The sequence below is a fragment of the Paramylibacter ulvae genome, from assembly GCF_014652655.1.
Lineage (GTDB): Bacteria > Pseudomonadota > Alphaproteobacteria > Rhodobacterales > Rhodobacteraceae > Amylibacter > Amylibacter ulvae.
Genome location: NZ_BMZF01000002.1, coordinates 345,602 through 403,272, shown reverse-complemented (window position 1 = coordinate 403,272; position 57,671 = coordinate 345,602). Strand labels below are relative to the sequence as shown.

48 protein-coding genes, 1 tRNA gene and 1 pseudogene (2 of these 50 running past the window's edge) are annotated in these 57,671 nt (G+C 48.7%); 17 read left to right on the top strand and 33 right to left on the bottom strand.

The features are described 5' to 3' along the window. Positions 1-178, bottom strand: partial view of an acyl carrier protein gene (locus tag IE094_RS06675; protein WP_189639799.1) — the 5' portion only. Its footprint begins 62 nt before the window's first position; the window shows 178 of its 240 coding nt (coding positions 1-178); its start codon is at positions 176-178; the stop codon falls past the left edge of the window. Between the two features lie 163 nt (positions 179-341). Between IE094_RS06675 and IE094_RS06670 the strand changes: the two genes are divergently transcribed. Continuing rightward, positions 342-2,111: a GSCFA domain-containing protein gene (locus tag IE094_RS06670; protein ID WP_189639798.1), complete on the top strand. Its 1,770-nt coding sequence runs from the start codon at positions 342-344 to the stop codon at positions 2,109-2,111. Between the two features lie 24 nt (positions 2,112-2,135). Here the strand turns inward: IE094_RS06670 and IE094_RS06665 are convergent, their stop codons facing one another. The 8 genes and pseudogenes from IE094_RS06665 to serB all read right to left on the bottom strand — a co-directional run bounded on the left by IE094_RS06665 (position 2,136) and on the right by serB (position 20,837). Continuing rightward, complete coding sequence (locus IE094_RS06665; RefSeq protein WP_189639797.1) at positions 2,136-5,705, bottom strand: TonB-dependent receptor; 3,570 nt, start codon at positions 5,703-5,705, stop codon at positions 2,136-2,138. A 12-nt stretch (positions 5,706-5,717) separates the two neighbouring features. Next, on the bottom strand, positions 5,718-16,127 hold the full coding sequence (locus tag IE094_RS06660) for a beta strand repeat-containing protein (RefSeq protein WP_229802122.1): 10,410 nt from the start codon (positions 16,125-16,127) through the stop codon (positions 5,718-5,720). 449 nt (positions 16,128-16,576) lie between these two features. Next, a pseudogene (locus tag IE094_RS06655) lies at positions 16,577-16,910 on the bottom strand (helix-turn-helix domain-containing protein); the annotation flags it as partial. 62 nt (positions 16,911-16,972) lie between these two features. Beyond that, positions 16,973-17,164 (bottom strand): tyrosine-type recombinase/integrase, encoded by a 192-nt coding sequence (locus IE094_RS15540; RefSeq protein ID WP_229802120.1) that lies wholly within the window; start codon positions 17,162-17,164, stop codon positions 16,973-16,975. 170 nt (positions 17,165-17,334) lie between these two features. Then, positions 17,335-17,598: a phage integrase central domain-containing protein gene (locus IE094_RS15535; protein ID WP_229802117.1), complete on the bottom strand. Its 264-nt coding sequence runs from the start codon at positions 17,596-17,598 to the stop codon at positions 17,335-17,337. Between the two features lie 227 nt (positions 17,599-17,825). Then, positions 17,826-17,918: transfer RNA gene (locus IE094_RS06645), tRNA-Ser, on the bottom strand. Positions 17,919-18,067: 149 nt separating this feature from the next. Next, on the bottom strand, positions 18,068-19,837 hold the full coding sequence (gene xsc, locus IE094_RS06640; protein ID WP_189639795.1) for a sulfoacetaldehyde acetyltransferase: 1,770 nt from the start codon (positions 19,835-19,837) through the stop codon (positions 18,068-18,070). A 121-nt stretch (positions 19,838-19,958) separates the two neighbouring features. After that, positions 19,959-20,837, bottom strand: coding sequence for a phosphoserine phosphatase SerB (gene serB / locus IE094_RS06635; RefSeq protein ID WP_189639794.1), 879 nt, complete (start codon positions 20,835-20,837; stop codon positions 19,959-19,961). A gap of 164 nt (positions 20,838-21,001) precedes the next feature. On the opposite strand from serB, the gene IE094_RS06630 reads away from it, so the two are divergent. Then, on the top strand, positions 21,002-22,162 hold the full coding sequence (locus IE094_RS06630; RefSeq protein WP_189639793.1) for a phosphoserine transaminase: 1,161 nt from the start codon (positions 21,002-21,004) through the stop codon (positions 22,160-22,162). Between the two features lie 56 nt (positions 22,163-22,218). Then, positions 22,219-23,808 carry a phosphoglycerate dehydrogenase gene (gene serA, locus IE094_RS06625; RefSeq protein WP_189639792.1) on the top strand — a complete coding sequence of 530 codons (1,590 nt, stop codon included), beginning with the start codon at positions 22,219-22,221 and terminating at the stop codon, positions 23,806-23,808. 60 nt (positions 23,809-23,868) lie between these two features. Here serA and IE094_RS06620 read toward each other — a convergent pair whose 3' ends face one another. From IE094_RS06620 to dapD, 6 genes are all read right to left on the bottom strand, one after another. Beyond that, positions 23,869-24,525: an HAD hydrolase-like protein gene (locus IE094_RS06620; RefSeq protein WP_189639791.1), complete on the bottom strand. Its 657-nt coding sequence runs from the start codon at positions 24,523-24,525 to the stop codon at positions 23,869-23,871. 24 nt (positions 24,526-24,549) lie between these two features. Next, positions 24,550-24,915, bottom strand: coding sequence for a DUF8846 family protein (locus tag IE094_RS06615; protein ID WP_189639790.1), 366 nt, complete (start codon positions 24,913-24,915; stop codon positions 24,550-24,552). 39 nt (positions 24,916-24,954) lie between these two features. Next, positions 24,955-25,368, bottom strand: coding sequence for a thioredoxin family protein (locus tag IE094_RS06610; RefSeq protein ID WP_189639789.1), 414 nt, complete (start codon positions 25,366-25,368; stop codon positions 24,955-24,957). 18 nt (positions 25,369-25,386) lie between these two features. Beyond that, positions 25,387-26,100 carry a cytochrome c biogenesis CcdA family protein gene (locus tag IE094_RS06605; RefSeq protein WP_189639788.1) on the bottom strand — a complete coding sequence of 238 codons (714 nt, stop codon included), beginning with the start codon at positions 26,098-26,100 and terminating at the stop codon, positions 25,387-25,389. An 86-nt stretch (positions 26,101-26,186) separates the two neighbouring features. Then, positions 26,187-26,759, bottom strand: coding sequence for a hypothetical protein (locus tag IE094_RS06600; RefSeq protein WP_189639787.1), 573 nt, complete (start codon positions 26,757-26,759; stop codon positions 26,187-26,189). A gap of 5 nt (positions 26,760-26,764) precedes the next feature. After that, positions 26,765-27,592 carry a 2,3,4,5-tetrahydropyridine-2,6-dicarboxylate N-succinyltransferase gene (gene dapD / locus IE094_RS06595; RefSeq protein WP_189639786.1) on the bottom strand — a complete coding sequence of 276 codons (828 nt, stop codon included), beginning with the start codon at positions 27,590-27,592 and terminating at the stop codon, positions 26,765-26,767. 122 nt (positions 27,593-27,714) lie between these two features. On the opposite strand from dapD, the gene IE094_RS06590 reads away from it, so the two are divergent. After that, on the top strand, positions 27,715-28,527 hold the full coding sequence (locus tag IE094_RS06590; RefSeq protein ID WP_189639785.1) for an LOG family protein: 813 nt from the start codon (positions 27,715-27,717) through the stop codon (positions 28,525-28,527). Here the strand turns inward: IE094_RS06590 and IE094_RS06585 are convergent. The 4 genes from IE094_RS06585 to IE094_RS06570 all read right to left on the bottom strand — a co-directional run bounded on the left by IE094_RS06585 (position 28,524) and on the right by IE094_RS06570 (position 32,193). Next, positions 28,524-29,396: an esterase-like activity of phytase family protein gene (locus tag IE094_RS06585; RefSeq protein WP_189639784.1), complete on the bottom strand. Its 873-nt coding sequence runs from the start codon at positions 29,394-29,396 to the stop codon at positions 28,524-28,526. The two genes, IE094_RS06590 and IE094_RS06585, sit on opposite strands and share 4 nt — an antisense overlap. Then, a complete protein-coding gene (gene mepA, locus IE094_RS06580) occupies positions 29,393-30,280 on the bottom strand; it encodes a penicillin-insensitive murein endopeptidase (RefSeq protein ID WP_373295858.1) in 888 nt (295 codons plus the stop codon). Before mepA ends, IE094_RS06585 begins: the two co-directional genes overlap by 4 nt. A 10-nt stretch (positions 30,281-30,290) precedes the next feature. Beyond that, positions 30,291-31,613: an MFS transporter gene (locus IE094_RS06575; protein WP_189639782.1), complete on the bottom strand. Its 1,323-nt coding sequence runs from the start codon at positions 31,611-31,613 to the stop codon at positions 30,291-30,293. Positions 31,614-31,692: 79 nt separating this feature from the next. After that, positions 31,693-32,193, bottom strand: a complete 501-nt coding sequence (locus tag IE094_RS06570; RefSeq protein WP_308429203.1) for an acyl-CoA thioesterase — start codon at positions 32,191-32,193, stop codon at positions 31,693-31,695. A 161-nt stretch (positions 32,194-32,354) separates the two neighbouring features. Here IE094_RS06570 and IE094_RS06565 point away from each other — a divergent pair, with 161 nt between their 5' ends. Next, positions 32,355-32,633, top strand: a complete 279-nt coding sequence (locus IE094_RS06565) for a YggT family protein (RefSeq protein WP_189639780.1) — start codon at positions 32,355-32,357, stop codon at positions 32,631-32,633. A gap of 57 nt (positions 32,634-32,690) precedes the next feature. On the opposite strand, the gene msrA is transcribed toward IE094_RS06565, so the two are convergent. After that, on the bottom strand, positions 32,691-33,320 hold the full coding sequence (msrA, locus tag IE094_RS06560) for a peptide-methionine (S)-S-oxide reductase MsrA (RefSeq protein ID WP_229802115.1): 630 nt from the start codon (positions 33,318-33,320) through the stop codon (positions 32,691-32,693). A gap of 123 nt (positions 33,321-33,443) precedes the next feature. On the opposite strand from msrA, the gene IE094_RS06555 reads away from it, so the two are divergent. Further along, positions 33,444-34,160 (top strand): sulfotransferase-like domain-containing protein, encoded by a 717-nt coding sequence (locus IE094_RS06555; protein WP_189639778.1) that lies wholly within the window; start codon positions 33,444-33,446, stop codon positions 34,158-34,160. On the opposite strand, the gene IE094_RS06550 is transcribed toward IE094_RS06555, so the two are convergent. Both IE094_RS06550 and IE094_RS06545 read right to left on the bottom strand, forming a co-directional pair. Continuing rightward, positions 34,157-35,380, bottom strand: a complete 1,224-nt coding sequence (locus tag IE094_RS06550) for an argininosuccinate synthase (RefSeq protein ID WP_189639777.1) — start codon at positions 35,378-35,380, stop codon at positions 34,157-34,159. The genes IE094_RS06555 and IE094_RS06550 overlap by 4 nt on opposite strands. A gap of 76 nt (positions 35,381-35,456) precedes the next feature. Continuing rightward, on the bottom strand, positions 35,457-36,533 hold the full coding sequence (locus tag IE094_RS06545) for a transporter substrate-binding domain-containing protein (protein WP_189639776.1): 1,077 nt from the start codon (positions 36,531-36,533) through the stop codon (positions 35,457-35,459). A gap of 107 nt (positions 36,534-36,640) precedes the next feature. Between IE094_RS06545 and ilvA the strand changes: the two genes are divergently transcribed. Then, complete coding sequence (ilvA, locus tag IE094_RS06540) at positions 36,641-37,891, top strand: threonine ammonia-lyase IlvA (protein ID WP_189639775.1); 1,251 nt, start codon at positions 36,641-36,643, stop codon at positions 37,889-37,891. Positions 37,892-37,897: 6 nt separating this feature from the next. Continuing rightward, positions 37,898-38,671, top strand: coding sequence for an alpha/beta fold hydrolase (locus IE094_RS06535; RefSeq protein ID WP_189639774.1), 774 nt, complete (start codon positions 37,898-37,900; stop codon positions 38,669-38,671). Here IE094_RS06535 and IE094_RS06530 read toward each other — a convergent pair. Genes IE094_RS06530 through IE094_RS06520 form a run of 3 tightly spaced genes read right to left on the bottom strand, consistent with a single transcriptional unit; the run spans position 38,647 to position 42,180 of the window. Next, on the bottom strand, positions 38,647-38,994 hold the full coding sequence (locus IE094_RS06530) for an Hpt domain-containing protein (RefSeq protein ID WP_189639773.1): 348 nt from the start codon (positions 38,992-38,994) through the stop codon (positions 38,647-38,649). The two genes, IE094_RS06535 and IE094_RS06530, sit on opposite strands and share 25 nt — an antisense overlap. Then, the gene (locus IE094_RS06525) at positions 38,991-40,325 is read right to left on the bottom strand and encodes a DUF3131 domain-containing protein (protein ID WP_189639772.1); all 1,335 of its coding nucleotides are present in this window, start codon (positions 40,323-40,325) and stop codon (positions 38,991-38,993) included. Before IE094_RS06525 ends, IE094_RS06530 begins: the two co-directional genes overlap by 4 nt. A gap of 4 nt (positions 40,326-40,329) precedes the next feature. Beyond that, complete coding sequence (locus IE094_RS06520; RefSeq protein WP_189639771.1) at positions 40,330-42,180, bottom strand: glycosyltransferase family 2 protein; 1,851 nt, start codon at positions 42,178-42,180, stop codon at positions 40,330-40,332. 151 nt (positions 42,181-42,331) lie between these two features. Here IE094_RS06520 and IE094_RS06515 point away from each other — a divergent pair, with 151 nt between their 5' ends. Together IE094_RS06515 and IE094_RS06510 are read left to right on the top strand one after the other, a co-directional pair. After that, complete coding sequence (locus IE094_RS06515) at positions 42,332-43,600, top strand: PP2C family protein-serine/threonine phosphatase (RefSeq protein WP_229802112.1); 1,269 nt, start codon at positions 42,332-42,334, stop codon at positions 43,598-43,600. Continuing rightward, positions 43,597-45,186 (top strand): peptidoglycan-binding protein, encoded by a 1,590-nt coding sequence (locus IE094_RS06510; RefSeq protein ID WP_189639770.1) that lies wholly within the window; start codon positions 43,597-43,599, stop codon positions 45,184-45,186. The genes IE094_RS06515 and IE094_RS06510 overlap by 4 nt, the downstream gene beginning before the upstream one ends. Before the next feature lie 3 nt (positions 45,187-45,189). On the opposite strand, the gene IE094_RS06505 is transcribed toward IE094_RS06510, so the two are convergent. Continuing rightward, positions 45,190-45,630, bottom strand: coding sequence for an NUDIX hydrolase (locus IE094_RS06505; protein WP_189639769.1), 441 nt, complete (start codon positions 45,628-45,630; stop codon positions 45,190-45,192). 96 nt (positions 45,631-45,726) lie between these two features. Here IE094_RS06505 and hslO point away from each other — a divergent pair, with 96 nt between their 5' ends. The 6 genes from hslO to IE094_RS06475 all read left to right on the top strand — a co-directional run bounded on the left by hslO (position 45,727) and on the right by IE094_RS06475 (position 50,931). Continuing rightward, positions 45,727-46,725, top strand: coding sequence for an Hsp33 family molecular chaperone HslO (gene hslO / locus IE094_RS06500; protein WP_189639768.1), 999 nt, complete (start codon positions 45,727-45,729; stop codon positions 46,723-46,725). Positions 46,726-46,797: 72 nt separating this feature from the next. Beyond that, positions 46,798-47,394: a CoA pyrophosphatase gene (locus IE094_RS06495; RefSeq protein WP_189639823.1), complete on the top strand. Its 597-nt coding sequence runs from the start codon at positions 46,798-46,800 to the stop codon at positions 47,392-47,394. A gap of 37 nt (positions 47,395-47,431) precedes the next feature. Continuing rightward, positions 47,432-48,532 (top strand): CCA tRNA nucleotidyltransferase, encoded by a 1,101-nt coding sequence (locus IE094_RS06490; RefSeq protein ID WP_229802109.1) that lies wholly within the window; start codon positions 47,432-47,434, stop codon positions 48,530-48,532. Next, complete coding sequence (locus IE094_RS06485) at positions 48,522-49,130, top strand: LysE family translocator (RefSeq protein WP_189639766.1); 609 nt, start codon at positions 48,522-48,524, stop codon at positions 49,128-49,130. Before IE094_RS06490 ends, IE094_RS06485 begins: the two co-directional genes overlap by 11 nt. Beyond that, positions 49,127-49,699, top strand: coding sequence for a LysE family translocator (locus IE094_RS06480; RefSeq protein ID WP_189639765.1), 573 nt, complete (start codon positions 49,127-49,129; stop codon positions 49,697-49,699). Before IE094_RS06485 ends, IE094_RS06480 begins: the two co-directional genes overlap by 4 nt. A gap of 2 nt (positions 49,700-49,701) precedes the next feature. Then, positions 49,702-50,931, top strand: a complete 1,230-nt coding sequence (locus IE094_RS06475) for a class I SAM-dependent RNA methyltransferase (protein WP_189639764.1) — start codon at positions 49,702-49,704, stop codon at positions 50,929-50,931. Here the strand turns inward: IE094_RS06475 and dxs are convergent. The 6 genes from dxs to IE094_RS06445 are packed head-to-tail and all read right to left on the bottom strand — an operon-like array spanning position 50,928 to position 56,148. Further along, the gene (gene dxs / locus IE094_RS06470) at positions 50,928-52,856 is read right to left on the bottom strand and encodes a 1-deoxy-D-xylulose-5-phosphate synthase (RefSeq protein WP_189639763.1); all 1,929 of its coding nucleotides are present in this window, start codon (positions 52,854-52,856) and stop codon (positions 50,928-50,930) included. The genes IE094_RS06475 and dxs overlap by 4 nt on opposite strands. A 28-nt stretch (positions 52,857-52,884) precedes the next feature. Further along, positions 52,885-53,760, bottom strand: coding sequence for a polyprenyl synthetase family protein (locus IE094_RS06465; protein ID WP_373295856.1), 876 nt, complete (start codon positions 53,758-53,760; stop codon positions 52,885-52,887). 5 nt (positions 53,761-53,765) lie between these two features. Further along, on the bottom strand, positions 53,766-54,005 hold the full coding sequence (locus IE094_RS06460) for an exodeoxyribonuclease VII small subunit (protein ID WP_189639762.1): 240 nt from the start codon (positions 54,003-54,005) through the stop codon (positions 53,766-53,768). Next, positions 54,002-54,937, bottom strand: a complete 936-nt coding sequence (locus IE094_RS06455) for a histone deacetylase family protein (protein ID WP_189639761.1) — start codon at positions 54,935-54,937, stop codon at positions 54,002-54,004. Before IE094_RS06455 ends, IE094_RS06460 begins: the two co-directional genes overlap by 4 nt. A gap of 3 nt (positions 54,938-54,940) precedes the next feature. Then, the gene (locus IE094_RS06450) at positions 54,941-55,642 is read right to left on the bottom strand and encodes a response regulator (protein WP_189639760.1); all 702 of its coding nucleotides are present in this window, start codon (positions 55,640-55,642) and stop codon (positions 54,941-54,943) included. A 2-nt stretch (positions 55,643-55,644) separates the two neighbouring features. Further along, positions 55,645-56,148, bottom strand: coding sequence for a MarR family winged helix-turn-helix transcriptional regulator (locus IE094_RS06445; RefSeq protein ID WP_189639759.1), 504 nt, complete (start codon positions 56,146-56,148; stop codon positions 55,645-55,647). 154 nt (positions 56,149-56,302) lie between these two features. Between IE094_RS06445 and IE094_RS06440 the strand changes: the two genes are divergently transcribed. After that, positions 56,303-57,172, top strand: a complete 870-nt coding sequence (locus IE094_RS06440; protein WP_189639758.1) for a branched-chain amino acid aminotransferase — start codon at positions 56,303-56,305, stop codon at positions 57,170-57,172. A 142-nt stretch (positions 57,173-57,314) separates the two neighbouring features. On the opposite strand, the gene IE094_RS06435 is transcribed toward IE094_RS06440, so the two are convergent. Then, positions 57,315-57,671: the 3' portion of a lysozyme inhibitor LprI family protein gene (locus IE094_RS06435; RefSeq protein WP_189639757.1), read on the bottom strand. Its footprint extends 69 nt past the window's final position; 357 of the gene's 426 nt are visible here — the last part of the coding sequence; its start codon lies off the right edge, out of view; it ends in the stop codon at positions 57,315-57,317.

Below are 57,671 nucleotides of genomic sequence, written 5' to 3'. Positions count from 1 at the left end.
CAGGCACGAATTTGCGCCCCAAACGTGTATCGATGTCCGCCACAAATTCGGCAATGTCCAAAGAATCCAGCAACTCCAATTCGACCAAATTCATATCCATGGTTAATTCGCCAGGGTCTGCACCCAAAATTTGCTCCAGTGCGTCTTTGATAATTTGCACCGCTTCTTTTTCATTCATTTTCATTCACCTCTGGAATTAACATCACGTCAAATATATTGATTACCCATAACATAGGGCGTTTATTTGAAACGTACAGTCCCAGCGTATATATCAGCCCGCGTAACGTTAATTTTTTCGTTATAAACAATGGAAGTTTTACTCGAGTGAAAGTTTTGCAAATATGACACGCCAATCGGCATCGAACCGCAACAACCAGGCATCCTTGATTATTGATGGTGCGGATGCGTGGAGCAACTCTGTTAAAAACCCACTACGCAATTATCCAGGCCGCGTGGCAGAGGGTTCTGATGCCACCGATCGGTTATTTCCGTTGGCAAGCCCGACATATCCAACATTTGATGACATCCCTGATAATCCCAAAGTTTACGTCACCGGCACCTGCATCGCACGCACGATTGAAAATACATTATTGAAAACCAATGCAGTGCTGTTATCGCGCGACGATGGTTTGAAACGAAAAGAGGGTTCGGGGAATTTGTATGGTGTGCTGACAAAATACAATCTGCCCGCCATGGTGAACGAATTTATCTGGGCATTGAGCCCCGACCAAATGGCGCATACCCCCGATCAGTTTATCGAACATCGTCCAGGTGAATTTGTTGATTTACAGCTTGGCGGAACCGAGGTGCGCGGAAGCGTTGAAATGCTAACCGCACATCGGACATTATTTAATAATCTATATGCCAAATCACGTGACGCGGATGTGATCATCATTCCGCTGGCCGCGATCGAAGTTTGGTATGATACGCAATTTGATGTGTATCTCAATTACCGCCCATCGCGCAAAATGTGCATTGCAAATTCTGGGCGGTTCGAACTGCGCGTGTTGAATTATCAAGGTGTGATGGAACACTTGCAAACCCTGCACACATTGCTGCGTAAAACTTGCAAGCCAACAGCCAAGATTTTATATGCGATCACCCCTGCGGCCACCCCAATGACCTATCTTGATGCAGATGCAATGCATCAGTCTGTTTATACAAAATCGTTGCAACATGCCGCGATCCAAGATTTCCTTGCAACGATCAATGATCCGCAAGCGGGATATGTGCCGTTTTATGAAGCCAATATTTTGCAAGATCAGCGCGTGAATTTTATCCCGTTAGATTACCGCCACATGACCAAAGCCATTGGCATGCGCTACGTCGGTCAAATGATGAAAACATTGAAACCAAACGACATCACATTTTTAGAGGTGTATTCGATTGGAACAGCAAATGCATTGTTGCAAATTGACGAAAAGGACAAAGCGTTCGATGTGCTGAATAATCCCAAGCTGGATGGTTCGCAAAACATTGACTTGCTTGAGTTAAAGTCAAGCCTTGCCAGCAAACTATCCCAAACTGATATTGCGTTGGAATGTTATCGTAAAATTCTACAGTTTTCGCCAGATGATCCCGCAGAGTTGCTTTCTAAACTTGCCCATTCAGGATTGAAAATTGGAGCGTTGGAATTTGTGCGTGAAATGATTGATAGTTTTGCTCGCCAGTTCCCTGATGAAACAGACCATCTCGAATTGTTAAATTCGCTTTACTCCAAGCGTGCCAAAGATGTTGATCCCGCTGGGCGCAAGATGATTACACAACGCATGCACGCGTTATGGACAGAACAAAAATATGACGAAGTAATTCAACTGCTTGATCAACATAAAACCCTAACATCGCAAAACGCAAACCTGTGTTTTCAAAAAGGTCTGGCATATTCAAAGCTTCATCAAAGTGAGGCAGCCTTGGAAAATTTTGATCATGCCATCACACATTTCCCTGATCATCATCTCAGCCTTGAACGTGCAACCCTATTAGCCATTCAATTGGGCATGTTTGATCGTGCGAATGATTACATCAACTTACACGAAGCACGTTTTTTGTCGCGCATCGAACCGCGCGAACGAATGGCGGCGCAATACGAGAAAAAACGCAACAGCGCGTAAACGTTGCTGTTGCGTTTTGAAGTTTTAAAACTTGGCGATGATATTAATGAATGCGCCTTGGTCGTTATATGTAACATCGCGCAGATCGTCGGAGAATTTGCCAAAGTTATATCCAGCACCGATTTTCATGTTATTGCCAACATGGCGATAAATTGCGGTGGTAACACCTGTGTCGGTGCCGATGTCTTGGGCGTGTAACTGGCGGTATTCAACCAATGCATCCCATTTATGCACGATATGATAGCGCAGATTCACAACACCCAATGTGGCATTATTGGACACAAACCCATCACCATTATCCTGTTCAGAAAAACGTGCACCGATTTTGCCGCCCAATGTCCATTGGCGATTGATGTCATAGCTGGCATCAAGGCTAAAGATATGCGCCTTTTGGCGTGGGGAATTGTCAAAATTCGCACCATTGGTTGTGGTGGCGCTGGCGCGTTCCGTCATGTCATAAAGAAAGCTGTATTTCGCAAGCACATTCAAACGATCATGTTCAATCGGGCGATAAGCATAGCCTGTGGTGATTTCCACAAATTTCGCATCGGGTATGGATGCGGATGCGTTTTCGCTTTGGATTGCCTCGGCGCTAAACAACAAACGTGCGTTTTCGCTGATCTTATAGCGTGCGGTCAGATTGGCCGCGATCGTATCGGCATCTTTGTCTTGGCCCGTTTCCAAACCTTCATCCTTGCGATATTCAAGCCGTGTGCGCAGCGATAAATCTTCGTCGCGATAAATCGATCCAAGCGATAACGCCTTGCGATCAAATTCGGTATTGGTATTGGAATCGCGCACGCGGCCAAATTCAAACCCACCCGTAAATGTCAAAAAATCGCTAGCGATATAATCTGCACCATAGGTTGACGTTAGCGAGCGATGCACTCCAAATAAATCATAGGTGTTTTCACCATAAACCGTCAGGCTATCGTTCAGTCGCCGCCGTGCTCCCGCCACAAACGATCCTTTGTCACGGCCAACCAAATCATTGCCGCCAAATTCACGATCAGGGTCAAGCGTGTAACCAAAATAATAACTGTTATTATCATCGCGATCATATTGCGCCAAAGCACGCGCGCCCACACCCGTGCTCCCGTCAGATATTTCACCGCTCAGGCGCCAGTGATCATTCATTTGAACTTCGCCGCCAAATCCAACGCGGTTGTTTTTATCAAGCCCACCTTCATGGCGCAGGCTGGCCTGTGCAAAACCATAAACCTTGTAACGGTCATTGGGCTCATAGGTCAGGCGCACACCGATATCTGTGCGCTCGCCTGTTTCATCAGGATCGGCTGGGGTGTTTTTGTCCACATGTTCCACGCCAAATTCCCACAGCACTGCTGCGGTTTTTTGAAACGCCAATGTCGCCCCGCCTTCGCGCAGGGTTTTACCCGTGCTATCATGATAATCATCATATTCAAGACGCACACGCGCACGTTCCGATACAGCAAAATCAGCATGCACACCCCACAGGCGTTCATCGTTATCAGTGCGATAATTTAACGTGGAAAACCCAGCACTGCGATCTTCGAAATAACCGCCAATCAAACCGTCATAATCCGCATTGATATCTGCCAAATCCAACTGGCCCTTGAACCGAATGGCGCGCCCTTCGCCATCAACGCCGACAATATCACCAAAGGTTAGACCACCATCAACCGAACGGTTTTCACCCGAACCAACACCGCTGGTTTTGGCATATTCCAATTCCGCATATGTTTGTTCCGAATGGCGATACAACATATCCACGCCATATGCCGTTTGCTTGGACGTGCCCAAATCTTCGTCCTGTGCCGTGACGCCAACGCGCAGTTTGTCATTTACCCAAAATTGCCCGCGCCCACCATATGAATAGCTGTCCACATCGACAGATGTCGGCGTGTGTTCATAATTCACAATCAGATGCACATTATTATCACCATTGGGGTTGTTCACGATCAGATCGCTGTTTCCCGCACTGCCCGATAGGGGCGATTTCAAAATCACCAAACCTTGGACATAGTTAATGTCATAATCAATGCCATAAACCAGCGTGCGCCGCTCGATCACCTGACCGGTTGTGCTGTTTTGCACTTCGATCAAAATGGTTTCCGATCCTTGGCTGATATCCTGGAATTTTAGGAAATAGGTCGATCCGCCCGTTCCCAAAAATGAATCGCGTTGGGGCAAGGTTTCGGGCTGGGCTGCGTGCAATTGCACACTGACCCGAGCATCACCATTATTGGTTTGCGCATTGCTGTTATACTCGCCCTGTGCACCATATAATGTACGCTCATTGCGCAGATATTCCGTACCCTCAATCGCAGATTTAAAATTGCCCCACATGGCGTGGCTCGCATCTTTTTCCAACTTGATATAAAACTTGCCAGACGTGGGCGCATCAATTTGGGATGTGGAATCGTCGCCATACACGGGGTAATATTCGTTTGGGTCAATGCGATCGAGCAAACTTGTCGGGTCTTTTTCATCAAAATTGCGCAACAGATTTTTCAATTCATCCTCACCCGTATCGGCCGCCGCCGTTAACAGGTAATCTCCCTTGATTTTACCCTTCAGGTAAAACGCAATCCGCCCCTTGTTGTAAAACTTGTCGTAATCATCGCCTGTTGCATCTTCCAAATCATTGGACAGCGTTTTGCCAAGCGTGACATCAATCAAACCGATGTAAAATAAATCTGATGCTGGTACATCAATATCACGACTCAGGTTCGGGCCACCAGCCACATCCACATCAACCATATGATCGCCCGTTGGCAAAATCCGCTGGATCACAAACGTACCATTGGGATCCGCACGCAGCGTTTCACCAAGGGTTGAGACATTCGCACCACCACGCAAATCACGCCCCGATACCGTCACCGCACCACCAAAAACGGGGATGTTGCGCAATGCGGCGCTATCCGTGCCCTGTTCCACATCCGATGCATCACCACGGCGTGCAGGTGCATCCAATGACGCAGGCGCGGTTTCATCAAACCGCCCACGTGCATCATAAACGCGGTAAACATAATGCAAACCATCCCCCGCAGGGCGTGCCACACTGGTTTGTGCATTTGGATTGAGCGGAATAATCGCCACGGTTTTTGCACCACCGCGCCCGCTTGTATCAATAATGCGCACTTCACCACGGCGCACAAAGGCGGGGTAATTCATCTGATTTTGAAACCGCAACACATTGCCCGTTTGCTCCAATTGCGCATCAAGACGTGGGCGCACATCCAACCCATCGAATTTCACCGCAACAGATGCCTGCGCCAGCGCAATATCTTGGCGGCGTTTTTTTGCGCTAATCTGATTGCGCTGTTTTTGCACAACACCGTCCAGCGACACGGGATCGCCATCCACACTGATTTCAAAACCATCCACACCCAAATCTGGAATGTCCTCTAATTCCACATTGGGTTGGGTTGGCATCGCAACCGTGTGCCCAGCATTTGCATGGGTGCATTGTTCAAGAATTTCACCATTCACCAAGGCACAGTCCTGTGCGCGGATCGGCATCAAACCACCCGCCGTGACGATCGCAGTCGTAAGCCCTAACAGCGTCAGACGGTGCAAGTAAGGTTGTGGTGTGTTCATAACGTTTTTCATACTCTTTATCCCCTACTTCAACCGCTTGATCGTGCGCTCAATATTCAATTTGTAACGCCCCTGTTTACGCCATTCCGCACGGATCATTTTTTCCACGGCCGCCAAACGTTTGCGCGCCAATGCCTTGCCCGCGCCATCGTTATACACATAGGTTAAACGCAGTACCGATGGTTTGGATTGCATTTGTTTCACCAAATTACGCACCGCCAGCTTGAATTTAGGCTTGGGTGTCATGCCGCCCTCAAACGCCGTGCCGTTCAGATCAATCCGAATGACATTTGAAATCGATGCACCAAAATTCATCTTGGCAAATTTACCAGGCGTCAAGCGCATCACACGCGGGTTTTCCGTGGTCATCCGATACCCAGATGGCAAACTGCGCTCGTCCAACTTCAAAATGAAATTTGAACCATGCTTGTCTGGTAGCGCTGCACAGGGAACATGATAACGACCAAATTCATCCGTCGTAATCAATACACCACCAACCGTAACAATCCGAACGCCAGCCAAGCCAGGTTCGCCTTGGTTCGTTGCGGGCAGATTGCCGTATTTCCCCGATGGATCGTAATCTTGGTTGGTTACGCCGCCACTTGGGCCATCTTGATAACCATTGCCGTTTCTATCATCGAACACTTTGCCGATAACATCGGAACAATCAAACACATGTTCAGGTGTGCGTTTCACCGTGGCGCGCGCAACATTTGACAGAACATTGCCGTCAGCATCCGCAAACCATGCACGGTTTGTCATTTCACCCAGTGGCGCATTTGGCGACACCACACCTTGATAAACAATCATGATCGTTTGATTTGGTGCAAGGTATAGCCCCGACCAGGTCAACGATTGTCCCGCTTGATCGGGCTCTGTGGCTGTGCCGTTCAACGTTGCCGTATCAGGGCGATAAATAATCCCCGTTGGCAACACATCGCGCGCCTGACCATCGCTGACCGAACCACCGTTCGCTCCACCTGCAAACGTTAATGTATAGGTCACCGTATCGCCAATTTTAACATCACCCGGTGTTGCCGATTTGGTTGCAACAACCGCATCAGGGTCTTGGACAGGGATCGCAGCCAATGTTGGATCATCATCACCAGGTTGGTTTGGATCATCCGAACTATCGCTTACGTTTTCCCCTGCTGCGTCTGTGCCAGATGCATCCGCTTTGTTGGAAACTGATGCGCTGTCGATATCGGCCTGTGTTAAGTCATAAACAGCGCTAAATGTTGCAGATTGTTCAGGTTCCAGGTCGGTTAAATCTGCCTCCCCATCTAGATCGTCACCACCCGAAACATAAACCGCTACTGGCAATGTGCCCGTGCCGCTGAAATTCGCTGGGTTTTCCAAAATGGACACATCAAAAACTGTCGCGTTCCCTGTGTTCACAACCACATAAGTATAGGTAATCGTGTCACCCACTTGATAAAATCCATCACCACCGTCATCTAATGCGGCAGCTTTCGATAGTTCCAACGCAGGTGCCCTTTCCAGCGGAACAACCGTGGCGTCATCCGTGGTATTGCCATCGGTGTCGTCATCATCGTCGGACACATCAGATACGCTCACACCATTTGGTGCTTCGCCCTGTGCGGTGGCACTATTGGCGATGCCGCCTGCATCTATATCGGCCAATTGCAATGTGTATTGCGCCGTATATGTGGCCGTTTCGCCAACATTTAATGTACCATTTGCAGATCCTTGTGTCGCAGAAACAAATGTAGGTGCGGCGTCAAGCGCAAGCAGTGTGCCATCAGCGCGTGTTAAATTATCGATCAAAACAATATTTGACAGCGTTACGTTGCCTGTGTTCACCAATGTAAATTCGAATTCCACCAGTTCGCCCGCAGCCCCGCCAACACTTGTCGCAACTTTATCAAGTTCCATCGACGGAACGGCATCGATCACCAATAGTGTTGGATCATCATTAGGATTGCCATCACCATCATCGCCATTATCCGACACATCAGAAACGGTCGTACCATTTGGATCGGTACCCGATGCCGTGGCCGTATTCGAAATGCCACCCGCATCAATATCGTCTTGGGTCAATTCATACGTTGCGGAATAAACCCATGTTTCGGTCACATCCAACACCCCAGCATTACCCACATCGCCGCTGTCCAAAACAGGGCCAGTGGTAAGCGTTAGCGCATCACCATCACTGTTGGTTAGCGTATCAACCAATGTGATCGTATCCAGATCAACATTGCCCACGTTATTCACGGTAAAGCCAAAGGTCACAATGTCACCAGCCGCACCACCCGTTACATTCGTTACGGTTTTTTCGATGTTAATCGCCGGTCCGGCTGGGATCACAAATACGGTTGGATCACCCGTTGTATCGCCATCGGAATCATCGCCATTATCTGATTCATCGCTCACTGGTGTGCCGTTGGGATCATCCGCTGTCGCGGTGGCTTTGTTGGAAATACCCCCCGCATTCAGATCATCCTGAGTCAGCGTGTAATTCGCGCTAAACGTCCATGTTTCACCGACGTCTATCGCATCTGGCGTATCACCATCACCTGAAACAAATTGCAACCCAGGTGCATCAAGCGCGGTAGTGCTCTCGTCGCTGCGTGTCATCACATCTGACATGACAACATTATTAAGCGTGACGTTGCCAGTGTTTTCCACCGTGATGGAATAGGTCAAAACATCACCCTCAGATGCACCAGTGGATGACAGTGTTTTTGTCACCTCTAATGCTGGTTCCTGTTCTGGCCCATCGGTTGTAATGCTGTCTGTTGCATTAACGGGCGTGTCAAACGGATCGGTGGCGTCAACATCGGCGGTGTTGGTTAATTCACCTGCATCAACATCGTCTTGGGTAACGGTATAAGGTGTTGAACATGTCACCGTATCAGTTGCACCAACCGCAAGTGTTGGGATCACACAGCTGAACGTTGGGATCAACGGGTCGGTCACGGTCACATCTGTAAGCGTCACATTACCTGTGTTTTCCACACTGAACGAATAGGTGATCGTGCTGCCAACAGCGCCAAACGGGCTTGGGTTCGCTGTTTTGATCAGCTCCATTGATGGATTTGCATCGGGCATATCCGTTGCGATTGTGTCCGTATCATCAATCGTGGCACCCGTTGGATCTGACCCCGCCGCATCGGCGGTGTTGTTGATCACGCCGGCGTCGATATCATCCTGCGTGATCGCATACGTATCGCTACAGCTTGTATCCGTGGTTTCCACGGGCAAGGTTGCAATGGTACAGCTGAACCCCGCAATCAACGGATCGGTCACGCTCACATTTGTGATCGTTTGGTTGCCGGTGTTTTCCACGCTGAATGTGTAGGTGATTAAATCGCCCACAACCAAATCGGCGGTTGCCTTACCCGCTGGCAATGCCGCAGATTTCACAAGATCCAGCGATGGATCCGCATCGGCATCGATGGTCAAATCAACAACGGGTGACACAACATCCGTTGGGTTGTCCGGATCACCATATGTGGTTTGTGAATAGGCTTCGTTGGTCACAAAACCCGCATCCAGATCATCCTGTGTTACGGTGTAAGGCGCAGTGCAGGTAATTGTATCGGCAGGTATCGTGCCATCGGATGATTCCGCGCGGAAATCTGGATCGTCACCTGTTGGCGTCCAACATGTGATGGTGCCGATCTTGTCATCAACAATCACAATGTCATTCACAAATGCCGCGTTGCCTGTATTGGTCACCGTGAATTCGTAATTCAGGATATCACCAGCGGTTGCGAAAGTTGTATCTGGTGAAATCTTTTCTGTGGTCAGCGCGGGTGCGGCACCCGATGGTACGGTTGCGCTGTCTGATGGGCTATCGGTTGTGCCATCGCTTGCACCTGCGACGTTTGTCGCGGAACCCAATTCCACATCATCAGATGTAACAGTATAGACACCCACACAAGCATATGTTTCGGTTGGCGCCACACCCTCAGCTGGGAATGCATCACAAGTGATACCGCTTGGGTCAATCAGGTTGTCGCTGATCGTGATCGGTGCAGTGATAGTCACATTGCCATCATTCGTTACCAAATAGTCATATGTCACTGTCGCGCCCACAACAAAATCCTCTGGCGCAATTTCACGGGCCGTTTTTTCAAACGCCAAGGATGGGTTTTGAATGGCGGGAACCGATTCCGTATCCGTATCATCCGCATCCGTCGTCACCGTTGGTTCCGATGCTGTGGCGGAATTATCCACCAGCCCAGCATCCAGATCATCTTGGGTTGCCAAATACGATCCAGTACAAATCACGCTGGCATCTGGCGCCACATCACCCGCTGGGCAAAAAACGCTGATCGCACCACCCGCGCCAGATGTGATTGTGTCCGCCACACTGAACGGACCTGCCAAGGTCACGTTGCCCGTATTTGTGATCTCGAATTCATAGTTCAGCTCATCACCCACCGCCGAAAATGACGAAGCGCCCCCCGTGACATCCACGAACCGTTTATCAAGGCTGATGGATGGCAACGCAGGAATGGTTAACACTGTTGGATCATCTGTACCAGGCCCATCGCCATCATCGGACACATCCGATACAGGGCTGCCCTGAGGTGGGTTCCCCGTTGCGGTTGCTGTGTTGGCAATGCCACCCGCGTCAATATCATCCTGTGTCAAAATATATGTCGCGGCATATGTCGCGGTTTCGCCAACCTGAATTGCTCCTGGTCCCGAACCATCATCCGCCGACACAAAGCTTGGCCCGCTGGTCAGTGCCAAGACGGTTCCATCGGCGCGTGTTAATGTATCCGCAAGGCCTGTACCAGTCAGTGTCACGTTACCTGTATTTTCCACGGTAATTTCAAACGTCACCGTTTCACCAACAGCAACCGTTGATGATGTGATGGTTTTTTGCACTTCTAAGCTTGGGTTAGATAGCAATGCGGTTGCGTCACTACCCATTGCATCGGGCAATGTGCCACCCGCAGGTGTACCCGCTGCGGACACGTTGTTTTCCACAACACCTGCATCGGCCTCTGCTTGGGTTACGGGGATCGATGTACAAGTAAATGTCCAAATTTCGTCAGGGGATAAAACGCCATCTGAATTGGTATCAGTGCCGTTGGTCAATGCAGGTGCAACCGCACATTTCACGTCCGTCAATGCGATCGCGCTGATTGAAACATTACCCGTGTTTTCAACATCAAATGAATATTCCAACGTATCGCCCGCGGCCATTGGTGTTGATAGACTTGATTTATCAACGGTCCATGATGGATCGGCAACAACGTCGGTCGAGTTGGTACCTGTTGCATCATTCAACGTACCACCAGCGGGTGTACCCGTAGCGGTCGCACTATTGTCAACTTGGCCTGCGTCAACCTCTGCTTGAGTCACAGGAATGGACGTACAAGTATAGTTCCATATTTCGTCGGGCGACAGAACACCGTCACCATCAATATCGCTACTTGAAACCAAATTCGGACCTGTGGCACATTTGGCATCAGTCAGGCTGATCGCAGAAATTGAAACGTTGCCCGTATTTTCCACATCGAACGTGTAATCAAGCGTATCGCCCTCGGCTGTTGGAACAGATGTCGTCGCTTTATCAACGGTCCATGTCGGTGTTTGATCTGGCCCATCGGTTGTGATGCTGTCTGTTGCATTCACCGGCGTGTTGAACGGATCGGTGGCGTCAACATCGGCGGTGTTGGTTAATTCACCTGCATCAACATCGTCTTGGGTGACGGTATATGGTGTGGAACATGTCACCGTATCTGTTGCACCAACCGCAAGGGTGGGGATCACACAGTTGAACGTGGGGATCAACGGATCGGTCACGATCACATCTGTTAATGTGACGTTACCTGTGTTTTCCACACTGAACGAATAGGTAATCGTGCTTCCAACCGCGCCGAATGGGCTTGGGCTCGCGGTTTTGATCAGCTCCATTGATGGATTTGCATCGGGCATATCCGTTGCGATTGTGTCCGTATCATCAATCGTGGCACCCGTTGGATCAGACCCCGCCGCATCGGCGGTGTTGTTGATCACGCCATCGTCGATATCATCCTGCGTGATGGCGTATGTATCGCTACAACTTGTATCCGTGGTTTCCACGGGCAGCGTTGCAATGGTACAGCTGAACCCAGCGATCAACGGATCGGTCACGGTCACATTTGTGATCGTTTGGTTGCCTGTGTTTTCCACGCTGAATGTATATGTGATCAAATCGCCTACAACCAAATCGGCGGTTGCCTTACCCGCTGGTAATGCCGCAGATTTCACCAAATCAAGCGATGGGTCAGCATCGGCATCGATGGTCAGATCAACCACGGGAGACACAACATCCGTTGGGTTGGTAGGATCACCAAAAATGGTTTGTGAATACGCTTCGTTGGTCACAAAACCCGCATCCAAATCATCCTGCGTCACTGTATATGGTGCAGTACAGGTCACGAATTCCGCAGGAATCGTTCCATCAGAAGATTCAGGGCGCAGATCAGGATCGGATGCGGTCGGTGTCCAACATGTGATCGTTCCGATTTTGTCATCAACGATTTCAATTTCCCTGCCAAATGTCGCATTGCCCGAATTGGTCACCGTAAATTCGTAGTTCAGAACATCGCCTTCTTGTGCGAATGTTGTGTCTGGTGATGATTTTTCTGTAGTCAATGCAGGCTCAGCACCAGAAGGCACGGTTGCGCTGTCTGACGGGCTATTGGTTGTGCCATCGCTTGCACTTGCAATATTCGTAACCGATCCAATAATCGCATCATCAGACGTAACAATGTAATCTGCGGTACAGGTGTAGGTTTGTGTTGGTGCAATTCCTGTGGCTGGGAATGGTTCACAATTCATATCCGCAGGATCAATACGGTTATCAGTAACAATAATTGGATCGAAGATGGTTTGGTTGCCATCATTCGTTACCAAATAGTCATATGTCACTGTCGCGCCCACAACAAAATCCTCTGGCGCAATTTCACGGGCCGTTTTTTCAAACGCCAAGGATGGGTTTTGAATGGCGGGAACCGATTCCGTATCCGTATCATCCGCATCCGTCGTCACCGTTGGTTCCGATGCTGTGGCGGAATTATCCACCAGCCCAGCATCCAGATCATCTTGGGTTGCCAAATACGATCCAGTACAAATAACGCTGGCATCGGGTGCCACATCACCCGCTGGGCAAACAACGCTGATTGCGCCACCCGCACCAGATGTGATTGTGTCCGCCACACTGAACGGACCTGCCAAGGTCACATTGCCAGTGTTGGTAATTTCAAATTCATAGTTTAGCTCATCACCCACCGCAGTAAACGATGAAGCACCGCCTGTTACCTCGATAAACCGTTTATCAAGACTAATGGATGGCTCTGCCGTTAATGTAGTGGTTGCATCCGCGGATGCTGCGGGCGTTTGATCCGTTGTGATTGTCGCCGTATTAACTACATCACTGGCGGCATCAAATTCCGCAAGCGTAAGATTAAACGTCGCGGTATATTCCCATGTTTCACCAACATCGATCACGCCGTCATTATTCGTATCACCACCGGATAAAACGGGACCGCTAGACAGTGTCAGCCCATTTCCACCTTGTGTAAGATCATCTGCAAGGATCGGATTTGTGAGCGATGTATTCCCCGTGTTTTCAACGGTGATGGTATAGGTCAGCGCTTCCTGATCCGCAGTTGCAGCAATATCAACCACTTTGTCGATTGTGAGATCGGGTGATTGGGAAATTGTTGTTGTTGCATCATCCGAAATGTCCGCGGTGTCGCGGCTATTGAATGTTGCGGTGTTGACGATATCTGCGCCATTATCAATGTCGTCTTGTGTGACCGCATATGTCACACTGTATTCCCATGTCTCGGCCACACCGATTTCGCCATCACCATCATCACCAGAGGTGAGCGTAGGACCACTCGTAAGTGTCAACGCATTGCCATCCTGCACCAAATCATCGCCAATTGCGGGGTCAATCAACGCGACATTCCCTGTATTTTCAATCGTGATGGTATAGGTCAGCGTACCGGGTGCCGATATGCTGGCGATATCGACAACTTTATCAATCGTTGCATCCGCGTTTTGCGTAATCGTTGTCGTTGCCGCATCTGAAATTGTTGGCAATTGGTCGCTGTCAAATGATGCAAGGTTGCTGATATTGCCACCGTCATCAATGTTGTCCTGCGTCACCACATAGGTTGCGGTGTATTCCCATGTTTCATCTACATCAATATCACCGTTGCCATCATCGCCTGATACCAATGTCGGACCAGAAGCCAACGCATATGTCGTGGCAGATTGGGTCAATGTGTCTGACAATACGGGCGTTGTCAGTGTGACGTTACCCGTGTTTTCAACCGTGATGGTGTAGGTCAACGCTCCTTCGGCATCGATGCTCGCGCTATCCACATCTTTTGTCACAACCGCATTGGGGGTTTGATCAATTGTGGTAGTGGCATCGTCGGACAGTGTCGGCAACTGGTCGCTATCAAAATCAACGGCGTTGACGATATCGCCACCGTCATCAATGTTATCCTGTGTCACAACATAGGTTGCGGTGTATTCCCATGTTTCATCTACATCAATGTCCCCACTGCCATCATCGCCTGACACCAATGTCGGGCCAGTCGCCAATGCATAGGTCGTGGTGGATTGCGTCAAAGTATCCGACAATACCGGCGTTGTCAGTGTGACGTTACCTGTGTTTTCAACCGTAATGGTGTAGGTTAACGTTCCTTCGGCATCAATGCTCGCGCTATCCACATCTTTGGTGACAACCGCATTGGGCGTTTGATCGATAGTGGTCGTGGCATCATCGGACAATGTCGGCAATTGATCGCTATCAAAATCAACGGCGTTGACGATATCGCCACCGTCATCAATGTTATCCTGCGTCACCACATAGGTTGCTGTGTATTCCCATGTTTCATTTGGGTCGATATCACCGTTACCATCATCGCCCGTCACCAATGTCGGACCAGATGACAATGCAAATGTGCCAGCAGATTGTGACACTGTGTCGGTGAGCGTGGGTGATGTCAGCGTCACATCGCCAGTATTTTCGACAACAATCGTATAGGTAAGCGTACCTGTTGCATCAATGCTCGCGCTATCCACATCTTTGGTAATGGTGGCGCTTGGTGTTGCTTGGATTTCGGTGGTTGCATCATCAGACTGCGTCGGCAATTGGTCGCTATCAAAATCCACTGTATTTACGATATCGCCGCCATCATCAATATTGGCCGCGGTGACATTATACGTCGCTGTATATTCCCACGTTTCATTGGGATCAATTTCACCATCACCATCATCACCTGACACCAATGTTGGGCCGGATGTCAGTGACAGGGTGTTCGCAGATTGTGTAACGACATCCGTTAAACTTGGTGAGGTTAACGATACATTACCGGTGTTCTCCACTGTGATGGTATAGGTTAACAAACCTGTTGCTGACACCAACCCGATATCAACCTCTTTGGTCAAAACTGCTTGTGGGTCCGCAACGATTGGCACGGATACGGTATCTTCGACAGGGGGAAGCAATCCACCTGTTGGTGTACCAATCAAGCTGGCGGTGTTATCAACTTGTCCAGCATCAACTTCTTCTTGTGTGACAGGGATCGATTCACAGGTAAATGTATGTGTATCATTCAACAACAAAATCGCATCACCCGTAAGTTGAACAGGCGGAGCCGCACATTTGCTATCGCTCAACAACAGCGAAGTGATCACCGTATCGCCGATGTTTTCAACCACGAAATTATAAGTAAGCGTTTCACCCGCAACGGTGGGGGTTGATGCGGTTGACTTCACCAGTGTCATTTGCGGCGCATAGGTATCAACCGTCATCGAAGGAACGTAATTCCAACGCATATTACCGCCGCCTGAGTTAAAAACATAAAGCTGTACAGATGAAAGCGGGCCCGCAAACGCGTATGTCGCATTATGCCCGTTGGAACTTCCGCGCATATTTAGCAAAACGTCACCAGCATCAGCCGGCAAAAGCGTAAATTGGCCAACATTGCCAATATTGTTGTTTCCGTTTGGATCCGTGCTTATGAAATTTCCAACATCATCAGGCGCAGAGCGATCAATCGACACCACAGCCCCAACCGGCGAACCTGTGAGTGTCCAAGTCCCTGGCGCCCCCCATGAATATGCATCGCGAACGGCAGTCGGGCCCCCACCAGGGGTTAAACTATTGATATCTGCAATGCTAACAGCATCAAATGAAAACGGAGTTGGGGAGTTTGCCGTATCGTAATCTAGGATAATCAGTTCGTCGTTTTGAACACTATTAATATCCCCAATACGCGGCGCGGTGGTATAGCGAACCGTTTCATCACTTGCGGGATTGGTCGTAATATCCAGACAGTACAGCCCAGTAATATCACACAGCCGAACCCCATCTGTTATCAGGCTTGGTTGATCTAGGGTAACTGGCGTTTGCGCGCGCACCTGATTTGTGGCAAAAATCGCCACCAAAAACAAAACAGCTATTGTCGCGAATTTCGTAGAAACGGCACTCGATTGGCGATGGCCGCGCTTTGCTAAACTGATCCAAACAAAACAGCACACGACAAAACAAAGCGCTAACAACATATTCATCCCCTTGACAGATTGCGCGACATTCCGGTTCCCCTCGAAACGACACTGACCACAACTTAACCGATAGTAACTGACTACATTAGATTTTCATGAATTGTGGCGAAATCTGGACATTCACGTAAAATTTTCTATTTATTATGACAAATTTGTTTGTCGTGGCGGCCAGATGAATTTAACCCACTCTCCAGCGTTTAAAAATCGGCTCATTAACGCAAGGGCAGGCAGCAAGCCTTTCTGGCACCAAATTTCGCACCCCAAAAATCGAACTGAGCAGTCCAACAAACGGCGTTTTAATACCCGCTTCTCGGTGACTAAACTAATCCCCGAGAAGCCAGTGGACAAACACCTACGTTGGATATTTGTATTTCGTGATAGCGCGCCATATATCAAGAAATTCTGATCGGGCCGAGGTGATATTTCTTACGGGGATAAACTACCTTTTCCTCGATCTCGGGGGGGCCTGTTGGAAGGCCATTTCGGGATTGGGGGTTTGTCAATCAGGCCAGATTCACCGTGTTCGAGATAGGCTGCTCACCAGCGATAAAAGCTCGCGCGACCAATGCCGAAATAACGACAAGTTTTAACGACAGACCCAATTTCGGCGGCGCAATTCAAAATACGAAGTTTACGGCGAATTGCCCGTTGATCATCATTCATAAGAAACATCCTCTCTCTTCAATATGAAGATTACAGAAATTGTCTCGCGAGTACGCTAATACCTACAGTTCGTTTGATAGCGGCTGGTTTCGTTTTTGTCCCTCAAACACATATTCCGATTGCATGGCTTGTAACAATTCAATGATTTTCAGCATTTCATCTGTGAGCGGAACGCGGTGCTCTTCGCCTGTTTTTATCCGTTCAGCGGGGCAAGACCAAAGCTTTGCATCAAAATCAATCTCTGCCCAGCGCATCCCCAAGACCTCTGACGTGCGTGATCCTGTCAGGCAGGTAAACACATCAACGCTTTGGCCGCCATAGCGCTGCGAACACTAAGGCCAGCATAGAACGCGGGTACCTCCTGCCATGCCATTGCCTTGTGGTGTTTGGGCTTGGCTTTCACCTTGGGCAAGACTTGTGCTTCTTAGATCGCCGTTATCGGATTTTCACCATCGCGGAACCCTTTGGATTTTGCCACATCCAAAACAACTTTCATGCGTTGCGATAAACGTTTCGCGGTTTCGTGTTTTTCCGTCCAGATTGGTGAGAGGCACATCAAGACCTCTGGCTGCCCAATACTATCAACAGGCATACGCCCGATCTTGGGGAAAGCGTTATCTCGCAAGGTGTTAATCCAATGCTGCCCGTGTTTGGGGTTTTTCCATGTTGGCAAGCGATCAATATGCACCTGTTGTGCAATCTCAGCAAAAGTTGGAATTTCGCGTTTAGCATTAAACCGAGGATTTAACCCCTGTTTCGCCATTTAAAAAAATACTACACTTGATACCACCCAAGGAAAGAATATGAGCACAACTGAACAAAATCCAGCAAAAAGACAAATTGGAATAATAGCTATATTTTTAAGGACTAAAAGCCACCCAAAGCAATGTTTCAAAACTGATGAAAAAGGCATGGTGGCGGAGACGAAGGGATTCGAACCCTCGAGACAGCTACAAACCGCCTACTCCCTTAGCAGGGGAGCGCCTTCGACCACTCGGCCACGTCTCCGCTGGTGGGTTTATCGGCCTGTGTGTTGGAAAACAAGGGTAAAATCGATGGTATTCGAAAAACTTTGCCGCCGATAAAACCCTAGAAATTCAACAAAAAACGGCGCCAGTATTACCAGCACCGTTCCTAACATTTAAACAGTGATTGAATTATTTTTGCGGGCGCATATCCGCAGCATCGATGCCCGCCACAACGACCGGTGCTTTCATCGCGTCACGACGGAATGGCTCGCCGAGTTCTTTGTTCAGCAGGATCTCGATAAACGTGGTTTTACCCGCTTTTTGATCTTTGACCGCTTGCGCAAGTTTATCCGTCAAATCATCCATTGATGTTGCCTGAACCCCAATCAGCCCGCAGGCTTGTGCGATTGCAGCGTAAGACACGCTTTCGTCCAACTCCGTACCAACGAAGTTATCTGCATACCACAGTGTCGTGTTGCGTTTTTCAGCGCCCCATTGATAATTGCGGAAGATGACCATGGTGATTGCAGGCCAATCACCACGACCAACGGCCGTCATTTCATTCATCGAAATACCAAATGCGCCGTCACCCGCGAAACCAACAACGGGTGTATCTGGGCAAGCGATTTTCGCGCCAGCGATTGCTGGAAAGCCGTAACCACATGGGCCAAACAAACCGGGGGCCAGATATTTGCGCCCCTCTTCGAATGACGGATAGGCATTACCGATCGCACAGTTATTGCCGATGTCGGACGAAATGATCGCATCCTTTGGCAGTGCTTTTTGGATCGCACGCCAAGCCATACGCGGGGACATGTGATCGGGTTTATCAGAGCGCGCGCGCTCGTTCCATGTGGTGCCTGGATCGTCGTCTTCGTGATCCATCGATGTTAGCTCTTGTGCCCACGCGGATTTCGTTTTTGCAATTGTTGCTTTGCGCTCATCGCGCCCTGCATCACCTGCATCATCCGAAAGCTGTGCCAAAATCTCTTGGGCAACTTTTTTCGCATCTCCAACGATACCAACTGTGACGGGTTTGGTCAGGCCAATGCGATCAGGATTCAAATCAACCTGAATGATTTTTGCCTTTGTCGGCCAATAGTCAATGCCATACCCAGGCAGCGTTGAAAACGGGTTCAAACGTGTACCCAGCGCCAAAACAACATCAGCCTGTGAAATCAATTCCATGCCTGCCTTGGAACCATTGTATCCCAATGGCCCTGCGAACAATGGATGTGAACCAGGAAATGCATCATTGTGTTGATAACCACAGCAGACAGGCGCATCGAGACGTTCCGCCAATGCGATACTGTCAGGGATTGCACCCGCCAAAACAACGCCCGCCCCATTTAGGATCACAGGGTTTTTTGCACCAGACAATAATTTAGCAGCCTCGGCCACAGCATCCGCACCACCAGATGGGCGTTCGAATTCAACAATCGCAGGCAGATCAATATCGATAACTTGGGTCCAGTAATCACGTGGCACATTAATTTGCGCAGGTGCGGACGCGCGTTTCGCTTGCAGGATCACGCGGTTCAATACCTCTGCAATACGTGTTGGATCGCGGACTTCTTCTTGATAGGCAACCATGTCTTCGAACAGTTTCATTTGTTCGACCTCTTGAAAACCACCCTGTCCGATTGTTTTATTCGCTGCTTGTGGTGTCACCAACAACAATGGCGTGTGATTCCAATACGCAGTTTTAACAGGTGTCACGAAATTGGTGATGCCTGGGCCGTTCTGCGCCACCATCATCGACATTTTGCCAGATGCACGCGTGTAGCCATCCGCCATCATGCCGCCATTACATTCATGTGCGACATCCCAAAATTTAATTCCCGCCTTGGGAAACAAATCCGAAATCGGCATCATCGCCGAACCAATAATCCCAAAAGCATTATCGATGCCGTGCATTTGCAGAACTTTAACAAAGGCTTCTTCTGTGGTCATTTTCATGTGGCGACTCCCTTTGGCCATGAATAGCGTTGCGCATAGATAATCGCGCAGATGGCACGGCGTCTAGCGTCACGTGCATCGTTCCAATTTGTCGAAACCAGATTTTGGAAAAGTGAACGGATTATTCTGCGAACATCGCGCGTGAATACCCTTGGACATACAATAACCCAGTCAGATCCGCGAAATTCAGGCGCGTATTACATTGCGCAGCAACGGCAGGTTTTGCATGAAGCGCCACACCGCGCCCCGCCAATTTCAACATACCCAAATCATTGGCACCGTCACCCACGGCGATCACATCATCTGGGGTTAATCCAAGGCGTTTGGTGATATCATTTAACGCATCAACCTTTGCCTCGCGCCCCAAAATTGGCATCCCCGTTTCACCCGTCAGCTTGCCATCCTTTTGGATCAGCGTATTCGCGCGGTTTTCATCAAAGCCCAGTTTTTCGGCAACCGCTGATGTGAAATCGGTAAACCCACCAGATACCAACGCGGCGTAGCCACCATTGGCACGCATGGTTGCAAGCAATTCACGCCCACCTGATGTGAATGTAATGCGCTCTGCTAATACTTGTTGAATGACATCTGCATCCAACCCTTTCAACAGACCTACGCGTTCACGCAACGCATCTTCGAAATCCAATTCGCCGTTCATTGCGCGGGCGGTTATTTCAACCACACGTTCACCCACCCCCGCCATATCGGCGAGTTCATCGATGCATTCTTGTTCGATCATGGTGCTGTCCATATCGGCCAACAAAACCTTTTTGCGCCGTCCCGTTGCGGGTTGGATCACCAAATCGGCGCGATTGCTCTGCGCCAGTTCCCATGCATCCTCAAAATCATCTGGCTCTGTTGCTAATGGAATGTCTGCAGCGATGCCCCCTGCCAACCATTCAAAATGTTCACCTCCTAACGCATGTGCGATATCTGCGGCGATTCCGCCAGAAAGATGTTTATCATCGGGATGAGCGATCAGCGTGGCAACAAACGTCATTTAATTTCCTATCGTAAACATGATGCACAGATTTCAGCATCGTTATGCGGAATTTTCAGCAAAACGCCAGAGTTGATGATTGCATAGCGGCAGCTTTCTCCATATTTCCGACAGTGGGACACCCTTCCCCAACGAAGGGCATTTTATCTGTAAGGATACACATAATGACAAATACGAAACCGGACACCCGTCCGAACAATCCCCAATTTTCTTCTGGCCCGTGCACCAAACCGTCCACTTGGACGTTGGATGCGTTGTCTGATGCGGCACTTGGCCGATCACACCGCGCCGCCGTTGGCAAAGATAAATTGCTGGCCGCCATCGAAACCACACGCGATGTGTTAAACATTCCAGCCGATTATAAAATCGGTATCGTTCCTGCATCTGATACAGGTGCGGTTGAAATGGCGATGTGGAACCTTTTGGGTGCGCGCGGTGTTGATATGCTTTCATGGGAAAGCTTTGGTTCTGGTTGGGTTACAGATGTTGTAAAACAGCTTAAACTCGACAATGTGAACCATCTGCATGCGGATTACGGTCAACTTCCCGATTTAAACACCATCAATTTTAACAATGACGTTGTATTCACATGGAACGGCACAACATCAGGTGTGCGTGTGCCAAATGGTGATTTCATACCAGCCGATCGTGCAGGTCTTACGATTTGCGATGCAACCTCCGCTGCATTCGCCCAAGATTTGCCTTGGGATAAGTTGGATGTAACAACATTCAGCTGGCAAAAGGTTTTGGGCGGCGAAGCGGCGCATGGAATGATTATCCTGTCACCACGCGCGGTTGAACGTCTGGAAACATATGCGCCCGCTTGGCCATTGCCAAAAATTTTCCGCCTGACCAAAGCCGGTAAATTGATCGATGGTATTTTCAAAGGTGCCACTATCAACACGCCATCAATGCTGGCGGTAGAGGATTATTTATTCGCACTTGATTGGGCAAAATCCGTTGGTGGTAACGCTGGCCTGATCAAGCGAGCAGATGCGAATTTGCAAGTGCTTGCCGATTTCGTCGCCAAAAATGATTGGATCGGTTTTCTGGCAGATGATGCAGACACGGTTTCAAACACGTCTGTTTGTTTGAAAATCACCGATCCACGCGTTGCTGCGTTGGATGCTGATGCACAGGCCGCTTTTGCCAAAGGTTTGGCAAAACTGTTGGAAACCGAAGGTGTTGCATATGACATTGGTTCATACCGCGATGCACCCGCTGGTTTGCGTATTTGGACAGGTGGCACTGTGGAAAATTCCGATCTTGTCGCGCTGACACCTTGGTTGAACTGGGCGTTTGAAACGCAAATCGCAACACTCTAAATTTTTTCGCTGGCCGAATTGGCCAGCTTCCCGACATATTATTAAAGGAGGCTGAAATGCCTAAAGTACTCGTATCTGACAAACTGTCTGAAACTGCCGTTCAAATTTTCCGTGACAATGGAATCGAAGTTGATTTCGAACCAGCACTGGGCAAAGACAAAGACGCATTGCTAGCGCGTATCGGCGAATATGATGGTCTTGCCATTCGTTCCGCAACCAAAGTGACGGATAAACTACTGGCCGCTGCAACGAACCTAAAGGTTATTGGCCGCGCTGGTATTGGTGTCGACAATGTTGATTTGAAGGCAGCATCGCAAAAAGGTGTGATCGTGATGAACACGCCATATGGCAACATGATCACAACCGCAGAACACGCCATCGCAATGATGTTCGCCGTGGCACGTCAAATCCCAGAAGCATCCGCATCGACACATGCCGGTAAATGGGAAAAATCCAAATTCATGGGTGTTGAGCTGACCAATAAAACCTTGGGTCTTGTTGGTGCGGGCAACATTGGTTCGATTGTTGCATCGCGTGCGCTTGGCCTAAAGATGAAAGTCTTGGCATATGACCCGTTCTTGTCAGAAGATCGTGCCAAAGAATTGGGTGTGACCAAGGTTGAACTGGACGAATTGTTGGGCAAGGCTGATTTTATCACGCTACACGTTCCAAAAACCGAACAAACCGCAAATATGATCACAGCAGAAGCCATTGCAAAAATGAAACCAGGTGTGCGCATCATTAACTGTGCCCGTGGTGGTTTGGTTGACGAAGACGCATTGGCAGATGCATTGAAATCTGGCCATGTCGCAGGCGCCGCGTTTGACGTGTTCGCCGTTGAACCCGCAACCGACAGCCCATTGTTCAACCTGCCAAACGTTGTTGTCACGCCGCATTTGGGTGCTGCCACAACAGAGGCACAGGAAAACGTGGCCTTGCAAGTTGCCGAACAGATCAGCGATTATTTGAACAATGGCGCAGTGACCAACGCGATCAACATGCCATCCATTACAGCGGAAGAGGCACCAATCTTGGGCCCATTCGTGAAATTGGCAAGCCACCTTGGTGCATTCGTTGGCCAAATGACAAGGGATCCGATTGAATCCATCAACATCACATATGATGGTAAAGTTGCAGAGATGAACACCAAGGCGCTTGGCTCTGCTGCAATCGCCGGTGTGATGAGCGCGCAAAACCCAGATGTGAACATGGTGTCTGCACCCGTGATCGCCGCCGATCGTGGTATCAAGGTTTCATCAACAACCCAAGAAAAATCAGGTGTTTTTGACAGCTATATCAAACTGACGGTGAAAACCGCAGATCGCGAACGTTCAATCGCGGGTACAGTATTCAGCGATGGAAAACCACGTTTCATTCAGATCAAAGGCATCAATATCGACGCCGAGGTCGGATCGCACATGTTGTACACCACCAACAAAGACGTCCCAGGCATCATCGGTACATTGGGGCAAACCATGGGTGAAAACGGCGTGAACATCGCGAATTTCACGCTTGGCCGTTCAAACGTCGGTGCGGACGCAATAGCGCTGCTTTATCTTGACGATGCACCAAATGACACAGCACTGGCCAAGTTGAAAGCGACGGGATTGTTCCAATCCATTAGCCCGCTAAAATTCGATATCTAAAACTACTTCAAAAAAAGGCAGCCGCATTGGCTGCCTTTTCATTTTCAGTGGTCGAATAAATTATTCAGAAACGCCCATCAGCTCAAACGCGATTTCGGGAATTTCTTCTGGGTGGCCTGCCAACATATCGGCCTCTGCCATATGTAATTCACCCTCTTCACTATATCCCCACAACGCGCCAATCACGGGGATGTCGTTGTTTTTTGCGCCAAACACATCGTGACGACGATCGCCAACCATAACGCAACGCGAAGGGTCTGCACCTGTTTCATCCAGCGCATATTGCAACAATTGGGTTTTATCAGACATGCTGCCGTCCAGCTCTGATCCAAACAAACGTCCGATATGTGCATGAATGCCAAAATGTTCGATGATTTCTTGGGCAAAAACATGTGGTTTGGACGTGGCCATATGAATGGTCACATCAACGCGGTGCAGCGCATCAAACATTTCGCCGATCCCATCATAAGGTTCCGCATCATACATGCCATCGGCGGTATATTTTTCGCGGTACAATTCCATCGCATGACCCACATTGCCACCGTCACCCAACAGTAAATGAAAACTTTCGTGCAGGGGTGGCCCGATGCACCATTCCAATTCATCCGCTGATGGAACCTCTGCGCCGACTTCGGCCAGGGCGTATCGAATGGAACTGGTGATCCCAACCTTGGGATCAATCAGCGTACCATCCAAATCAAAGAACATTGTAAACATGTGATTTCCTCTGCCCGCAGGCGATCAATGGGTAACGGTGTCCATGGATTGACCCTCGAAAAATGGGGTCAGTTGATAAACAACAACGGAATTTTGATCCAAGGCTTGTTGCATCAATGCGCGTTCTTCGTCGTTAATATCGTGCCCCATTTCAAGACGTTCATCCAATGTGCCGTACCCCGTCACATCAAGCGGTGCCAGATCGGCCTGTTTCAACACGGCCACGGTTTCACGCACGGCCTCTGCCTCGTCCACACCAGAGGCAAAGCACATCAACGCACCCCCTGTTGCGCCCTTGGGCAGGCCATCGTTTTCGTTGCGCCCAACTTCGACCAGCAGGGTGAAAACCAGTTGGGGGCGTTTTGCTTTTTTGGGTTTTGAATCTGTCATATGGCTCGGTATAGCCAAGCATTCAAACAGTGTGAAGTGCTATGATGTTGCAGCGTTCAGCCCTGCATCCAGCAATGCCTTGATCATGCGATGCGATGCGGCGGCCACAACGCGGCCAAGTTCATCGTCGCCTTTTAATACGATCAGGGTTGAACGGCGGGGAATACCGCGATCCGTGGACACTGGCGCATTACCAAATTGATCATAATCCACACGAACAAATGTGATATGTTTATCATAATCTGGATTTTCACCGCGAAGGCGTTCGATCATGCGTTCTTGGGCGGCACAGGTTGAACACCAGTCGGTCGCATAATCAACAAATACGGTCTTACCATCCGCCAAGGCTTGTTTGATAAACCCATCTTGGTACGCAATAAATTCACTGGCGAAACTCGCCAACGGAAACGCAGTAACTGCGGCAGTCGTCGCAAGAAAATGTCGGCGGTTCATGATAATCCCTTTCGGTGGTTATAAAGCAATTGATAAATCTTGGAGCCAATATGGCAATACGTTAAGCGCCCAGCGCTCAATAATGTGATGAATTTTGAAAAATAGCATCAGACCGACCAGCACAAAAACCGCGCCCAAAATGGGTTTGGATTTTTCCGCCAGTCCGCGTAACGATTGCGCACGTTTGCGCATGATGTTTTGCCCACCAATCCCAATTCCGATGATCAATGTTGAAACGCCCAATGCAAAAAACACCATGATCAGGAATGCCCAAAACAAGCTTTCACCTTGGCTGGCCAATGCAATTGCCCCACCAAGTGTTGGCCCGATGCAGGGTGACCAAACCGCGCCCAGCAACACGCCACCAATAAATTGTCCACGCAAACCTGTGTGCTCAACACCATCAATGGCATGATCTGCACCGCTGGAAACCCCCGCCAATGCACGTTCAAATCGCATATTTAACGCGGGTATAAGGATAATCACCCCAAACAAAACCATCATCATGGCGCCGATCTGTGCCAAACGATCCGGTGTCAATCCAACACTACGCCCAAGTGTTGCAACAAACATGCCAAACCCAACGAATGCCAGCGACATCCCAAGTGCGAGCGCCAGTGGCCCACGTTTGTCCGCACCCAACGCGGTGGCCAAAACGATGGGCAACACGGGTAATACACAGGGGTTAATCAGGGTCAGCAACCCCGCGATATATGCAAATAATAATTCCATATCGCTTAATTACGGCTTGAGCGTGCACGAAACAATGAACGTTTTGCCCCGCTAAAATCACTTGCGCGTCAGAGATGTTTCAAATTCTAGCGCATGCGCTGGACAGTCGGGGTTGGGTCGGACTGTTTTTTATTCCTGCTTGGTGTTTTCTTGACCGAAACTCGGAGCGCAGTTTTTCCGGCTTTATCATCAAGAACTGTGCGTTTTTCAGGTTGAGTTGAAACCTTGATCGTTGTTCTGGGCTTTTTGGCTGCACGATTTGTGCGGTGTTCACGCTGTAATTTCGCCAACGCTTGATTGGTTTCGCGATTTTCACGTGATGAAAAAAACCACGTTAGGAAAAACATAACTGGTAATATCGGTGTAAATAGCGCGAAAAAGAATGGGGCAAAAACCCCCTTGGTGCGATATTGTTTTGTCACCGTGGTTAACACCATCCACAATGCGACAGGTACGACAAACATCAAACCCATCGACGCTATCGCAACAGCCTCCGATGGTTGTTCGTACCCAACCGCAATCAATGCAATGGGTGCCAACATTATCATCACCAAGATGATGAGGCGTAAAATAAATTCACCAGTCGTAATAACGCCAAATGGCGACATCCATTCAAGGATGCCGCCATTCTTAATTTTTGATTTGTTTGTGTCGCGCATAGATATTAATCGCGCAGCAATTCATTGATGCTGGTCTTTGATCGTGTTTTTGCGTCCACTTTTTTCACAATCACCGCGCAATACAAATGCACGCCACCTTTTGATGGCATAGAGCCCGCAACAACAACGGAACCTGCTGGAACTTCGCCATAGGTGACTTCGCCAGTTTCACGATCAAGGATTTTTGTGGATTGGCCGATGAACACACCCATGCCCAAAACCGAACCTTCGCGAACGATACAACCCTCGACAACCTCGGAACGCGCGCCGATGAAACAATTGTCTTCGATGATGGTTGGGCCTGCTTGCATGGGTTCCAGAACGCCACCAATGCCAACGCCACCTGACAGGTGAACGTTTTTACCGATCTGTGCGCATGATCCAACCGTCGCCCATGTATCAACCATTGTACCGCTGTCCACATATGCGCCCAAGTTTACAAATGATGGCATCAACACCACGCCCGGTGCGATATACGCAGAGCGGCGGACAACGCAATTTGGTACAGCGCGAAAACCAGCGGTCGTAAATTCATCGGCACCCCAGCCTTTGAATTTTGAATCAACCTTGTCCCACCACGCGCCATCCTGTGGTCCACCATTTTGGATTTCCATGTCTTTGACGCGAAAACCAAGCAACACGGCCTTTTTCGCCCATTGGTTCACATGCCATTTGCCGCTGTCTGTTGGTTGGGCAACGCGCAATGAACCGCTGTCTAATGCGTTCAGTGTTTCTTCAATCGCATCACGCGCTTCGCCTTTGGTGGCGGGTGTGATGGTATCGCGAATTTCCCAAGCGGCTTCGAGGGCTGATTCCAATTGTGCGTTAGACATGAGTTTCTCCATTTCAAGTCTGGATAGATGTATCACAGCAACCTATAGTTTGAACATAAGACAGGTGCAACAAAGACCCAGTGTTTTGTGGCTGTCCAGAAATAGTGGTGAGGAATAATCATATGGCGCGTAAACAAGAAGCATTTCCAAATGCTGAAACCGATATTGAAATTACATCAAAAATCGCTGACACGGCGCAAACCCGTGCACCCGCATATCGGTTGGCATTCGCAGATGATGAATTTTTATGTCGCGATGAATTGCGCGGGATGCGGATGCATCTTGAAATGTTGAAACCTGAAATGGTGATGGCAGAACGTGGTATCGAAAGCACCGTTGTGATGTTCGGCGGTGCGCGCATTCCTGACCCCGTCAACAAAAGCAACGCACGCACAGAAACGTTGTCAAACCTGTCGAAATATTATGCCGAGGCGCGCAAATTTGCCCGTCTTGTCACAACCAAAAGCATGGAAAGTTATGGCCATCATGACGTGATTGTCACAGGTGGCGGCCCTGGTGTGATGGAGGCAGGCAATCGCGGCGCAGCAGAGGCAGGCGGATCATCCATCGCGTTGAACATCGTATTGCCATTTGAACAAGCACCGAACGAATATTGCACACCAGAGCTGTGTTTCAATTTCCACTATTTCGCGACACGTAAAATTCACTTTCTTATCCGTGCCAAAGCGATTACCGCATTTCCCGGTGGCTTTGGCACATTCGATGAATTGTTCGAAGCGCTGACATTGATTCAAACAAAACGCATGAAACGCGTTCCGATCTTGTTATTCGGCGAAGAGTTCTGGCGCTCTGTCATCAACTGGGAGGTTTTGGCAGATGCAGGAACCATTGGTGCCGATGATTTGGAACTGTTTCAATTTGTTGAAACCGCAGACCAAGCGATGAAAATTTTGAATGAATGGGACGAAGATTAATTATCTTCTTCGATGACATATTCCACCAACTCTGTGCGTTGAAAAATTTGGAAATTATCGTCGGCAATCATCGTGATGCGGATACGTTGTGCCGCATCACGCCAAACACTGATACCTTCTAGGTTATCATGCACACCAGGTTTAGTTTCAACCAAGGTTTGTTCATCTTCAAATCCGTCTTGGCCAATGCGAAAACTGCGCACGCGCGTTGAAAACCCGCCCAGCCAGGTAAATGCACGTTCCAATAAATAAAACCGCCCATCGGGGCCAACATCTGCACCCACGGCCAAAAATTCGCCGCTGCGTGGCAGTTGTCCAAAAATCGTCCATTCACCATTTTTGAAACGATAAACGGGAAATGGTCTGTCGATCACACCCGATCGTTCAGGCATCGTATAAAGCGCACCTGAATCGTCAATTGCCAGCGCTTCCAACGACGAGTTGTTTTGCATGAATTTAAAATCAGGGTGCGGTGGAATATGCGTTGCACGGCTGTTTAATGTGGCGTGCGCGCGGACACGGTGAAACCCTTCGAAGGAAAAATAGTACACACCATTTTTACCAACCGCCATGCCCTCTGAATTTGAATTGCGCCCTGATACAGGTTTGCCATCAATTTGACGAAGGCGCGAAATAGAACTGACCGTGACAGCGGACAGTCGCTCTGGGCCGCGAATTATATCGCCCGTCATCAAGTATCCGCGATCCGAAACTGATACCAAACCTTTGCCGTCATCGGTCACATAAAGCCCTGACCAACCACCAAATCGTGCGTCGTCCAGATCGAAACCAATCGATGCCACCAAACGCGCGTCTTGCGCGAATGACGGTACCGCCAAGAATAATATCAAAACAATCAGACGTATCATCTGGACGTCAAAACGCCTGAGCATTGCTGGGGTAAATCCGCCATTGTGAAATCACGCGGATGGCGACGTTTAACTGGTTTTTTACCTGTCGGTTTCGCAGGTTTTAACGCATCGGTAACCCACCAGTTCAACGTTTCATCACATCCCGTACCACCCTTTGACAATTGTGAAACCGTCGGGGTTTGCGTTTTACAGTTTGACGATCCTTTCGGGCATTTCAGACGCACATGAAAATGGTAGTGATGCCCCCAGAACGGACGGATTTTCTGTAACCAATCCTTGTTTCCTTTGGCGCGATTGCACATCCAGATTTTGGCGGGCGCGGTCACAAATATACGATCCACCGCTGGATCACTGGCCGCAATTTTCATCACTTCCATATGGCTTGCCCGCCAATTGTTGCTGACACTGCGCTGATTTTTAGATCGCACCGAAATGGAAGACAGGCTTTCACGTTCATTGCGCGACAGGTTCAACCGTTTGGGTGGATACATCCAAATATCCGCATCCAGCCCTAGTTGATGCGATGCATGACCCGATGTCATCGGGCCACCGCGCGGTTGTGATATGTCGCCAATGTACAAACCTTTCCAATCGGATAGTTTCGCAACCTTGGCCGACACCCGTTTCAGATACGCAATCATATCGGGATGCCCCCAATTGCGATTACGGCTAAGTCGCATGGCTTGCCAAGTTGGCCCCGTTTGCGCGAGCTGTTGCGCCCCCGCGACGCAACCATTGGAGTAAAACCCGTGGGATTGAGGGGTTTGATTGGATGCGCTTCGTTTCGCGCCCAGCAATTTATTTGCCTTTGGCTGTGCGACAACTGGTGATGACAAACAAACGCTTAACGCCACAACAATCGTTGATACTATCTCAGCAATTCGCACGAAACTATCCTTCTTTTGACTCTACCCAAAACAGCAAACACAAACCAATCAAGAACAATATCACCACGGGCACCATGCCCAAACGTTGGTTTTGTGTGATATGCGTGACCAAACCAATTGTTGATGGCGCGATAAACGACGTGGCCTTGCCCGCCAGACCATACAAACCAAATGCCTCGGTCATGCGTTCGGGTGACGCTTGATGAACCATCATGTGGCGCGATGATGCCTGAAGCACGCCGCCAAAACCACCCAAAACCGCCCCACAAAACATAAACACTTTGTCAGGTAATGTTGAACCTTCGGCCAATGGAACGCCAAAAAATGAATCGCGGCCAATCGCGATAATCACAGTACACACAGCGATTAGCACCGCAATTGAAAGCGCAATCGTACGTTTTGGCCCGATGCGTTTATCGATAAACCCACCCAGATATGTAAACACCATGGCACCGAAAGCGGCGACAATTCCGAAAATCCCAATTTGAATAATCGACCAGCCTAACACGCCTTCGGCATAGATTCCGCCAAATGCAAATACGCCAACCAATGCATCGCGATAGAACATTGATGATGCCAGATATGCGGATAGGCTAATGTTATTTGGCAGTGTTTTGATGGTTTCCCACAGGCTGCTTAACCCTGCGGCGATGCCACCTGTTACGTTTTGGCGACGCACCCGATCAGGAACCCATATGAAAAACGGGATCATAAATACAGCGTACCACACAGCGGTCAATGGGCCGACCATGCGCGTACCCTGCCGCGTTTCCGTATCCAAACCGAATAACGGCGCGCGGCCAAGTAATGTTTTACCTTCTTCGTTTTCGGCCAACAGCAACAACATAATGACCAGCGAGATAATTCCGCCAGCATATCCCCATGCCCAACCGTTGCCAGAAATACGGCCCAATTCCTCTGCATCACCCATTTCAGGCAACATTGAATTGGCGAATACTTGTGACCACTCCATGCCCAAAACGCCGATCCCAAACAAGATCAGGATCATGGTCACGCTGTCCATATTTGGCATCGCCCACCACAGACCAAAAGAGCCAACAACATACAGAAAAGAAAAGAACAACAGCCATGGACGCCGTGGCCCGATATGATCTGAAATTGCGCCAAGTATCGGCGCACCAAGCGCCAGACAAACCCCAACGATCCCCATCATCAAGCCCCAGAGCGCTTGACCTTGAACAGGATCGCCCACAACTGCACCCGTAAAATAGGGGGCAAAAATAAATGTAATCAACAATGTATTATAGGGCTGTGCGGCCCAATCATACATCATCCAGCCCCAAATTTTCTTTGATTTATCAGTCATTATTTTATTTCTCGCCTGTTTTGGAATAATTGAACATTTTGCCACCCAGCAAGCAAGAAAAAACGCGCCATAGTGACGTTTAGTATTCTGGCGGCCAGATGCGTGTACCCTCTGCTTCAATCCAATTTTGAACCCAGTCAGGCAGTGTTGGGTTCCAATCAGATCGATCATAATAGTCAGCCAATTTTTGCGTTGGAACGATCCCGTTCTTATCCGTCAATGCACTGCGATAAAGAGCAGACGATGTCGCCTCGCCGTTCCGCCACATGCTTTGCTGTAGATAGATGAACCGTTCATCGCGACCAATCACGCGAGTGCGCATTTCATATCGCTGAAACATATGAACGCGGCGGCGATACCGAATGCTGGTGCCAGCAATGGCAAGCGCCCATTTGTTTTCACGCAACGCTTTGATCAATCCTGTGCGTTTGGCAAATGGAAGGCGTCCTAAATCATACAGGCTGAGCGTGATGCCATTATTCATCTCCATCCAAATATCCAAATCCCAAGGCCAACAAATATGTTGGCTGACGTGCACATCATCAATGGCGAGCGGTTTTTGAAAACTTGCCACAGCCATTACTTTGGCAAAGCGGATAAAAGGATACATTTCGAGCCTCAGTTTTTTAGTTTTATCGAACACCAAAATGTAATCATCAAGGTGAACGTAGGGTCATACGCACACCTTGTAGGATTTGAAAAGAGCGATTAGGTATAAGCAAACACGAAAAGGTAAAAATAATGGACTCCCTTCGCCAAATTTTGTTGATGGCACTCGACATCGCTTATTTCATTGTGATCGCGCATGTAATCATGAGCTTTCTAATCAACTTTCAGGTTTTGAATTTACGTCAACCGATTGTTGCGCAAATTTGGTATGGTTTAAACCGCCTGTTGGAACCCATCTATGCACCGATCAGACGGTTCTTACCCCCGATGGGCGGTATTGATTTTACGCCAATCGTTTTGTTTTTCGCGATCCAAGCGTTGCGCATCGTGGTTTCAAATAACGTGTATTAAAAACAAAAAGCCTGCGCGAACGCAGGCTTTCGTCTGTTTAGGTTAGATAGGGGAAACCTAACCGCCAACAAATGCAGCATCCGCACCCCAAAGCTGTTTCACACGTTCATCGCGCCCACAGCCCTTACGATATTTTTTATATGCCGATGCTTTAGTAATACGTCCAAAGCGGGTCAAAACCTTGCTTGATTGTTTATAATAATCTTGGTGGTAATCTTCTGCGTCATAAAATTTTGATGCGTTACGCACCGGCGTTACAACCTTTTTAGAAAGCTTTCCCGATGCATTGATTTCCGCGATTGCCTTTTCCGCAATCGCACGTTCGGATGCCCCGTTCGCAAAAATGGCTGTTGTATAACTATTGCCGCGATCACAAAATTGACCACCGGCATCGGTTGGATCAACGGATCGGAAAAATTTATCGACCAATGTTTCATAACTGACTACACTTGGGTCATAGAAAATTTGAACCGCTTCCAAATGCGTTCCGATGGTTTTATATGTCGGGTTGGCGTTTTTACCGCCGGTGTAACCAGACACAACTTCTTTCACGCCCTTAAGCGATTCAAAATCGGATTCAACGCACCAAAAACACCCACCTGCAAATACTGCGGTCTTGGTGTCAGCAGCGTATGCGCCAATTGTTGATGCGGCAAAAACCACAGCGGTTAACAAAAGTTTTTTCATAATTTCTCCCCTTTTCATACAACCTTTCAACGACGAATGAACATCACTTGCAATTAACAATGAAGTGAGGAAATGTAGTATTTGGACGGCGCAGATCGTCAATTTGATCTAAGGGAAATCAACATGCGTATTGCGATGTGGTCCGGGCCACGAAATCTTTCGACCGCAATGTTATATTCGTTTGGCGCACGCTCGGATTGCGCAGTGTGGGATGAACCATATTACGGTGCCTATCTGCACGAAACCGGATTAGAGCACCCGATGGGCGAAGAAATCATGGCACATTGGCCACGCGATCCCAATGAAATATCCGCGCGCTGTTTGGGTGAAATACCCGATCAAAAATCAGTCTTTTATCAAAAACACATGTGCCACCACATGATTCCAAAATTTGATCGCGATTGGATTTCGAACATGACCAATGTGTTTCTCATCCGCCATCCAGCGCGTGTTTTGGCGAGTTATGCGGCGAAACGCGAAAACCCGAATTTGGATGACATTGGGTTTCGTCAACAAGGCGAACTATTCGATCAATTGCACAATACACAAAACGCACCGCCAGTCGTGATCGACAGTTATGACATCCGCGAAAATCCCGAAAAAATGTTGCGCAAATTATGCACGGCGATTGGCCTAAAATTCGAAACCGCGATGTTGTCATGGCCAAAAGGTGGGCACAAAGACGACGGACCATGGGCACCGCATTGGTATCCAGCCGTCCATAATTCCACGGGTTTTGCAGGGGTCGAAGGACCATTGCCATCCCTTGATGGTGAATTGGCAATGGTTTGCGAACAGGCCATGCCTCACTATCAGGACATGGCGGCGTTCAAAATTTAGCTTTTACGTTTGTTGCGCATTGCCAACAAACGCAAACGAAGCGCGTTGATTTTGATGAAACCGGCAGCGTCTTTTTGATCATACGCACCTTGGTCGTCTTCGAATGTTACGTGCTCTTCTGAATACAGGCTGTCATCTGACCAACGACCAACGGTGGTAACGGCGCCCTTGTACAGTTTCACACGCACGGTGCCATTTACGAATTTTTGGCTCTCATCAATCAGTGCTTGCAACATTTCACGTTCTGGGCTGTACCAAAAACCGTTGTAAATCAGCTCGGCGTATTTTGGCATGATTTCATCTTTTAGATGTGCCGCGCCACGATCAAGCGTGATGCTTTCAATCCCGCGATGCGCTTCCAGCATAATCGTACCACCCGGTGTTTCATAAATACCGCGCGATTTCATACCAACAAAACGGCCCTCAACCAGATCCAAACGACCAACACCATGTTTGCCGCCCAGCTCGTTCAATGCAGTCAGCATTTCGGCAGGTGTCAAATCTTTGCCATTCAATGCCACGGGGTCGCCCTTGGCATATGTGATTTCAACGAACTCTGGTGTTTCTGGTGCGTCTTCTGGGTGCACCGTACGTTGGTACACGTAATCGGGTGCTTCGACGGCTGGGTCTTCTAATACTTTGCCCTCTGATGATGTGTGCAACAGGTTGGCGTCAACGGAAAATGGTGCTTCGCCGCGTTTGTCTTTGGCGATTGGAATTTGATTTTCCTCGGCAAATGCCAACAATTTTGTACGCGATGACAAATCCCATTCACGCCACGGTGCGATCACCTTGATATCTGGGTTCAACGCATAAGCGGACAATTCAAAACGCACCTGATCGTTGCCTTTGCCTGTGGCACCATGTGCCACCGCATCCGCACCACATTCCGCAGCAATTTCGACAAGACGTTTTGAAATCAATGGGCGCGCAATGGATGTGCCCAACAAATACAGCCCTTCGTAAACCGCATTGGCGCGGAACATTGGAAATACGAAATCACGCACAAATTCTTCGCGCACATCTTCGATATGGATGTTTTCTGGTTTGATCCCCAAAAGCTCTGCTTTTTTGCGCGCTGGTTCCAGTTCTTCGCCTTGCCCCAAATCGGCAGTAAAGGTCACAACCTCGCAGCCATATTCGGTTTGCAGCCATTTCAAAATGATGGATGTGTCAAGACCGCCAGAATAGGCAAGAACAACTTTTTTGGGTGCAGACATAACGAAACGCTCCGAAAGATTAGGGATTCTATTTCTGGCGGTTTATTGCGTTTCGATGCGATGGGCAAGCCGTGCGTTATTGATATTCCGCACCAAACCAATTGCGCACCAATGCCCCGTAAGCACCTGTCTCTTTTAAGCGCAAGATTTCTTGATTAACCCGTTCGGTTTGCGATGATCGTTGCGGAAAAGCAAAACCATATTTTTCAGGATTAAATACGTTACCCTGTGTCTGGAAAACGCCATTTCCCTGCGTATTCGCGTAATAGGCCAAAATTGGTGCATCATGAACCAACGCGTCAACTTTGCCTTCTTGCAACGCATCAAACATTTCGTCCAGTGACACAAATGTTTCATGATTGATCGCTTGATTGGTCAAGAAGCGCGAAGATGTGGATGCCTGTGTTGTTCCCACGCGTTTATCACGTATATCGTTTATGCCAGAAATTTGTGTCCGCAATCCCTCCACCGTAAGTGATGCCGTGATTTGGGCAACAAACGCGGACACGACAAACAAACCAGCAAGAATCAACGCATAAGATATGCCGCGGCCAATTTTGGAATGTGGCGTGAAAATTGTAAAACTTGCATTGGTTACAACGCTTACTGCCCACCAGATGCCTTCGCGCCAAGTGTCCAGTTTATCGCGACCCTTGAAATGTTCGTGTCCACGTTCCGCGATCGCAATCAATAGCCCGGCAAACAAGAAAAGCAAAATCGCTCCAACCAACCATATCCACAATTCTGGGTTCATAAATGCGGTCAATACTGATGGCGTTTGATCTGACTTTGCCAATACCAACAATCCAGAATCAAAAATAGGCCGTGAAAAATCCATCACTTCTTCGCGTGCAGCGGTCACCGAAATATTTGCAGCAGCAAGATCAACCTTGGCTTCTTCGACCATTTGGAGCATCTCTGAAAACGATGTGGTTTCGATAATTTCTGTTTTTGCACCCAAATTTTCCGCAATTTGTTGCCAAAGCTGTATCGAAAACCCAGTCCATTCGCCATTTTCTTTGTACGCAAATGGTTTGCGCTCTACGGTCGCGACTTTAAGGTTTAATTCTGGCTGTGCATGAAGTGGTACGAGTGAAATCACCAACCACAAAACAACACAGACGGCACTCTGTGCACATCGCAAAAACCACATAAAGACACTCCCCAGCTCTTTTCTTGGTCGCTCTTTTACATTTCAATGTCAGACAAATAAAGCCAAATAACGCTTGCAATCGTTTGACGTTTGGGAAAAGCAGAGACATGGACGATTTTTGCAAAGCCGCAGAACAGGCCACGCTTGCGATGCGCGCTCTGTTTCCGCAAACCCCGCTTCAAAACAATGCGTATTTATCGCATAAATTTGGCGCGGAAATATTTCTTAAGCGCGAAGACCTATCCCCTGTGCGAAGCTATAAAATTCGCGGTGCAATGAACGCGATGCGCAAGGCTCTGGCCGCAGATTCCAACAAGAAATTATTTGCATGCGCATCTGCAGGAAATCATGCACAGGGTGTCGCATTCGCGTGTAAACATTTTGGTGTTCAGGGTAAAATTTTTATGCCCGTCACAACACCCAAACAAAAGATTTTGAAAACCAAAGTATTCGGCGGTGACGCAATCGAAGTCATACTAGAAGGCGATTATTTTGATGAAACCTTGGTCGCGGCGCAAAACTTTGCCACGCAATCAGGTGCCAAGTTTTTGCCGCCCTATGACGATGTAGATGTTATCGAGGGCCAAGCATCCGTTGGTGTTGAACTGTTGGAACAATTGGGTCGGATCCCGCCCGACATCATCATCACACCTGTGGGCGGTGGCGGTTTGTCGTCGGCATTGGTGAAATATTTTTCCGAACTCAACGCAAAAACTGAATTTTGGTTCGCAGAACCCAATGGCGGTCGCAGCTTGCACGCCGCCCTTGAGGCGGGAAAATTAGTAACACTTGATCGCGTCAATAATTTTGTTGATGGCGCAGCAGTGGCACGCATAGGTGACGCCAATTTTCAACTGTTGCGGCATATCGATTCCGCGCATGTCATTGGCATTCCCGAGGATCGTATTTGCACAAGCATCATTGAATTGCTGAATATCGAAGGCATCGTGCTGGAACCAGCCGGTGCGATGGCGATTGATGCGCTGAAGGATCTAACAACTCAAATCAAAGGCAAGCGCGTGGTTTGCATTGCCTCTGGTGGGAATTTCGATTTCGAACGCTTGCCAGATGTCAAAGAACGCGCACTTCGGTTTGAAGGATTGAAAAAATATTTTATTTTGCGCATGCCCCAACGCCCAGGTGCGCTTAAGGATTTTTTGTCATTGCTTGGGCCCGATGACGACATTGCCCGTTTCGAATATCTTAAAAAATCTGCGCGCAACTTTGGATCCGTTTTATTGGGAATCGAAACGCGTTCCAGCGACGGTTTCGATGCACTCACCAAACGCATGGGCGACGCTGGTTTTACATACCAAGACATCACAGACGATGAAATATTAGCGCAATTTTTGATCTGAGGGCACATGTTACACTACCAAGAATTTGGCGAAGCCAGTGAATACCCAACATTGTTAATTGTGCACGGTCTGTTTGGGTCTGGCCGAAATTGGCGAGCAATTGCAAAACGTCTGTCCGCGGATCGGCGCGTTGTCACGGTGGATATGCGCAATCATGGCAGCAGTTTTTGGAACGACAGCCACACATATTTTGATATGGCGAATGATTTAGCAACCGTCATTCATACCCTTGGTTCGCCCGTGGATATCATTGGGCATTCAATGGGGGGAAAGGCAGCGATGATGCTCGCGCTGCAAAACCCCAAACTGATCGAAAAACTGATCGTGGTTGATATCGCGCCAGTTACATATGAACATTCGCAAATTTCAAATGTGCAAGTGATGCAATCAATTCCATTGGACAAGGTATCCAAACGTTCGGATGCCGATAAATTCATGGCCGAACACATTTCAGAGGAAATGGTTCGCGCGTTTTTATTACAAAGCCTTTCAATTGAAGACAGCCAAAACAGTTGGGTTCTAAACCTTGCCGCACTGGGCACAAATATGAATCAGATTGTAGGGTTCCCAGAAATCGACGCACAATTTACACCGCCCTGCATGTTTATTCGCGGCGCATTATCAGCATATATTTTACCATCACATCATCGCGCACTATTCCAACATTTCCCTAATGCAGAAATCCATACCATCGATGGCGCTGGCCATTGGGTTCACGCAGAATCGCAACGCGCATTCATCGCTGTGGTTTCTGATTATTTGAAATCTAAACCACAATGATCGCACGCTTGGTTCATAAATTGCAATTTTGATTGATCATATGTTGTGACAATAGTTTCAAGATTGACCGTTTCGCCAACACCATCATTCGCCAATTGTTCACCCTGTGAACACAAGTTCGCAAATATGACAAAGCCAAGGTTTGCAGCACTTCCTTTTAAAAAATGTAGTGCAGATGCCATGTCTGAATTTTCCAAACTGACAACCCCGCGCAGCGCATCAATCGCTTCGTCAACTTCTTCTAAAAAGACTTCTGTCACTTCGGCGAGGTCTTCCGTACCAACATCTTCTTCCAATTGCTGAATTTGCGCCCAGTCTATCATGATGCACCTCGTTTCATAAATCCTTGCGTGATCAACGGTCCAAATTCTTTGTAATAAATCGACTGTAATATGATCGCATTTGTGTTCGCAGTCGCAATTTTATTAACCGTTCCGTCGCTTTCGTACACGCCAGAATACCAACCTATTTCAGCATTCTTCGTCCGTTCGACATGCTTCACGAGCGCATTGGTATATTGCGTATCATATAACACGTTCCAACCAATTGCGGCTTTCGTGCTTACCGTTCGTAGGTGTTGAAATTGATCACCATTTTCGGCCAGCGTGTTCCACGCCACACCATTTGCAAAAACTGTATTATATAAAAAATACGGCTCTTGATCGATATTATCTTCGCTTACCGCGGTCAAAATTCCAGCGTTTTTATACCGGTTTTCCTGTGCGACATAAATGCGATGCGCCAGTTCCCTGCTCTCGCTATCAAATCCGAATTCAAGTGCTGTTAAAATATAGGGTTCACTGACCACATAATTATGCGCATCAAATTCCGCAAAAGAACGACTATCCACAGCGATCATTTGTTGGGATACTTTTTCAAAGCGTAAATAATCATCAAATTTTGCCGCCCGCAACGCATCCAACCCTAACAACGAAATGGCGCGAGCTGCGTATTCTTCGTAGCCAAGCCGCCCTTCTTGCACAAATTCGGTTGCATCGTCATCGGTGACACGTGCGCCATACAAAGTGCCGTCGTTGATCATTTTAGAAAAATCCCAAGCCTGCAAAATTTCTAACGCTTCTTTCGCATGGTGAGGATAATGTTGTGCAATGGTGGTCAGGGGAACAATCATACGCGCCACATCAAGTGCAGACCATCCAACACCACGCAACACAGGATCGTTTTTATAATTCGTCATTGTTAAAAATCGCGTTTCATACACTTTGTTTGGCAACCGGGAATCAAACAGCGGTAATGCGCGCAACGATGTTAATGCGCTGGCCATGCGCATATCAAATTCGACATCGGAAACGATACCAATTTTTTGCGCCGCAATGAGCCCCAACAAATACGACGCTTGATCCCAAATCGTCGTAGATGGAAAATTATCGGCGGCATTAACCAATCCCGTATCCTGTGTGTTGCGTTCAAAATACCGCCACGCGATCTTGGCCTGTTGCAAATCCTTTGCATTTATCACCGAAGGGTTTGCCAAAACCGTTTGGGCATCACTTGTTTCGATCAATATCGTTTTCTGACCGATATGCAGCGTTTTGGAAATTCCAGTCTCTGCCGAATATGCAATAGCGGCTGCGATACATAACCCCAAAACAAATGCGATATGGCTGCGTGCCTTGATGACGTTGTCGAACATCACTTCATACCTTCCTAAACCAACGACGGTTTTTTACATCGATTCTGATTAATGAATCCTTGCTCGGTTTCCATAATGCGGCACCAATCAACACGGTCATCGCATATGCATTCGTCGCCGCCCAAAATCCATTCACAACAAGCGCGGCTGTCTGACGTGGATCTGGATTGATAATTTGCACTGCTGTCGCCCAACACATGGCAATCATTGTGAGCGCCACAACGCATATTTGCGGCCAGACTAAATACAAAAAATCCCCTGATCGACGTTGTTTTGGTGTGACATGAAATTGAATTTCGCGCCCGCACATTACCGCCCACATGGCGCGCAGATTGAACGAAAAAAACGCAAGGTTAAGCATCCGACCTTTGCGATTATCAATGCCCCAAGTTCCCAACGCAGTGGCGCATTCATGCACCACCAAAAACGGAATCAAGTGCAAAAAGAATTCATTAGAATACGACGATATCGGTGAGATCCCTGTGAATAGGGCAATCAATGGAGCCGCAATGAAAATACAGTTCCATAGCGGTGCCAAATACGACCAAAATGTCATCGCATACATCAGTTTTTGTTGGAATGTCAGACCCGTCCGAAACAACGGATTGTCATTACGCAGAATATCCAATGTACCACCAGCGTATTTATACCGCTGCATTGCCCAACTGTGCATATCGCGGGGCGACAACATCTTGCTCTCAACATGGGGGTGCAACACTGATTTCCAATTTCGTTCTATATCTGACTGCAAAACAATTGATGTATAAATGTCTTCAGACACATGAAATTTGTATGGGGTGAATTCTGTAGAGATGCTAAATTCTTGCGTCACCGCGTTTGAAACTGCGCGACATTTTTCGTGGTCGGGTTCGCGACAGGTGTATGCATCCACATTTGCCTGAATTTGCTGTGCGTACGCTTTTAATGCGCCTTCCATTACGGCATCACGACGGTGAATTGAACCAGCTCCACAGCAAAACGATGCATTTGCACGATTGCGACGACGCAAGATAACATCATAAAACAGCTTTGGGTCGCTTACGAATGGATCCTTACCAATTGAAATTGAACCAACCACTTTTTGCACTAATTGACCAATGCATTTGCCACCACGCCCAAACCGCCGATCCAACAAAACATCAAGTGTAACCCCCTCTGGTATATCATAAAACCATTGCGGGGTTTGCACCCATGCAACATCGCTGTCTTTGAAATAACCAAGCGTATTTTCCAATATTGTCGGAAAGGGGCGCGTATCGGAATCAAGAATAACGACAAAATCGCCCGTAGAATGTTCCAACGCGTTGCGTAAATTTCCCGCTTTGTACCCGACATTTGAATCGCGCGTGATGTAATGTACGTTTTCCTGTGACGCCACTTTTCTCATCTGTGCCCGATTACCATCATCCAGCACATAGATATTGATCTCGATCTCATAAGGATATGTGATCTTTTTTGCATCTTGAATGGAATACCGTGTCAGCTCGGGATCTTCAGTATATGTCGGAATAAAGATATCGACGCTTAGGGGGTGTTCACCCCCATCGCTGACAAGTTCGCCACGTGATTGTGGTGGTGGTTGTGGTGTAACATCGCGGATCGACCACAAATTATTGAAAAACAAAATCATGCCAATAAACGCACAGGTTTCTGCACAAACCACAGGGATCGAAAACCATAGGGCATCGTAGTTGAGTGACATCGTCCATCGCCATATCAAATACCACCCCCCAAGGATCAATGCTGCAATCGCCACCGATTGCCACAAAAATTCCACCCATGCGTTATGGGCAACCGGGGCATCTGGTTTTCGGTTTTCGTATTCAGAAAAATAAAATTCTTTAGTGCGATTCATTTTTTGCCGATGTGATTCAATTTTTTAAACCATGGCGATGATGTCTAAATTTTTCGTTACATTTCCACGGTTTGTTTCCCTCATAACTTCATCGAAAATTAAAACATTCGCCGCAGGCTGTGGCAAAATTTGAAATTGTGTGGAATCGACCTTGGCATTGAATGCAACTGAATTGAACGCTGGAATCGCATCTGAAACCCTAACGCGGGTTTTGGTGGTCGATGAGAGCAAGATGCAACGCAAGCTTGTGATTGCATTGCTGAAAAAATGGGGTTTTGAAATTTTCGAGGCGGATTCTGGCAAATCCGCTCTCGAAATCTGTTCTCGGCAATCAATCGATCTGGTGATTAGTGACTGGGTGATGCCTGAAATGTCGGGCTTGGATTTTTGTGAAAAATTTAGGGCGTTACCGCGCGAACGATACGGCTATTTTATCTTGCTCACTTCTAAATCTGAAAAAGATGATATTGCAAAAGGGCTGGATGTTGGCGCTGATGATTTTTTGTCAAAACCAGTGAACTCTACCGAACTCCGCTCGCGTATTCAGGCCGGTCGGCGCGTGCTTGATATGGAAAAACAAGTTCACGCCCAAAATGCGAAAACAACTGCAGCACTCGCAGAATTGCAACGTGTTTACGAAGAACTTAACAAAGACTTGCTCGAGGCGGAAAAACTGCAACGATCGTTGATTCCAGAAAGTTATTCCCAACACGCCAACGTAGAAATTTCCAACATCTTTAAATCCAGCGGGCATGTTGGTGGCGATTTAGTTGGGCATTTTAACATCGACCAAGATCGCATGGGTATTTATTCGCTTGATGTATCGGGTCACGGTGTTTCATCGGCCCTGCTGACAATTCGGCTGGCTGGATATTTAAGCCCGTTTAACAAAGAGCAAAACATCGCCTTTTACAAATCAAATTCGGATGAATTTCTGGTCAAAGACCCTGCGGAAATCGCGCGTCATTTAAACGAACTTATGCTGCGTGACATGTCAACCGAACTTTACTTTACGCTTGCCTATGCAGATGTGAATCTACGAACGGGTGAATGTGCGATGGTTCAGGCGGGGCATCCCCATCCGCTGATATTTAATGCACACCACGGCATTACATTACTGGGCACAGGTGGCCCACCAATTGGCATGATTGACGGGATGATATACGAAACATTCCAGCACCACTTGGTTCCAAATGATAAATTGTTATTGCACTCTGACGGGCTTACCGAATGCGAAGACCCAGATGGGGCCCTATTGGACGAAGACGGTTTATCAAAGATATTGATGCGCAATGCGCAATCAAATGGACCCGAGCTTTTGAACGACATTTTGTGGGATTTGGCGGATCACGCACAGGGCGAAAACTTTGGCGATGACGTATCTGCAATCATGTTAGAATTTGCACGAGATAAAAAATGAATTCGCTTGGCTTGAAATCAGTGTTGCGAACGGTTCTGCGATGCGGGGCAATTACGCTAATTGGCTTGGTGGCGTTATCCGCCTGCGCTAATATTGCGCCCACGCTCGCACCACGTATCGCACAGCCAAACACACCAGTTGCGCGAAACTTCACTTCGTTTTCAACGTCATTGCGGTGTATGGACCAGCTGTTCGCGGTGCCAAAACGGCGATCTATATTGATTTCATCAACGGGCATTCCAGATTTCACTGGGAATATACGGGTTGGCGGCGATGATATGTTGGTCAACGCAATCAACCATATGAATTTGAAAAGCCAAGCATATGTTTTCATAGATCAATCCTTGGAAAAAGACCCTGGTCAGCTTTCAATACGCACACATGAATCTAAAGTGGAAAAACTTGCACTTGATCCCCAATATTATATTCGTGGATCAATCTCGCAATTGGACAAGGCCGTTGTGGATGACTCTTTTTCAGGGTCAATCGATCTGTTGAACGCCCCTAATCCGCCAACGATAAACGGCGGGAATTTGCGAAAATCAAATGGTGGGAACAGCAAAACCTTGTCGGTTGTTACTGTGGATTTGCATCTTGTGGCCTATCCGTCACGGCGCGTTATTCCAGGGGCATCTGTGTCAAATTCGATGGTGGTGACGGGGCGCGGCTATGGCTCTGGGGCAAGTGGACTAATCAAACTCACTGGTTTTGACGTCGCCATTCAGATAAATCGCGTCGAAAGCCAAGGACAGGCTGTGCGTAACTTGATCGAACTGGGCATACTGGAGTTGTTGGGTCGTCACGCAAAAGTTCCCTATTGGGATTGTCTCAATTTGCGCACGACGCATCAAAAGCGAACCAACCTGCACGAAACAGGGTTTCACGCAAAACCCCGGCCAGTGTTAATGAATCAGGTACAGGATTATCTGCGACAGGTTGGGTATTATTCTGGAAAAAATACTGGCATGTTGGATCGTAAAACGCGCATTGCGGTGTCGAAATTCCAAGCTGACCAAAAATTAATTGCAACTGGTGAAGTCGATTTCGATTTGTTTGAACGCCTAAAGGAACGCGCCGAAGGGTTTCCAACCCTGTCCGAAGCACGCGTTGGAAAGCTTGGGAAAATTTCACCCGAAACGAAAACGACCACTGGTGAAAAAACATCCCCCGTGAAATATCTAACCCTGGATCAAAGCAATCTCGCCGTTCGCCGCGGCGCCGCATTTACTGCAATGGCAGGATCGTCAATCAGCGGTTATATTGTCTGTTACCATCAACAGAACCTTGGGGAAATTACCCAAGTGTTCCCAATTCAATCGGGACAAACAGCACAAATTGCGCCGTCGAACAATTTGCTCGTTCCGGCCAAAAATTCACCACTCCAGATCATATTTGAAACCAAAGATGATCTGGAAAAGATCGCGTGCGTTTTTGATGCTTCACCGCTCGTTTCGAAAATTAGTCAAACACGAAACAAACAGGGGTTGATGATTACCAATGTCTCGGGCTTTGATGCTTTGTTGCGATCGCATCAGATTAAAAATCCAAAGGCGGAGCTTAGGATGATATCCGCACGTTCACCCTAGGGTTCAAAATCGCCGCAACAATTGCCGTACAAAATCGGCGTCACCTGCGTTGCTCAACATATGTGCCGCATCATCGCGATGGACCCATATGGAACTGTGATGTGGTTCAATCGGCTCACAAATTTGGCGGCTGGGGCGGCACAGGTAAATATGGCATACCTTGCGTGCCCAAATATCATAATCGGGCATATAGGTGTATCGTTGATACGCACCAAGACGGCGAAACACTTCAATTCGCCAACCAGTTTCCTCAATCACCTCGCGATGTAACGCTTGTATTGCGGTTTCTCCGGGATCAATCCCGCCACCGGGTAATTGGGTTTCAGAAAATGGTTTTGCCTGATGGGTCAGCAACACATCTTCACCACGGATCAAAACGCCATATGCACCCGGGCGGGTCACATATTCAATTCCAGGAATTTTCGGCTCACCATAACGTCTCATATCTTTCGCATATCAAGTTTTCTTGAAAAACACAGCAGAGAATTGCGCTTTGGGCAAAGAACCACTATCTGACCCGAAACCCAAAGGACGAGTCGTATGGATTTAATGGACAAAATTGAAAACTGGGATGAACTGGTTTTACCGTTTCAATTGGACGATGCAAACATTCGTGGGCGCATCGCACGATTGGATTCTGTTCTAGAGGATGTGTTGCGCCAACATGATTATCCTATGGAAGTCGCATCGTTGGTGGCAGAGGCCGCAACGTTGACGGCGCTGATCGGGCAGACAATAAAGTTGCGTTGGAAACTGTCATTGCAAATTCGCGGCGATGGTCCAATTCGTATTATCGCCACCGATTATTACGGCCCGAGCGCCGAAGGTGAACCTGCGAAAATTCGCGCATACGCAAGTTTTGACCAAGATCGATTGGATGAAACCAACGCAACACCATTTGAAAAAATTGGTTCGGGTATGTTTGCGGTTTTGATTGACCAAGGCGCCGATATGGCCCCGTTCCAAGGTATTACACCATTAACGGGCGGTTCGCTGACGAAATGTGCAGAAACGTATTTCGCACAATCCGAACAATTGCCAACACGATTTGAAATCACGGTTGGGCAATCCACAACCGCCGACGAAGGCAACGCATGGCGCGCGGGCGGTGTGATGGTGCAACATATTCCAGATGCATCACCTCTGATGGCAAAACCGGACGAAGACTCAAGCGGCCAGGACGGGCTGACATCAGCGACCGATTTGCTGGATGACGATGCTTCTGACAATTGGAACCGCATCAATATTTTATTGGATACTGTTGAAGAAACCGAATTGGTGGGGCCATTGGTTTCGCCTCCAACATTGTTGCACCGGTTGTTTCACGAAGAAAAACCACGTGTTTTCGATCCCCAACGCGTGAAATTTGGATGCACCTGTGGAGAAGACAAAGTTGTGCAAGCGATGTCGATTTACTCCGCAAAAGACATCAAAACGATGACAACGGATGACGGGTTAGTCACAGCAGATTGCCAGTTTTGTGGCGCCCATTACGAGCTGGATCCAGAAACTTTGGGCTTTGAGGCAACCAAAAAGTAACGATTCAGGCTTGCGCGTGGCGCGACGCTGCGCCATGAACTTGGCGTAATGGATCACTTGCAACAAACAGAAATGAAATTGCGCGCGGCTTTGGGAAAAGCGGCGCCAATTGCGTTGACCACGGATTTTGATCTGCACCCTGAATTGCGCCCGCCAAACCCAAAACTGCGCGATGCCGCTGTTTTGGTTCCCATTCATCGGGAAAATGATCATTGGTCGGTGATATTGACCAAACGCTCATCTGCGCTGAAACACCACCCTGGGCAAATCGCTTTTCCTGGTGGAAAGGTCGACAAAAGCGATGGCACAACGTTAAATGCGGCCCTGCGCGAGGCAAACGAAGAAATCGGTTTGCCACCCAGTTCGGTTGAAATTTTGGGCACGCTACCCCAACACCAAACCATTACCGCGTTTATGGTCACACCCTATGTGGGGCTCATCACCGATCCGATTGAATACCGCCGAGAGGTCGGTGAAGTTGCGGAAATATTTACAGTTCCCCTGAACCATTTGCTAAATCCTAACAGTTTTCAAATTCAAGGGCGGCGTTGGAACGGGCAGGATCGCAAATATTTCACGGTTCCATATGGCCCGTATTACATATGGGGCGCCACCGCACGAATGTTACGAATGCTGGCGCATGTGATGGAAAAATCAGATGCATATTAGTGCGGATTGGCTGAATCAACAAAACACCCGGACGGTTATGACCCTGTTAACAGGTGCGGGTTACGAGGCGTATTTTGTCGGCGGCTGTGTGCGTAATGCCCTGCTTAACGAACCGGCCAGCGACATCGATATATCAACGAACGCGCATCCTGATGCGGTCGTGAAAATTGCAACAGCGGCGGGCATAAAATCGATCCCAACAGGGATCGATCATGGAACCGTCACGATCGTAATTGGTGGCGATGCCTATGAAATCACGACATTTCGCAAAGACATCGCAACCGATGGGCGGCGCGCAATAGTTGCATATGCAGATAACATTATTGACGATGCGCGGCGGCGTGATTTTACCATGAACGCAATTTATGCGGATCAGAGTGGCAAAGTTACTGATCCTCTGAACGGGTTGCCCGATTTGCTGGCGCGCCATGTGCGTTTTATCGATGGCCCCGATCAACGCATCGCAGAGGATTACCTACGTATCTTGCGGTTTTTTAGATTTACAGCATGGTATGGCGATATCAATAATGGCATTGATGCCGAAGGTCTGGCGGCCTGTGCGCGTGGGTTGGACGGTTTGCAAAACCTGTCGCGTGAACGTGTTGGAGGCGAGGTTTCAAAATTGCTATCTGCGCCCAACCCCGCCCCAGCGGTCGCGGCAATGGCGCAATCTGGCGTATTGGCGCAAACCATCAAGGGTGCTCAGCATCAATTTTTGGCCCCCCTTATTCATCTGGAACAGCAATTTGATGTTGCACCAAATTGGATAGCACGGCTGGTATGTTTAACCCGTGATGCCCAAGATTTACGCCTGTCACGCAAGGATGAAAACCAGCGTATCAATTTGATAAAATTGCTGGATAACAACCCGCCACCACATGCGGCCGCCTATCGTTATGGAGCGACACTTGCATATTCTGCTGCATTAATCCTTGCCGCGTCGTTGGAATCTGTGCCGCCCAAGAAATTGCGTGAAAACATTGCCTTGGCCAATGAGGTCGTATTTCCGATTAAATCAACAGACCTGTCAGACCAACTTCAGGGAAAATCGCTGGGCAATGCGCTTCGAAAATTAGAACGCCGTTGGATACAGTCGCGCTTCACCATGACCAAACAGGAATTGTTAAATGAGCTTTGAATCATTGGTATCCTTGTTCACCATCGCGATGGTGGCAGGCTGGACACCCGGCCCGAACAATACGCTTGTTGCCAATTCAGCGGCGCGTTTTGGATTTGGGAAAACCATGCCCCATATCGCTGGCATCGGATTGGGTTTTCCGTTCATGGTGTTTTGCATAGCCTTTGGCCTTGGCGCGTTATTCCAACAAAGCGCAGTTTTGCGCGAAGGGTTGCGCGCGATTGGCATCATTGTTCTGTTATGGTTCGCGTACAAGGTTGCAACCGCTGGCAAACCCGACCCGAGCAAATCCGCTGATAAACCGTTCACATTTTTTCAAAGTGCCGCATTTCAATGGATCAATCCCAAGGGTTGGGTCATGGCGATCAGCATCACCAGCCAATTCATCGCGCCCCAAAACGCATTGGTTAGCGCGCTTACAATCGCAAGCGTTTTTGTGTTCGTCGGCTTCACATCGGCAAGTGGCTGGACATTGTTTGGCACCGCGATGCAACGCTGGCTCACCAATGATACACGGGTGAAAATATTCAAATATACTATGGCGGGGCTGTTGGTATTTTCCATTGTTTTGATCGCCAAAGCAAAGCTTGGATCATGACCGCACTGCTCATTTTTATTTTTCTGGGTTTGTTTAGCCCTGGACCAAATGTCATTATGTTGACCGCATCTGGCGCGAATTTTGGCATGCGAAAAACCTTGCCCCATCTGTTTGGTGTGGTGCTGGGCGTTGGTATCATCGGCGGTGCAACTGGATTAGGTTTGGGAACAATTCTACAGGCAGCACCACAATTGGAATTTATGCTGAAACTGATCGCGGCGGGGTGGATTTTATGGATGGCCTTTGCGTTGTTGCGTAGCGCCAAACACCACACCCCAGAATCCGTGAAACCATTTACGTTTTCACAGGCGGTTTTGTTCCAATGGGTCAACCCCAAGGTTTGGGCAGTGGCGATTGCGGGTGCGGCATATGTTACGCATCTGACACCGATCGATCAGGCGATTACCCTTGGCCTCGCGTTTTCGGGGATCAATCTGGGGGTTTGTTTATTCTGGACATACTCTGGTGATTTATTATCGCGGTTGTTGAAAACCGACGAAGCGTGGTTTGTATTTCGCATCGTGATGGCGGTATTATTGGCTGCAACAATTTTGTTAATATTGGGCTAAACATGGTACAGACACTTCGCATCGAAAAACTTGGTCACCAAGGGAACGGAGTTTCTAGCCTACATGGCATGGATATTTTTGTTCCATTTAGCCTGCCTGGTGAATTGGTCGAGGGCGAAGTGAGTGGCGATGAAATTGCCAAGGCACGGATATTGGAGCCTGTCGAAGCCCGCGTCAAAGCACCCTGTCGCCATTTCAAAACCTGTGGCGGTTGCGCGTTACAACATGCCAGTGATGCATTCGTTGCCAATTGGAAACAACACCAAGTTCAAACCGTTCTGGAATTGGAAGGGTTATCGCCGATATTTCGCCCTATCGCCACATCCCCAACCGCAAGCCGCCGCCGTGCAACATTTACAGGTCGGCGTGGGAAAAAGGGTGCGATGATCGGTTTTTTTGCGCGCGGCACTGACACATTGATCGAAATCACCGAATGCCATTTGGTTGAACCCGCTTTGATGTCGGGATTTGTTGGAATGAAAGAATTGGTTATGATCGGGGCATCGCGCAAAACACCCCTACGCATTGCCACAACCAACACCGCAAACGGGTTGGACATTGATGTGACCGAAGGCAAAGAATTAAACATTGAACAATCCGCCGCGCTTGGCGGGATAGCCGACAAACACGGCTTTGCCCGCATCACGTGGAACGGCGAAGTGGTGGTACAATCCGCACCACCCGTGCAAACATTTGGCACCGCTGCCGTGATCCCCCCAAGTGATGCGTTTCTACAGGCCACGCACCACGGTGAAAAAACGCTGGTCGATGCGGCACTATCGGCGGTTGGCCCTGCCAAACGCGTGATTGATCTGTTTTCTGGTTGTGGCACATTCGCACTGAACGCGGCGAAATTTGCAGAGGTTCACGCCGTCGAAGGATCCGCGAGCATGATCCGAGCACTTGATGCGGGATGGCGTGGTGCGACTGGTTTAAAAACCGTAACTTCAGAGGTGCGTGATTTATATGCGCGGCCATACTTACCAGATGAATTGAGCAAGTTCGACGCGGCAATTATTGACCCACCGCGCGCAGGCGCATTATCCCAAACCCAAGAATTGGCAAAATCCAACATCAAACATGTGGCCTTTGTGTCCTGTAACCCCGCCACGTTTTCACGCGATGCAAAATTATTGTGCCGCGCGGGGTTCCAATTAGATTGGGTACAAGTGGTTGATCAATTCCGCTGGTCATCTCATGTGGAATTAGTGGCGCAGTTTACGCGGGATTAACCGCGTTTGGCGATTTGACTGATGCCCAGCGTTTCCAGTACCTTTGACTCGATCTCTGGGGCGCACATGCCAGCGGACGCATACATTTTTTCAGGCGTGTCTTGGTCAATAAATGTATCTGGGAATACCATGGAACGGATTTTCAATCCGTGATCCAATGCGCCCTCATCCGCCAATAACTGCATGACATGGCTGCCGAATCCGCCAACGCTTCCTTCTTCGATCGTGATCAATGCTTCGTGGCTTGCGGCCAGATCCAAAATCAAATCGCGATCCAATGGTTTGGCAAAACGCGCATCGGCGATAGTTGGGCGAAGCCCGCGTGTTTCCAATTTTTCAGCGGCTTTTTGCACCTCTTGCAGGCGCGCACCAAACGATAGGATTGCAACGCGAGCACCCGATTGCACAATGCGGCCTTTGCCGATTTCCAACACTTCACCCGTTTCAGGTAAATCGATACCAACACCAGCACCGCGTGGGAAACGAAACGCAGATGGCCGATCATTGATTGACAGGGATGTTGCCACCATATGCACCAATTCCGCCTCGTCCGCGGCGGCCATCACCACCATATCGGGCAGGTTCGCAAGGAACGCGATATCAAAGCTGCCCGCATGGGTTGCGCCATCCGCGCCAACCAATCCAGCGCGATCAATTGCGAACCGCACGGGCAAGCGTTGCAACGCCACATCATGCACGACCTGATCGTAACCGCGTTGCAGGAATGTGGAATAAAGCGCGCAAACGGGTTTCAATCCGCCCGCTGCCATGCCCGCACAAAACGTTACCGCATGTTGTTCGGCAATGCCCACATCAAACGTGCGCGAAGGGAACCGTTCAGCGAAAAGATCAAGCCCAGTGCCATCAGGCATCGCGGCAGTGACAGCAACAACCTTGTCGTCCTGTTCCGCCTGTTTGATCAAACTTTGCGCGAACACTTTGGTGTAGCTTGGCGCATTCGATGGTGTTTTTTTCTGTTTGCCAGAAATCACATCAAATTTGGCAACACCGTGATATTTATCATCCGATGCTTCGGCAGGGGCATAACCCTTGCCTTTTTGCGTGATTGCGTGGATTAACATCGGCCCCGTTGCGCGATCTTTGACAGTGCGCAAAACATTCAACAGCTGATCCATGTCATGACCATCAATCGGCCCGACATAAGAAAAACCAAGCTGTTCAAACAACGTGCCGCCTACGGTCATATGTTTCAACATATCTTTGGCGCGTTTTGCACCATCTTGGAGTGGGTGGGGCAATAACGATACCGCACCTTTGGCCGCGGCCTTAAGTTCTTGAAACGGTTCACCAGCGTATAGTTTTGACAAATAGGACGACATCGCCCCAACGGGTGGAGCAATCGACATTTCATTATCGTTCAAAATCACGATCAAACGTTTGCCCAGATGCCCCGCGTTGTTCATCGCCTCATACGCCATACCAGCGGATAGTGCCCCATCACCGATTACAGCAATTGCATCACCCAACCCATGTTCGGGCGCGCCGCCCAAATCACGTGCGACAGCAAACCCGAGTGCTGCGGAAATTGAGGTTGAACTATGCGCCGCGCCAAATGGATCAAACGCGCTTTCGCTACGTTTTGTAAAACCAGATAACCCGTCAGCCTGTCGAAGACTCAGCATTCGATCACGCCGACCTGTCAGAATTTTATGGGGATAGCATTGATGGCTGACGTCCCAAATCAAACGATCCTTGGGCGTATCAAACACCGCGTGAATGGCCGTGGTCAATTCCACAACACCCAGCCCAGCGCCCAAATGCCCCCCCGTTTGCGACACGACTGAAATTGTTTCTTGGCGCAATTCGTCCGCCAATTGGCGCAGCTGTGCATCCGAAAACTTTTTCATGTCTTCGGGTGTATTTACCTGATCAAGCAGGGGTGTATCGGGGCCAGTGGCGGTCATGTGGTTACCTTTGGTTTTATGGATACTATCACATGTCGCGATGTAAAACGAATTGGGCGACGTGACGCAGCGGATCCGCTGATGCACCATATGGGGCAAGTGCGGTATTCGCTGTGTTGATCAATTCGGCGGCGCGCGCTTTCGCCCCATCCAGCCCCAACAATGACACGAACGTGGCCTTGCCCGCGGCGGCATCTTTTTTCAAACGTTTACCTGCGGTATTTGCGTCGCCTTCGACATCCAAAATATCATCAACAATTTGAAACGCCTGCCCCAATGCGGCGGCATATTCGACCAACGGGCCAATGTATTGGCGCCCGATCATTGCACCAGCGGTGGCGGACCATTCAATCAACGCCCCCGTTTTGTTGGCCTGTAATTGGGCAATCTGTTCAAGGTTCAATTTTTTACGTGCGGTTTCAGCGGCGATATCTTGGACCTGCCCCAAGACCATACCATTTGCACCTGCGGCCTTGGCCAAGGTTGTCATCAGGGTTACACGCACCTCGGCGCTAGTGTTCAAACCACCCAGAATTTCGAATGCGAATGTTTGTAATGCGTCACCAACCAAAACGGCGGTGGCCTGATCCCATTTCACATGTACGGTCGGTTGCCCACGGCGCAGATCATCATCATCCATGCACGGCAAATCATCATGCACCAATGAATAGGCATGCATACATTCAATTGCCGACGCGACCGCGACCGCCTTTTTATTATCCACGCCAAACATTTTGGCACTTTCCATCACCAGATAGGCACGCAATCGTTTGCCACCGTTCAAAACAGCATGGCGCATGGGTTCACCCAGCGGATTACCGTCGGGTGTTGGCAGGATACGATCCAATTCCAATTCAACCAATCGAGCGGTTTCTTTTAGCTTTGTTGCAAATTCCTCGGACACAATGATTACTCGTCCGCAGCGGTCAGGCCGTTTGGTTTCCCATCCGCCCCGAATGTAATTTTCGCTACTTTTTCTTCGGCAGATTTCAATTTGTCTTCGCAATGTTTTTTCAACTCTGCGCCACGTTCATAAAGCTTGATTGAATCGTCCAGTGCGACTTGGCTGCCTTCAAGCTGTGTCACCAATGTTTCCAGTTCTTGCATCGCCTGTTCAAACGACATTTCTGCGACGGGTGTTTGTGTCATTTACTGTACTCCATCAAAACACGAATATGTGCGGCACAAGACTGTGCCAATGCGCGCAGATCATACCCGCCTTCCAATGTTGATACAAGGCGACCCGAACAGTGATCGCGTGCAAAATCACACAGGCTGCGCGTTGCAATGGCAAAGTCTTCTGTTTCAAAGTTTAAACCCGCCAATGGATCATCGCGATGAGCATCAAACCCCGCAGAGATAAACAACATTTCGGGTTGGTGCGCGATCAATGCTGGCAATATCTGATCGTTCATCGCGGCATGCAGCGCCGCACCCGTTGCGCCCGTTTCAATAGGAATGTTCAATACGTTCCCATGCGCGCCCACCTCGTGGGGATACCCCGTACCAGGGTAGAGCGGCATTTGATGGGTTGATACAAACAAAATACGTTCATCATCCCAGACCAAATCTTGGGTGCCATTACCGTGGTGCACATCAAAATCCACAATCGCCACACGTTTCAGGCCATGGTTTTCCAATGCGTGTTTCGCAGCAATCGCCACATTGCCAAACAAGCAAAACCCCATTGGCGTTGTTTTTTCCGCATGGTGTCCTGGTGGTCGCATGGCGCAAAATGCATTGCCTGCGTCACCTGACATTACCATATTCACAGCTTGGCAAATACCACCAACACCGCGCAAGGCGGCGTCCAAACTGCCTGCTGACATATGCGTATCAGCGTCCAGTGAAATGGTTCCTGTTGCTGGTGATGCAGATTTGATTGCGCTCAGATGTGTGGCGGGATGGGCCAACAACACCTGTTCATCGGTTCCCAGTTCTGATTCCAGCCGGAACAATGCATCAAATTCCGCAGATCCTAGCGCATCATAAATCGCTTGTAGCCGCGCCACCTGTTCGGGGTGACCGATTGGCGTTTCGTGTCTCAATCCATCGGGATGGGTGATCAATGCCGTTGTCATGATTTAATCAGGCGCCAACATATAACCAGCACCACGCACAGTTTGCAGATATCGCGGCGCTTTTGGATCGGCTTCAATTTTACGACGCAGGCGGGTGATTTGCACATCCACCGCACGTTCTTGGCTGGTCACACCATCGCGTGCCAAATCTTCGACCAGTTTATTACGGCTGACAGGGCTGTGGGGCATGGTGGAAAAAATGCGCATTAACGCACCCTCTGTTGCGGTCAGGCGTACAAGGCTTTCACCATGCCATAATTCGCCGCGTGAAATGTCATAACGAATTTCACCCATATGAAGCGTCTTTGGCGGTTCGTCTCGTTGTTCATCGGATGGTATACGGCGCAAAATCGCGTTGATACGCAGCACCAATTCCTTGGGCTCGAACGGTTTGGTCAGGTAATCATCTGCCCCTGCTTCCAACCCCATGATGCGTTCATTGCTTTCACCCTTAGCCGTGAGCAGCAAAATCGGCGTGGTCAGCGTTTCGCGCAAGCTTCTGGTCAATGTAACACCATCTTCGCCTGGCATCATCACATCCATCACGATCAGATCAAATTCCAACCCTTCCAGCAAACGCCGGGCATGGGCCGCATCGCGTGCCGCGCTCACCCAGTAACCGTGGCGCGCCAAAAATTTTTGCAGCAAACCGCGAATGCGCTCGTCATCATCAACGATCAAAATATGTGCGTCTGGTTGATCCATTGTTATCCTTTCAAACCTTGCACACGTTTGCGCATTTCGGGGTCCATCATATTTTCCAACACGGCGCGAAACCCACGCACCGCATCAGGGCCAGCATCACGAAATGCCGCTCGCATACGCACGCGTTGCGCATCGGACAATTCTTGTTCCAAATCCTTACCCTTTTGGGTCAGGTATAAATTACGTTGGCGACGATCTGTGGTGCCAATACGGCTTTCAACCAGACCATCATCGACCAATTGACGCAAGACCCTGTTCAAAGATTGTTTCGTCACGCCAAGGATATCTAACAAGTTGTTCACCGTAATGCCGCGCTTGCGGTTAATAAAATGCACTGCGCGATGGTGCGCACGACCATAGGTATAATTTTGCAAAATCTTGTCAGGGTCTGATGTAAAGCCCTTGTAAGCAAAAAACATCAGCTCGATCCCCTGCAACAGATTATCATCCGTGAGGAACAAAAGATCTTCGCCGTGGTTGCCGCTGGTCACGTTGCCATCTTGCATGGTTTTCATCCTGCCCTGTTTTTCATCACTTTATGTCAGTATTGTTGACATTCCAAGAATCAAATGCTAGCTGATTCTTGGTTTTACGCAATATTATGACCGAAGCGGCCTTAATTGCGAAACATTTATAAAGTTATCTTGTTAGGAGGATACCATGGCCGGTGCTTATGATGATCGTGACGGTAAAATTTGGATGGACGGAAAGCTGGTGGATTGGCGCGATGCGAATGTGCATTTGTTGACCCATGCAATGCACTATGCATCATCTGTATTTGAAGGTGAACGTGCGTATAACGGTAAAATCTTTAAAAGCTGTCTGCATTCCGAACGTCTGTTGAAATCTGGCGAATATATTGATGTGCCAATTCCATACACTGTTGATGAAATCGAAGCCGCCAAATACGAAGTGATGCAGGCCAATGGTTTAACCGATGCCTATGTGCGCGTATTGGCATGGCGTGGTTCAGGCACCGATATGGGTGTCGCATCGCAAGCAAACCCAGTGCGCATGGCCGTGGCCGCGTGGGAATGGGGCGCATATTATGGTGATGCCAAAATGAAGGGTGCCAAGCTGGATATTTCCAAATGGAAACGCCCCAGCCCCGAAACAATCCCTTGTTTTGCAAAGGCTTCTGGCCTTTATATGATCTGTACAATGGCCAAACATCAGGCCGAGGCAAAGGGCTGTTCCGACGCCATGATGTTCGATCATCGCGGTTATGTGGCAGAGGCGACGGGTGCAAACCTTTTCTTTGTGAAAAACGGCGAGGTCCACACACCAGACCCCGATTGTTTCTTGAACGGATTAACCCGCCAAACGGTGATTGATATGCTGAAAGAAAAAGGCATCAAAACCCATGTGCGCCACATCATGCCTGAAGAATTAGAAGGTTTTGAACAATGCTGGTTAACGGGCACTGCCGCCGAAGTGACCCCTGTTGGGCAAATCGGTGATTACAATTTTGAAGTCGGCGCAATGGCGCGTGACATCGCAGAATCATATGAAAAACTCGTGCGCGCATAACGCATTGTTTTGATATGGCAGATGACAAACGGCGCGAACATTCGCGCCGTTTTTTTATGTGATTCACCTGTAAGACATCCGTGGGACAGACGTCGGACAAGTGGCGGACAGCTGTCAGGCACGGGCTTTGCACAAAATTTGTTCACTTAATGCTGGCATATTCACGAAGATGCAGAATGCGCAGGAGCGTAAGATCAACGCGACAGGCAAGTGTTACATTTATTGCACCAGTTCCGCCAAGAGAAACACGTTCAGGAAATTGGCAATGCAATTTGCGGTATTGCTCAAAGGCGATTTGGGTTTCTTGTAGAAGCGTGCTGGTGAAATGATCACTTTTCAAGGCGTGTTCATGATCAAAGGCTTCTAATGCGTTGCGCGCTCCCAAATAAGCATCGACCATTTCGCGTTCTACTGTTTCACCCACAGCAAAAAAGCATTCTCTTACTTCGTTGACAGCATCCCCGAGTGTTCTGCATTCATGGAACCGATCAGGTTTGGG

What these genes read in the sequence shown, in the direction of transcription:
- xsc (WP_189639795.1), bottom strand. Translation starts at nt 19,837, where the DNA reads ATGAAAATGACCACAGAAGAAGCCTTTGTTAAAGTTCTGCAAATGCAC.
- IE094_RS06490 (WP_229802109.1), top strand. Translation starts at nt 47,432, where the DNA reads ATGACCCTGTTAACAGGTGCGGGTTACGAGGCGTATTTTGTCGGCGGC.
- IE094_RS06485 (WP_189639766.1), top strand. Translation starts at nt 48,522, where the DNA reads ATGAGCTTTGAATCATTGGTATCCTTGTTCACCATCGCGATGGTGGCA.
- IE094_RS06460 (WP_189639762.1), bottom strand. Translation starts at nt 54,005, where the DNA reads ATGACACAAACACCCGTCGCAGAAATGTCGTTTGAACAGGCGATGCAA.
- IE094_RS06525 (WP_189639772.1), bottom strand. Translation starts at nt 40,325, where the DNA reads ATGTTCGACAACGTCATCAAGGCACGCAGCCATATCGCATTTGTTTTG.
- serB (WP_189639794.1), bottom strand. Translation starts at nt 20,837, where the DNA reads ATGACGTTTGTTGCCACGCTGATCGCTCATCCCGATGATAAACATCTT.
- serA (WP_189639792.1), top strand. Translation starts at nt 22,219, where the DNA reads ATGCCTAAAGTACTCGTATCTGACAAACTGTCTGAAACTGCCGTTCAA.
- IE094_RS06570 (WP_308429203.1), bottom strand. Translation starts at nt 32,193, where the DNA reads ATGGCTGTGGCAAGTTTTCAAAAACCGCTCGCCATTGATGATGTGCAC.
- IE094_RS06665 (WP_189639797.1), bottom strand. Translation starts at nt 5,705, where the DNA reads ATGAAAAACGTTATGAACACACCACAACCTTACTTGCACCGTCTGACG.
- IE094_RS06550 (WP_189639777.1), bottom strand. Translation starts at nt 35,380, where the DNA reads ATGTCTGCACCCAAAAAAGTTGTTCTTGCCTATTCTGGCGGTCTTGAC.
- IE094_RS06565 (WP_189639780.1), top strand. Translation starts at nt 32,355, where the DNA reads ATGGACTCCCTTCGCCAAATTTTGTTGATGGCACTCGACATCGCTTAT.
- IE094_RS06475 (WP_189639764.1), top strand. Translation starts at nt 49,702, where the DNA reads ATGGTACAGACACTTCGCATCGAAAAACTTGGTCACCAAGGGAACGGA.
- IE094_RS06440 (WP_189639758.1), top strand. Translation starts at nt 56,303, where the DNA reads ATGGCCGGTGCTTATGATGATCGTGACGGTAAAATTTGGATGGACGGA.
- IE094_RS06590 (WP_189639785.1), top strand. Translation starts at nt 27,715, where the DNA reads ATGGCGCGTAAACAAGAAGCATTTCCAAATGCTGAAACCGATATTGAA.
- IE094_RS06575 (WP_189639782.1), bottom strand. Translation starts at nt 31,613, where the DNA reads ATGACTGATAAATCAAAGAAAATTTGGGGCTGGATGATGTATGATTGG.
- IE094_RS06455 (WP_189639761.1), bottom strand. Translation starts at nt 54,937, where the DNA reads ATGACAACGGCATTGATCACCCATCCCGATGGATTGAGACACGAAACG.
- IE094_RS06555 (WP_189639778.1), top strand. Translation starts at nt 33,444, where the DNA reads ATGCGTATTGCGATGTGGTCCGGGCCACGAAATCTTTCGACCGCAATG.
- IE094_RS06670 (WP_189639798.1), top strand. Translation starts at nt 342, where the DNA reads ATGACACGCCAATCGGCATCGAACCGCAACAACCAGGCATCCTTGATT.
- IE094_RS06480 (WP_189639765.1), top strand. Translation starts at nt 49,127, where the DNA reads ATGACCGCACTGCTCATTTTTATTTTTCTGGGTTTGTTTAGCCCTGGA.
- IE094_RS06450 (WP_189639760.1), bottom strand. Translation starts at nt 55,642, where the DNA reads ATGGATCAACCAGACGCACATATTTTGATCGTTGATGATGACGAGCGC.
- IE094_RS06605 (WP_189639788.1), bottom strand. Translation starts at nt 26,100, where the DNA reads ATGGAATTATTATTTGCATATATCGCGGGGTTGCTGACCCTGATTAAC.
- IE094_RS15540 (WP_229802120.1), bottom strand. Translation starts at nt 17,164, where the DNA reads ATGCGCTGGGCAGAGATTGATTTTGATGCAAAGCTTTGGTCTTGCCCC.
- dxs (WP_189639763.1), bottom strand. Translation starts at nt 52,856, where the DNA reads ATGACCGCCACTGGCCCCGATACACCCCTGCTTGATCAGGTAAATACA.
- dapD (WP_189639786.1), bottom strand. Translation starts at nt 27,592, where the DNA reads ATGTCTAACGCACAATTGGAATCAGCCCTCGAAGCCGCTTGGGAAATT.
- IE094_RS06585 (WP_189639784.1), bottom strand. Translation starts at nt 29,396, where the DNA reads ATGATACGTCTGATTGTTTTGATATTATTCTTGGCGGTACCGTCATTC.
- IE094_RS06620 (WP_189639791.1), bottom strand. Translation starts at nt 24,525, where the DNA reads ATGTTTACAATGTTCTTTGATTTGGATGGTACGCTGATTGATCCCAAG.
- IE094_RS06610 (WP_189639789.1), bottom strand. Translation starts at nt 25,368, where the DNA reads ATGAACCGCCGACATTTTCTTGCGACGACTGCCGCAGTTACTGCGTTT.
- IE094_RS06495 (WP_189639823.1), top strand. Translation starts at nt 46,798, where the DNA reads ATGAAATTGCGCGCGGCTTTGGGAAAAGCGGCGCCAATTGCGTTGACC.
- IE094_RS06630 (WP_189639793.1), top strand. Translation starts at nt 21,002, where the DNA reads ATGACAAATACGAAACCGGACACCCGTCCGAACAATCCCCAATTTTCT.
- IE094_RS06600 (WP_189639787.1), bottom strand. Translation starts at nt 26,759, where the DNA reads ATGCGCGACACAAACAAATCAAAAATTAAGAATGGCGGCATCCTTGAA.
- IE094_RS06520 (WP_189639771.1), bottom strand. Translation starts at nt 42,180, where the DNA reads ATGAATCGCACTAAAGAATTTTATTTTTCTGAATACGAAAACCGAAAA.
- IE094_RS06505 (WP_189639769.1), bottom strand. Translation starts at nt 45,630, where the DNA reads ATGAGACGTTATGGTGAGCCGAAAATTCCTGGAATTGAATATGTGACC.
- IE094_RS06545 (WP_189639776.1), bottom strand. Translation starts at nt 36,533, where the DNA reads ATGTGGTTTTTGCGATGTGCACAGAGTGCCGTCTGTGTTGTTTTGTGG.
- IE094_RS06530 (WP_189639773.1), bottom strand. Translation starts at nt 38,994, where the DNA reads ATGATAGACTGGGCGCAAATTCAGCAATTGGAAGAAGATGTTGGTACG.
- hslO (WP_189639768.1), top strand. Translation starts at nt 45,727, where the DNA reads ATGGATTTAATGGACAAAATTGAAAACTGGGATGAACTGGTTTTACCG.
- IE094_RS06445 (WP_189639759.1), bottom strand. Translation starts at nt 56,148, where the DNA reads ATGCAAGATGGCAACGTGACCAGCGGCAACCACGGCGAAGATCTTTTG.
- IE094_RS06615 (WP_189639790.1), bottom strand. Translation starts at nt 24,915, where the DNA reads ATGACAGATTCAAAACCCAAAAAAGCAAAACGCCCCCAACTGGTTTTC.
- IE094_RS06510 (WP_189639770.1), top strand. Translation starts at nt 43,597, where the DNA reads ATGAATTCGCTTGGCTTGAAATCAGTGTTGCGAACGGTTCTGCGATGC.
- msrA (WP_229802115.1), bottom strand. Translation starts at nt 33,320, where the DNA reads ATGAAAAAACTTTTGTTAACCGCTGTGGTTTTTGCCGCATCAACAATT.
- IE094_RS06535 (WP_189639774.1), top strand. Translation starts at nt 37,898, where the DNA reads ATGTTACACTACCAAGAATTTGGCGAAGCCAGTGAATACCCAACATTG.
- ilvA (WP_189639775.1), top strand. Translation starts at nt 36,641, where the DNA reads ATGGACGATTTTTGCAAAGCCGCAGAACAGGCCACGCTTGCGATGCGC.